Source organism: Loigolactobacillus zhaoyuanensis, from assembly GCF_003946385.1.
In the GTDB taxonomy this organism is placed as follows: Bacteria; Bacillota; Bacilli; order Lactobacillales; family Lactobacillaceae; genus Loigolactobacillus; species Loigolactobacillus zhaoyuanensis.
In genome coordinates, this window is record NZ_RHOE01000009.1 from 1 (window position 1) to 57,671 (window position 57,671).

The 57,671-nt window shown below is 43.0% G+C and carries 54 protein-coding genes and 2 pseudogenes (1 of these 56 running past the window's edge); 22 read left to right on the plus strand and 34 right to left on the minus strand.

Features of this window, described 5'->3' with window-relative positions:
- Positions 1-212 precede the first annotated feature (212 nt).
- Both EKM76_RS03205 and queG read right to left on the minus strand, forming a co-directional pair.
- On the minus strand, positions 213-917 hold the full coding sequence (locus tag EKM76_RS03205) for an MIP/aquaporin family protein (protein WP_125549252.1): 705 nt from the start codon (positions 915-917) through the stop codon (positions 213-215).
- Between the two features lie 171 nt (positions 918-1,088).
- Entirely contained in the window at positions 1,089-2,240 is a 1,152-nt protein-coding gene (gene queG / locus EKM76_RS03210; RefSeq protein ID WP_125549253.1) for a tRNA epoxyqueuosine(34) reductase QueG, read from the minus strand.
- 227 nt (positions 2,241-2,467) lie between these two features.
- On the opposite strand from queG, the gene EKM76_RS03215 reads away from it, so the two are divergent.
- Positions 2,468-3,841, plus strand: coding sequence for a class II fumarate hydratase (locus tag EKM76_RS03215; protein ID WP_125549254.1), 1,374 nt, complete (start codon positions 2,468-2,470; stop codon positions 3,839-3,841).
- An 85-nt stretch (positions 3,842-3,926) separates the two neighbouring features.
- Positions 3,927-4,106 (plus strand): hypothetical protein, encoded by a 180-nt coding sequence (locus EKM76_RS03220; RefSeq protein WP_125549255.1) that lies wholly within the window; start codon positions 3,927-3,929, stop codon positions 4,104-4,106.
- 93 nt (positions 4,107-4,199) lie between these two features.
- Here the strand turns inward: EKM76_RS03220 and EKM76_RS03225 are convergent, their stop codons facing one another.
- A complete protein-coding gene (locus EKM76_RS03225; protein ID WP_125549256.1) occupies positions 4,200-4,811 on the minus strand; it encodes a YdcF family protein in 612 nt (203 codons plus the stop codon).
- A 127-nt stretch (positions 4,812-4,938) separates the two neighbouring features.
- Between EKM76_RS03225 and EKM76_RS03230 the strand changes: the two genes are divergently transcribed.
- Positions 4,939-5,847: a DUF5067 domain-containing protein gene (locus EKM76_RS03230; protein ID WP_125549257.1), complete on the plus strand. Its 909-nt coding sequence runs from the start codon at positions 4,939-4,941 to the stop codon at positions 5,845-5,847.
- 68 nt (positions 5,848-5,915) lie between these two features.
- On the opposite strand, the gene addA is transcribed toward EKM76_RS03230, so the two are convergent.
- From addA to EKM76_RS03280, 10 genes are all read right to left on the minus strand, one after another.
- Positions 5,916-9,644 carry a helicase-exonuclease AddAB subunit AddA gene (gene addA / locus EKM76_RS03235; RefSeq protein ID WP_125549258.1) on the minus strand — a complete coding sequence of 1,243 codons (3,729 nt, stop codon included), beginning with the start codon at positions 9,642-9,644 and terminating at the stop codon, positions 5,916-5,918.
- Positions 9,634-13,197 (minus strand): PD-(D/E)XK nuclease family protein, encoded by a 3,564-nt coding sequence (locus tag EKM76_RS03240; RefSeq protein ID WP_125549259.1) that lies wholly within the window; start codon positions 13,195-13,197, stop codon positions 9,634-9,636. Before EKM76_RS03240 ends, addA begins: the two co-directional genes overlap by 11 nt.
- Before the next feature lie 225 nt (positions 13,198-13,422).
- Positions 13,423-13,944 (minus strand): hypothetical protein, encoded by a 522-nt coding sequence (locus EKM76_RS03245; protein WP_125549260.1) that lies wholly within the window; start codon positions 13,942-13,944, stop codon positions 13,423-13,425.
- A 161-nt stretch (positions 13,945-14,105) separates the two neighbouring features.
- Complete coding sequence (locus EKM76_RS03250) at positions 14,106-14,867, minus strand: C40 family peptidase (RefSeq protein WP_125549261.1); 762 nt, start codon at positions 14,865-14,867, stop codon at positions 14,106-14,108.
- A gap of 274 nt (positions 14,868-15,141) precedes the next feature.
- Positions 15,142-15,411, minus strand: coding sequence for a hypothetical protein (locus EKM76_RS03255; protein ID WP_125549262.1), 270 nt, complete (start codon positions 15,409-15,411; stop codon positions 15,142-15,144).
- Positions 15,412-15,717: 306 nt separating this feature from the next.
- A complete protein-coding gene (locus EKM76_RS03260) occupies positions 15,718-15,951 on the minus strand; it encodes a hypothetical protein (RefSeq protein ID WP_125549263.1) in 234 nt (77 codons plus the stop codon).
- Between the two features lie 27 nt (positions 15,952-15,978).
- Complete coding sequence (locus tag EKM76_RS03265; protein ID WP_125549264.1) at positions 15,979-16,476, minus strand: hypothetical protein; 498 nt, start codon at positions 16,474-16,476, stop codon at positions 15,979-15,981.
- Positions 16,477-16,487: 11 nt separating this feature from the next.
- Positions 16,488-16,724, minus strand: a complete 237-nt coding sequence (locus EKM76_RS03270; RefSeq protein ID WP_125549265.1) for a hypothetical protein — start codon at positions 16,722-16,724, stop codon at positions 16,488-16,490.
- 100 nt (positions 16,725-16,824) lie between these two features.
- Positions 16,825-17,727, minus strand: a complete 903-nt coding sequence (locus EKM76_RS03275) for an SAP domain-containing protein (RefSeq protein ID WP_225417863.1) — start codon at positions 17,725-17,727, stop codon at positions 16,825-16,827.
- Positions 17,728-17,891: 164 nt separating this feature from the next.
- Complete coding sequence (locus EKM76_RS03280; protein ID WP_125549267.1) at positions 17,892-18,335, minus strand: hypothetical protein; 444 nt, start codon at positions 18,333-18,335, stop codon at positions 17,892-17,894.
- 314 nt (positions 18,336-18,649) lie between these two features.
- On the opposite strand from EKM76_RS03280, the gene EKM76_RS03285 reads away from it, so the two are divergent.
- Positions 18,650-19,300, plus strand: a complete 651-nt coding sequence (locus EKM76_RS03285) for a VTT domain-containing protein (protein ID WP_125549268.1) — start codon at positions 18,650-18,652, stop codon at positions 19,298-19,300.
- Positions 19,301-19,517: 217 nt separating this feature from the next.
- On the opposite strand, the gene EKM76_RS03290 is transcribed toward EKM76_RS03285, so the two are convergent.
- Positions 19,518-20,630, minus strand: coding sequence for a GGDEF domain-containing protein (locus EKM76_RS03290; protein ID WP_125549269.1), 1,113 nt, complete (start codon positions 20,628-20,630; stop codon positions 19,518-19,520).
- Positions 20,631-20,829: 199 nt separating this feature from the next.
- A complete protein-coding gene (locus EKM76_RS03295) occupies positions 20,830-21,420 on the minus strand; it encodes a GNAT family N-acetyltransferase (protein ID WP_164507571.1) in 591 nt (196 codons plus the stop codon).
- A gap of 594 nt (positions 21,421-22,014) precedes the next feature.
- On the opposite strand from EKM76_RS03295, the gene EKM76_RS03300 reads away from it, so the two are divergent.
- The 4 genes from EKM76_RS03300 to pgi all read left to right on the plus strand — a co-directional run bounded on the left by EKM76_RS03300 (position 22,015) and on the right by pgi (position 26,015).
- On the plus strand, positions 22,015-22,926 hold the full coding sequence (locus EKM76_RS03300; RefSeq protein ID WP_125549270.1) for a PLP-dependent cysteine synthase family protein: 912 nt from the start codon (positions 22,015-22,017) through the stop codon (positions 22,924-22,926).
- 20 nt (positions 22,927-22,946) lie between these two features.
- On the plus strand, positions 22,947-24,086 hold the full coding sequence (locus EKM76_RS03305; protein ID WP_125549271.1) for a trans-sulfuration enzyme family protein: 1,140 nt from the start codon (positions 22,947-22,949) through the stop codon (positions 24,084-24,086).
- Positions 24,087-24,161: 75 nt separating this feature from the next.
- Entirely contained in the window at positions 24,162-24,689 is a 528-nt protein-coding gene (cysE, locus tag EKM76_RS03310) for a serine O-acetyltransferase (protein ID WP_125549272.1), read from the plus strand.
- Positions 24,690-24,788: 99 nt separating this feature from the next.
- Positions 24,789-26,015, plus strand: a complete 1,227-nt coding sequence (gene pgi / locus EKM76_RS03315; RefSeq protein WP_164507572.1) for a glucose-6-phosphate isomerase — start codon at positions 24,789-24,791, stop codon at positions 26,013-26,015.
- A 58-nt stretch (positions 26,016-26,073) separates the two neighbouring features.
- On the opposite strand, the gene EKM76_RS03320 is transcribed toward pgi, so the two are convergent.
- The 3 genes from EKM76_RS03320 to EKM76_RS03330 all read right to left on the minus strand — a co-directional run bounded on the left by EKM76_RS03320 (position 26,074) and on the right by EKM76_RS03330 (position 29,122).
- Positions 26,074-27,429, minus strand: a complete 1,356-nt coding sequence (locus EKM76_RS03320) for a PH domain-containing protein (RefSeq protein ID WP_125549274.1) — start codon at positions 27,427-27,429, stop codon at positions 26,074-26,076.
- 2 nt (positions 27,430-27,431) lie between these two features.
- Positions 27,432-27,812, minus strand: a complete 381-nt coding sequence (locus EKM76_RS03325) for a GntR family transcriptional regulator (RefSeq protein ID WP_125549275.1) — start codon at positions 27,810-27,812, stop codon at positions 27,432-27,434.
- 122 nt (positions 27,813-27,934) lie between these two features.
- Positions 27,935-29,122, minus strand: coding sequence for an MFS transporter (locus tag EKM76_RS03330; RefSeq protein WP_125549276.1), 1,188 nt, complete (start codon positions 29,120-29,122; stop codon positions 27,935-27,937).
- A gap of 221 nt (positions 29,123-29,343) precedes the next feature.
- Here EKM76_RS03330 and rpsN point away from each other — a divergent pair, with 221 nt between their 5' ends.
- The gene (rpsN, locus tag EKM76_RS03335; RefSeq protein ID WP_125549277.1) at positions 29,344-29,613 is read left to right on the plus strand and encodes a 30S ribosomal protein S14; all 270 of its coding nucleotides are present in this window, start codon (positions 29,344-29,346) and stop codon (positions 29,611-29,613) included.
- Between the two features lie 61 nt (positions 29,614-29,674).
- Here the strand turns inward: rpsN and EKM76_RS03340 are convergent, their stop codons facing one another.
- Entirely contained in the window at positions 29,675-30,193 is a 519-nt protein-coding gene (locus EKM76_RS03340; RefSeq protein WP_125549278.1) for a transcription repressor NadR, read from the minus strand.
- Between the two features lie 265 nt (positions 30,194-30,458).
- On the minus strand, positions 30,459-30,785 hold the full coding sequence (locus tag EKM76_RS03345) for a thioredoxin family protein (protein ID WP_125549279.1): 327 nt from the start codon (positions 30,783-30,785) through the stop codon (positions 30,459-30,461).
- Between the two features lie 88 nt (positions 30,786-30,873).
- Between EKM76_RS03345 and EKM76_RS03350 the strand changes: the two genes are divergently transcribed.
- The 5 genes and pseudogenes from EKM76_RS03350 (at position 30,874) to EKM76_RS03370 (ending at position 35,193) form a co-directional block, all read left to right on the plus strand.
- Positions 30,874-31,338: a hypothetical protein gene (locus EKM76_RS03350; RefSeq protein ID WP_125549280.1), complete on the plus strand. Its 465-nt coding sequence runs from the start codon at positions 30,874-30,876 to the stop codon at positions 31,336-31,338.
- A gap of 176 nt (positions 31,339-31,514) precedes the next feature.
- Positions 31,515-32,627 (plus strand): hypothetical protein, encoded by a 1,113-nt coding sequence (locus tag EKM76_RS03355; RefSeq protein ID WP_125549281.1) that lies wholly within the window; start codon positions 31,515-31,517, stop codon positions 32,625-32,627.
- Entirely contained in the window at positions 32,624-33,166 is a 543-nt protein-coding gene (locus EKM76_RS03360; protein WP_125549282.1) for a hypothetical protein, read from the plus strand. The genes EKM76_RS03355 and EKM76_RS03360 overlap by 4 nt, the downstream gene beginning before the upstream one ends.
- A gap of 63 nt (positions 33,167-33,229) precedes the next feature.
- On the plus strand, positions 33,230-34,045 hold the full coding sequence (locus tag EKM76_RS03365) for a 5-bromo-4-chloroindolyl phosphate hydrolysis family protein (protein ID WP_125549283.1): 816 nt from the start codon (positions 33,230-33,232) through the stop codon (positions 34,043-34,045).
- 72 nt (positions 34,046-34,117) lie between these two features.
- A pseudogene (locus EKM76_RS03370) lies at positions 34,118-35,193 on the plus strand (toxic anion resistance protein).
- Positions 35,194-35,244: 51 nt separating this feature from the next.
- Here EKM76_RS03370 and EKM76_RS03380 read toward each other — a convergent pair.
- The 7 genes and pseudogenes from EKM76_RS03380 to trpD all read right to left on the minus strand — a co-directional run bounded on the left by EKM76_RS03380 (position 35,245) and on the right by trpD (position 41,635).
- Positions 35,245-35,574 carry a hypothetical protein gene (locus EKM76_RS03380; protein ID WP_125549286.1) on the minus strand — a complete coding sequence of 110 codons (330 nt, stop codon included), beginning with the start codon at positions 35,572-35,574 and terminating at the stop codon, positions 35,245-35,247.
- Between the two features lie 107 nt (positions 35,575-35,681).
- A complete protein-coding gene (locus EKM76_RS03385; protein WP_125549287.1) occupies positions 35,682-36,803 on the minus strand; it encodes an aminotransferase class I/II-fold pyridoxal phosphate-dependent enzyme in 1,122 nt (373 codons plus the stop codon).
- A 478-nt stretch (positions 36,804-37,281) separates the two neighbouring features.
- Entirely contained in the window at positions 37,282-38,058 is a 777-nt protein-coding gene (gene trpA, locus EKM76_RS03390; protein WP_125549288.1) for a tryptophan synthase subunit alpha, read from the minus strand.
- Positions 38,051-39,244 (minus strand): tryptophan synthase subunit beta, encoded by a 1,194-nt coding sequence (gene trpB / locus EKM76_RS03395; RefSeq protein ID WP_191986901.1) that lies wholly within the window; start codon positions 39,242-39,244, stop codon positions 38,051-38,053. Before trpB ends, trpA begins: the two co-directional genes overlap by 8 nt.
- Positions 39,231-39,839: a phosphoribosylanthranilate isomerase gene (locus tag EKM76_RS03400; RefSeq protein ID WP_125549289.1), complete on the minus strand. Its 609-nt coding sequence runs from the start codon at positions 39,837-39,839 to the stop codon at positions 39,231-39,233. Before EKM76_RS03400 ends, trpB begins: the two co-directional genes overlap by 14 nt.
- A gap of 3 nt (positions 39,840-39,842) precedes the next feature.
- Positions 39,843-40,619, minus strand: a pseudogene (gene trpC / locus EKM76_RS03405) (indole-3-glycerol phosphate synthase TrpC).
- Positions 40,616-41,635 (minus strand): anthranilate phosphoribosyltransferase, encoded by a 1,020-nt coding sequence (trpD, locus tag EKM76_RS03410; RefSeq protein WP_125549290.1) that lies wholly within the window; start codon positions 41,633-41,635, stop codon positions 40,616-40,618. Before trpD ends, trpC begins: the two are co-directional and overlap by 4 nt.
- Positions 41,636-42,515: 880 nt before the next feature.
- Between trpD and EKM76_RS03415 the strand changes: the two genes are divergently transcribed.
- Together EKM76_RS03415 and EKM76_RS03420 are read left to right on the plus strand one after the other, a co-directional pair.
- Positions 42,516-44,435, plus strand: a complete 1,920-nt coding sequence (locus EKM76_RS03415) for a fructose-1,6-bisphosphatase (RefSeq protein ID WP_125549291.1) — start codon at positions 42,516-42,518, stop codon at positions 44,433-44,435.
- Positions 44,436-44,587: 152 nt separating this feature from the next.
- Positions 44,588-45,397: a Cof-type HAD-IIB family hydrolase gene (locus tag EKM76_RS03420; RefSeq protein WP_125549292.1), complete on the plus strand. Its 810-nt coding sequence runs from the start codon at positions 44,588-44,590 to the stop codon at positions 45,395-45,397.
- Here the strand turns inward: EKM76_RS03420 and EKM76_RS03425 are convergent.
- The gene (locus EKM76_RS03425; RefSeq protein WP_125549293.1) at positions 45,394-45,804 is read right to left on the minus strand and encodes a hypothetical protein; all 411 of its coding nucleotides are present in this window, start codon (positions 45,802-45,804) and stop codon (positions 45,394-45,396) included. The two genes, EKM76_RS03420 and EKM76_RS03425, sit on opposite strands and share 4 nt — an antisense overlap.
- A gap of 92 nt (positions 45,805-45,896) precedes the next feature.
- Here EKM76_RS03425 and EKM76_RS03430 point away from each other — a divergent pair, with 92 nt between their 5' ends.
- Entirely contained in the window at positions 45,897-46,430 is a 534-nt protein-coding gene (locus tag EKM76_RS03430) for a GNAT family N-acetyltransferase (RefSeq protein ID WP_125549294.1), read from the plus strand.
- A gap of 40 nt (positions 46,431-46,470) precedes the next feature.
- Here EKM76_RS03430 and EKM76_RS03435 read toward each other — a convergent pair whose 3' ends face one another.
- Positions 46,471-46,767 (minus strand): hypothetical protein, encoded by a 297-nt coding sequence (locus tag EKM76_RS03435; protein ID WP_125549295.1) that lies wholly within the window; start codon positions 46,765-46,767, stop codon positions 46,471-46,473.
- 189 nt (positions 46,768-46,956) lie between these two features.
- Here EKM76_RS03435 and EKM76_RS03440 point away from each other — a divergent pair, with 189 nt between their 5' ends.
- The 5 genes from EKM76_RS03440 to EKM76_RS03460 all read left to right on the plus strand — a co-directional run bounded on the left by EKM76_RS03440 (position 46,957) and on the right by EKM76_RS03460 (position 52,448).
- Positions 46,957-49,449: an excinuclease ABC subunit UvrA gene (locus EKM76_RS03440; protein ID WP_125549296.1), complete on the plus strand. Its 2,493-nt coding sequence runs from the start codon at positions 46,957-46,959 to the stop codon at positions 49,447-49,449.
- Between the two features lie 146 nt (positions 49,450-49,595).
- On the plus strand, positions 49,596-50,669 hold the full coding sequence (locus tag EKM76_RS03445) for a DMT family transporter (protein WP_125549297.1): 1,074 nt from the start codon (positions 49,596-49,598) through the stop codon (positions 50,667-50,669).
- 148 nt (positions 50,670-50,817) lie between these two features.
- Positions 50,818-51,249: a GNAT family N-acetyltransferase gene (locus EKM76_RS03450; RefSeq protein WP_125549298.1), complete on the plus strand. Its 432-nt coding sequence runs from the start codon at positions 50,818-50,820 to the stop codon at positions 51,247-51,249.
- Positions 51,250-51,348: 99 nt separating this feature from the next.
- A complete protein-coding gene (locus tag EKM76_RS03455; RefSeq protein ID WP_125549299.1) occupies positions 51,349-51,969 on the plus strand; it encodes a DedA family protein in 621 nt (206 codons plus the stop codon).
- A gap of 107 nt (positions 51,970-52,076) precedes the next feature.
- Positions 52,077-52,448 carry a pyridoxamine 5'-phosphate oxidase family protein gene (locus tag EKM76_RS03460; RefSeq protein ID WP_125549300.1) on the plus strand — a complete coding sequence of 124 codons (372 nt, stop codon included), beginning with the start codon at positions 52,077-52,079 and terminating at the stop codon, positions 52,446-52,448.
- A 119-nt stretch (positions 52,449-52,567) separates the two neighbouring features.
- Here the strand turns inward: EKM76_RS03460 and EKM76_RS03465 are convergent, their stop codons facing one another.
- The 5 genes from EKM76_RS03465 to EKM76_RS03485 form a co-directional block, all read right to left on the minus strand.
- Positions 52,568-52,891, minus strand: a complete 324-nt coding sequence (locus tag EKM76_RS03465) for a PTS lactose/cellobiose transporter subunit IIA (RefSeq protein WP_125549301.1) — start codon at positions 52,889-52,891, stop codon at positions 52,568-52,570.
- A gap of 267 nt (positions 52,892-53,158) precedes the next feature.
- Complete coding sequence (locus EKM76_RS03470; RefSeq protein ID WP_125549302.1) at positions 53,159-53,602, minus strand: MarR family winged helix-turn-helix transcriptional regulator; 444 nt, start codon at positions 53,600-53,602, stop codon at positions 53,159-53,161.
- 42 nt (positions 53,603-53,644) lie between these two features.
- Positions 53,645-56,293: a YhgE/Pip domain-containing protein gene (locus EKM76_RS03475; RefSeq protein WP_125549303.1), complete on the minus strand. Its 2,649-nt coding sequence runs from the start codon at positions 56,291-56,293 to the stop codon at positions 53,645-53,647.
- A 133-nt stretch (positions 56,294-56,426) separates the two neighbouring features.
- Complete coding sequence (locus EKM76_RS03480; RefSeq protein ID WP_125549304.1) at positions 56,427-57,200, minus strand: ABC transporter ATP-binding protein; 774 nt, start codon at positions 57,198-57,200, stop codon at positions 56,427-56,429.
- On the minus strand, positions 57,190-57,671 hold the 3' portion of the coding sequence (locus tag EKM76_RS03485) for a FecCD family ABC transporter permease (RefSeq protein WP_125549305.1). It continues 457 nt past the right edge of the window; only the last 482 of its 939 coding nucleotides appear in the window; its start codon lies beyond the right edge, outside the window; it ends in the stop codon at positions 57,190-57,192. The genes EKM76_RS03480 and EKM76_RS03485 overlap by 11 nt, the downstream gene beginning before the upstream one ends.

Sequence of the window (57,671 nt, forward strand, 5' to 3'; positions counted from 1 at the left end):
GACCGCGGCACTTAACCAACGGCCACGTAAACTATTTGGTTATAAATCAGCCAATGAATTCATGGCTGAGCAGCTACTCGCATGACCACCACCTAGACCACTTATAAGTGAAGTTTAGCAAGTGTTGCACTTGATTTGACAATTCGGGACAATAAAATATAGTAGAACTAAGCTGCTCATTATTAAGTTAATTTAAAATAATTCACCTTTAGCTATTCTAAACCAAATAACAAGGCTGCAACCACGGCACCAATGATTGGCCCGCACAGCGGAACCCACGCATATTCCCAATGTGCAGCTGTCTTATGCGGGATCGGTAAAATGGTGTAAGCAAAACGCGGTCCCCAATCACGCGCTGGATTAAGCGCGTAACCCGTTGTTGAACCTAAACTAGCACCAACTGCAAAAATAACAAAGCCAACAATAAATGGTTTTAAGCCATTAGTAAAATCGCCTAAATTGAAGGTAATAAAAGTAAAGGTAAAAGTCGCAATAATTTCACTAAGCAAGTTGAAAACTGGATTATTAATTGCTGGTTTGGTGGCAAAAATTCCAACTGTATTACCCGCTTCTTCATTTTTACTAGCTTTGAAATGTGGGTAAAAGTGAAGGACAACAATGGCCGCACCAACAAAAGCACCCAACATTTGAGCAACAATAAAACCAAACACTTGCGACCATTTGATCATCCCAGCAATAGCTGCGGCGATGGTAAACGCAGGATTCAAATGTCCTGGTGCACCAAAAGCCGCGGCAACGTAAACGCCAAAAGCCACCGCCATGCCCCAAGCAAAAGCCACGTATAACCAGCCCTGCCCTTTTGCATAGGTTTTATTCAAGTTAATACTCGCACCTGCACCGGCGCCTAAAATAATCAAAATCATAGTGCCGACAAACTCACCTAGATAAGTATGCATAAATATGATACGCCTCTATTTCCAAAGATTATTTATTAACGCAGCACCTAGAAAATCTAAATATATTAATACTGTCCATTCAACTATGACAGTTATTAATTAACCCGCTTCGTTAGGTTAGCGTTTTCATTTACTAGTTTAACAAACCTAAATAGATTTGCTTAACTAATTTTAGTCTTTCTTACTCTGTAACTTGGTCAATGCCGCTAACAAGGCTTGCTGAACTTCACTGTCAGTCGCGGTAATCTGTTGCTCGTGTAGAAATGCTTGTAGCGCTGGATCAGCGTGTTGCGCCAGCTCAGCGACTGCCCAAATTGCCGTTGCTCGAATCACCGGTCGCGGATCATTTTCGATAACCTCTAATAGCAGTGGTACTGCACTACGATCCTTAACGTTAGCCAGTGCAATGATCGCATTACGCTGTAACGGCTTTTTCCCCCGCCAAGAACCAGCTAAGCGACCAAAACGTTGTTTAAACTCTTTATTAGAAATTGTCAGCATTGACTGCAATACTGGCGTCACTTCCTCTACTTCAGGTTCCATTCGTGCGTGGTGATGAGCGTCTTTACCACGATTAAACGGACAAACTAATTGGCAAATATCACAACCATAGATCACACTGCGAATTTGTGGACGAAATTCTTCTGCCATCATCCCTTTAGTCTGGGTTTGGTAGGACAAGCAACGCTGCGCATTTAAACGACCATCACCTAACAGTGCTTGTGGCGGACAATAGTCGATACAGCGCGTGCACGTCCCACATTGATTCTCCACTGGCGGATCAGGCGCAAACGGAATATTAGTGATGATCTCACCAATGTACACAAATGAACCAAATTCTTCTGTGACCAGCAAGCCATTACGACCGATAAAGCCCATCCCTGCTCGCTGCGCCACGGCAACATCACTTAATTCACCGGTATCGACCATCGGCTTGAAACGAAATTCTAGCTCAGTATTAGCTTCAATGAACTCAGCTAATTGCTGCATTTTATCACGCAAAATAAAATGATAATCTTCGCCCCATGATGCACGAGCAAAAGTACCACGGCGCTGCTTACGATCTCGTGGTGCTTTTTGCTGCATTTTGCTTGGATAGGCTAGCGCAATAGCAATGATCGACTGTGGCTGATCAAAAATCTGATCAGGATAGAGTCGCTCAGCTAATACTTGATGTTCAAAACCGCTAGTGTGCCCTGCGGCCTTTTGCGCTTGCAAACTAGCTGCCATTTCCGTAAATGGCGCCGCAGTTGTAAACCCGATTTTATCGATGCCTAACTCAGCGCTGGCCGCAATGATTTTTTGTTTTAAGTCGTCATACATCAGTAAATTCCTCACTTCACAACTAAGGATCAGATAGCTTCACCTTCATTTTAACGATTATCTTCGTAAAAGAACAGCAGGGTTTCCCCGTAAATAATTCCCAATAAATCATTAGTGCTTGACGCCATCTGGCAAAGCGTTCATCATAAAATTTATCAGCGCGTGTGCCGAACTGATTCTCATTTCCAGCCAGCTTGAAAACACACGCCAATTACTGGAGGTAAACTATGAGTGATTTTCGTCTTGAACATGATTCCTTAGGCACCGTTAAAGTCCCAAAAGATGCAGCTTGGGGGGCACAAACCGAGCGTAGCCGACAAAATTTTAAAAGTGGTGACCTGATGCCCTACCCAGTGATCACTGCACTGCTACAAATCAAAAAAGCGGCGGCTACAGTTAACACTACGTTTAACGAATTAGACGCGGCTAAGGGTGCCTTGATTGCAAATACGGTTGATCAATTACTCAGTAGTGATCATCGAGCTGATTTTCCTTTGGTAGTTTACCAAACTGGTAGTGGCACACAAACTAACATGAATGTTAACGAAGTCATTGTTCACTATGCAGCGAAAAACCAGCCGGAATTGCCTTTGTCACCAAATGATGATGTTAACCACGCCCAAAGTTCCAACGACACATTCCCAGCTGCAATGATGATTGCGGCTTATCAAGCCTGTCAACAACTGTTACCCGTGTTACAACAACTTATTACCACTTTTAAACAAAAACAAAATGAATTTGCAACAACTGTTAAAATTGGTCGCACCCATTTACAAGACGCCACACCACTGACTGTAGGCCAAGAAATCAGCGGTTGGGTCAGCGCTTTGGAACACGATCACCAATATCTACAACAAAACATGGCCACCTTATTGGAACTACCATTGGGTGGCACTGCAGTTGGGACTGGACTCAACGCACCAGTTGGCTTTGATCAAAAAATTGTCGCCACTTTAGCCGCTGCCTACCAAATTCCTTTTGTCGTTGCCCCTAACAAATTCCAAGGATTAGCTCATCATAGCGGACTTAATCTTGTTCATGGCTGTCTGCGAACATTAGCTAGTGATCTTTTAAAAATTGGTAATGATATTCGCTTCCTAGCTAGCGGTCCCAGAGCCGGTTACGGTGAACTAATTATTCCTGCCAACGAACCAGGCTCATCGATCATGCCCGGCAAAGTCAATCCGACACAAGTTGAAGCGCTGACCATGGTCGTCGCACGAATCATGGGTAATGACACCACTTTAAATTTTGCAGCCAGCCAAGGCAATTTTGAAATGAATGTCTATAAACCAATTATCATTGCTGCCTTTTTAGAATCCAGCGACTTATTAACCACCACCATTGACGCCTTTGATGACAAATTAGTTCAGGGACTGCAGATCAATGCACCACGCATGCAAGCTTTGGTGGAAAATTCGTTGATGCTAGTCACTGCACTAACACCGCATATCGGCTATGAAGCAAGCGCAAAAATTGCGCAAACTGCACAACAGCAAAACTTGACCTTACGCCAAGCTGCCTTGAATTCAGGCCTTGTTACAGCCGCAGAATTTACACGCTGGGTCGATCCAGCAGCCATGACTCAGCCGCAGCAATAGCGTTTTGTTTGACCATTAGTAACCTTTCTCACTATACTAAAGATAGTAAATATTGTGTACTCAAAAGAAAGGAAGCGTCGGCAAAATGCAAAAAACTGACTTACAAAAGCATCTGCAAACGATACAAGACCGTTCCTTCGATCCCGTTATTCTCAGGCATAACTCTTTCCGCGCTTGCATTCATCGCAGTGCACAAAACCTGGGCTTGATCAAGAATGGTCAACTAACGGCTAAAGGACGTCAGCATATGAAGTTACAATTCTAAAACACTAGATAACTACATTCCAGACCGCATACGTTGGTAATCAAAATAGAGCTACCCCCTAAGGACTACTCGGGATAGCTCTTTTTTATGCACTTATTTTGCTGTACGAACTTTATTTTGGTGATCTAGCGGTGATGGCCGGAGCATTTTACAATACGCATTCATAAAGTATTTAGCTTGCTGCATTTTTGTCATCCGCGCTGGTGCTGGCGCCACACTAACTGTATGCTGAATCCCATATTGACGTGCATAGCAGCTAGCTTCGCGTAGACGCCATGGACTAGCCACTACAATTGCGCGAATTAATTGAAAATCAACTAACAATGGTCGAGCAAAGGCAAAATTTTCAGCAACACTTCGTGCATGGCGCTCGCAAATAATCGCTGGTCGTGGAATACCGCGGCGAATTAATCCACGCGCCATCACGTCAGCGCCAACAAAATCTTTTTGACTCACACTACCTGAGACTAAAATATAAGATGCTAACCCCTGCCGATAAAGCCTAACTGCCTGATCAAGTAATGATTTCAATAATTCGGTTTCGCGACCGTTCTTAGTTGTCGAATACCCTGATCCAGGAACAACGATCACATCTGCTCGCTGTAGTCGCTGGCGCGGTGCTTTCGGACAGCTGATCAGTGGCACAGCTAATAAAATTGCACCGGTAGCTACAGCTGCCAAGCCAATTTTCTTTGTTATTTGCATGCGGTCACCTCATTTGTACTTGTTTATTTCAGAATACCTGCTTCCTCGCTGAAAGGCAAAAAATTACCACAATTATTCGTAATTGATGCTAAACTAGAAACATATTTCATTTTTGGAGGATTTTTTTATGCATAAGTTTATCTTAGCCATCACTGCACTAGTAAGTGCAACTCTATTGTTAACCGCCTGTCACTCACAATCAACATCTAATAATAGTACAGCTTCAAGTCATAATCGTAATATGTCAACTTATGAGTTACAACGTAAGTACGTTGCCCTGACTGATGCAGCGATGAAGCCAGTTACTTTAGTCAATCAACAATCAAAAGGTGCTAATAGTCAGCTGAGTGAATCAGTCGACACCGCCACCCAAAGCGTTGAACAGCTAAATAGCGACCTAAAACGTAATCGGACTCAACCTACATTAACTAAAGCTTTATTACATTATAGTCAAACCATCAGTACCCTACTGACGACCATTAAAGATACCGAAAATAGTGCCTACTCGCAGAATTTTCTTAGTCTAAATACTGAAGCACAAAAATTAGCCAAAAAGTATTTTAACAATGAACAACCTGATTCACTTAAAACTGTTTTAGCTGAACAGGCAGAAAATAATACTTATGCTTCAGGTAATACTGTAAATACCAAGAATTTCCAAATTAAATTCAGTAAAATCCAAGTTGTTAGCAATGATACTAATGGTCAGGTGATCCTCTTCACTTACACTTTCCAAAATAAAGGTAAAACTGCCTTGACCCCAGCAGTCGTACTCCAACAATACGGACAGTTCCAACAAAACGGTGTTCAAATTAATGAAGGTGCGCCGGCAACCAGTTATCAACAAAGTGAATCTAGTTACGCAACGGCTAACAACCAAGCGAATACTGCAGTTGCCGCAGGGCAAACCGTTACTGCAGTCGTCGGTTTAACCCTACAAAACGATACGGATACCGTTGAATATATTGGTACAAATCCAACTAACAAACAATCTATTGGCACCATTAGTATCAAACTACAGCAAACCAATTCATAATAAACTAAAAGCGCACAGCTATAAGTGAGACTTCAATTGTGAAGTTCATTTAAGCTGTGCGTTTTTAGTTAAATTTGTAATAGATCATTACTAGCCAGTAAATAAAGATATTCGTGCGTAACTGGTCGCTGCAAGATTCGCGCTAATGCCGCGGCGTATAAATTTAATTGTCCGGCGTATCGCTGCTTTAGCTGCATTAGCTTGGCTGCCTTATCGGCTTGCGGTACATAGTCTGTTTTATAATCAAACAAAATAACTTGGTCGTCAGTGACTAAATAACCATCCATGATCCCGTGAATTAAAATTTGTGCAGGATCATCTGCCGCAAAATCAGTAAATAATCGTGTGGCGGGCAATAACAATGAAAATGGCGCTTCGCGAACGACTTGGTCTGGGTACGCTAATAATTGTTGGCCCAATTCACTAGCAAAGAACTGTAGAATATGATTCTGCTTGATCTGTTGTGCGACTGGCTCAGCTAAAATATTTTGCGTAACTAGTTGGGCAATTAGTTGGGCAATGCTCGCTGCGGTTGGTGGCTGATGAAGATCAATTTTCTGCAAAACTAAATGAGTGGCCGTACCGACAGCGGCCGGCGTCACTTGACTTGTCGTTTGCATAAATTGTGGGACCGCAAAGTCCTGTGCCACGTAGCGATGAACATTTTGCGCCTTTTCCCCAGCATCAACTAACAACGGATTCATCTCACTATTAGTCGGATCATCAAACAAACGCTTGACCTCCGAAACCGCCTGGTAAGCCGTTGTTTGTGTGGCCGCTTGAAATGGATAATGTAAATTAAGGACTTGATCAAGCTGATCGACATTTAAGTCAGTGAAATCACCTTGCTCGGCAGCAGCTGCAAATTTATCTGGCCAATTAACTTGATCGATCTCAGTCGTCATTTCTGCTGGTAACACGTCAGTTGCCGTATAAAAGTGGACTTTGAATTGAGTTGGATCCGCTGCTAACCCTTTGAAAGGATTGACCTGCGTCAATAAACTTTGATCAAATTGCGGATGGCGGACTAAACACATGCCCAGCCAATCCATAAAATTATTTACCCCACTCCGCAAGCCTGAATTCAATACTAATTGCTGACTTTGAAATGCTTTTTGCCAGATGGCTAATGCCTTTTCGCGGTTGGGGTAGCTGCCAACCACATATAACTGCTGCTCTGTTCTCGTTACTGCAACGTACAACACCCGCATTTCTTCTGCAGCCTGCCGTCGTTGCGCCAAGGTCTGCGCAATCTTTTTCTGTGGTAAATTGATTTCAACTCGTTGTTCAGGATCTAAATAAGTGATTCCGATACCGAAACGATCATCCAATATATACTGCCCACGTAAACTATCTTGGTTAAATTGGTGCGTGGCATCTAGCAAGAAAACCACTGGAAACTCCAGGCCCTTGCTACCATGGATGGTCATGACCGAAACTGCGTCTTCAATTGATTGTGCCGGCGCCTCACCTAAATCTTTATCCTTTTCCTGCATTTGCTTAATAAAACGAACAAACTGAAACAGGCCCTTGAAGCTGCTAGCCTCATAAGCATGTGCGCGCTCATATAGAGCATGTAAATTAGCCTGCCGCTGTGCACCAGCCGGCATCCCGCCAACATAATCAAGAAAACCTGTTTCGTTGTAAATAGTCCAAATCAGCGTTACCAACTGATTTTGACGAGCCAATTCGCGAAATTGATCAAGTTGACCTAGAAAACGCTCAATCTTGGCGTAAAGCTTTTGTTGAAATTCTGGAGCAGCAAACGGTATGAAATTCTGTTGAAAATTAAGTACCGCTTGGTAATAATCACCAGTCCGCTGATTAATGCGCAAGAAAGCCAATTCGTTCTCATCTAAACCAACAATTGGCGAACGTAATACGCTGACCAACGGAATATCTTGATATGGATTATCAATAATGCTGAGTAAAGCCATCATAATTTGAATTTCAGTAGTTTGAAAATAGCTTTGCGCGCCATTCACAACCACTGGGATACCTAAACGTTTAAACCAATCCACAATAATTAAATTATTTTTTCTAGTTGGCGTCAGCAAAACAATATCCTGATACTTAATTGCCCGTAATTCACCACTTTTACGGTCATAAACTTGACCACTAGCAATCAGTTGCTGAATACGTTGCCCCACCAGCGCTACTTGCCCCTGTGCTTTATCATCCAGCGCAAACTGCTCGGGAACGCCATCATCAGCGGTGGCCGTATCGGCTTCATAAACTAATAGTTCTGCGGTTATCGGTAAATCAGCTGGATACTTAGCGCCCGGTACCAGCTTGGCACTCTCATCATAGGCCATTTCGCCCACTGTTTCGTCCATTAACTGACCGAATACCAAATTAGTGAAATGGTCAATATTCGCCACGGAACGGAAATTTTCCGCTAAAATAATCCGCTGATCCGCACTATCAGCTTGGGCAAATTGATTATATTTATGCAAAAATAAACTTGGATCTGCTAAACGAAATGCGTAGATCGACTGCTTTACATCCCCGACCATAAACATATTACCAGGTTCAGTTTGCGCAACTGTGGTTAAAATCGTCTCCTGTAGGCGATTAATATCCTGATACTCATCCACCAATACTTCGCTAAATTGCTGTTGTAACGCCGTACGCGTTTGCGCGCCACTGGTATTATCCGCCGTTAAAATAGCTAATGTTAAATGCTCCAAATCACTGAAGTCGAGCAAATGGCGCCGTTGCTTTTCAGCTTGAAAAGCTTGACCAAATCGCTTAACGACTGCCACTAACTGACTAACTAATTGTTCTGCTTGACCCATTACATGAATCAATTGCTCAGCAGTCAAGCCAAAATAGTCACCACCTAGTGCAGTAACCTGTTTCTTTGCCTGCTGGCGAAAATCCATTGCGGTGTCCTTCGCGCTTTTTGCATCTTCATCTAGTTTAGTTAATGACGGCGCGCGCTGTAACTTGAAATCTAAAAATTGTTGGCGCAATTGGTTCCAAGTAGCTGTGGTCAACTGTGCTTTTAAATCAGTGACTTGCTGCTGATCAGTCTCTAAACAAGTCACCAGCTTATCTAATTGTTGTTCTGCGGCCATCATCTGTGCACTACTCAAATCATTTTCCGCCTGCGTTAATGCCTCTTGTAAAATCGGTAATAATTGTTGCTGGAAAAACTCACTGCTAGTTGGCTCTGCAGTTGTCACATGATAGGCTTTTGCTAGCTGATCCAGCCACTGATTCGGCTGTGGATTGGCGTTGGCAAAATCATACAAGCGTAACACCAGATCCGTTAACCCATCATCACTGCGGTCATTAGAGAAATTTTCCGTTAACTGGGCAAAGCCTTCGTCTTCACTATATAAGGTCTCACGTAACTCAGACCAAACATCTTCGCGCAACAAAATAACTTCAGTATCATCCGTCAGCAGCCGAAAAACAGGGTCTAAATCGATCACATAATAATAGCGTTGAATTAATTGTAAACAAAATGCATGCAGCGTACTAATATGTGCGACAGCTAACCGGCTAAGCTGCTGACTCAAGTGCTGTCGCTGGTTTGGATCAGTATTTTCCGTCAATGCTTGTTGTAACGCGCTTTGAATTCTTTCCCGCATTTCACTGGCGGCTGCTTCAGTAAAAGTAACGACCAATAATTCATCAACATTGGTTCCCTTTAATATTTTTTGGATCACTCGCTCAACTAGAACGGTTGTTTTACCAGAACCCGCTGATGCCGAAACTAGAATATTCCGACCAGCATCCGTGATTGCATGCTGCTGGCTCGACGTGAAATTAGCCTTTTTAGTGCTCATCTTTATCCTCCTTGGCCTGCTGTTCGGTCTTCAACATGGCTAATACCGCCGCACGATCCAGTGTCGCTAATTGGCGGTAACTATTTTCCGGTAACATCGCATCGAACTGCATAATAGCTTTAAATGGCGAGTATTGGAGCGCCGTTCGATTATCAGGCCATTTAACTGGATTCAAATCAAGCTTGCCGGAAAAAATCGCCAATGCTGCTGCTTGGATCAAAGCTTCATCATGAGTGAGCAACAACTCTAATTCCGTTTCAGTCACTAACTGACTCTGTTTAGCTGAATAACCAGCCTTGATTTTAGTCAAAGGATAAATTTTAGAGCTACCAGTACGCTCGGCTAATTCGTGGTCTAAATTTTCTAATAGTGGCTCATCATTTAATAGGAACCCTTGATATTTATTTTTAGCCAGCAATGCATCATCGAAACCCTTGCTTAACACTTCGGCTAACTTTAATTTAGGATTCTGTAAATGTAAGTACAAGGCACCGGCTGGCTTAGTCTTTAATGTATTATCTTTAGTCAACAGTGTAGAATTTTGCATCATTGCATCTAAATAGGTCAACATTTGTAAGGCTAAACCATAATAAGCATCGCGGAAATTAAAATCATGGACGCCAGATTTGTAATCAACGATTCCTAAATAGCGCGTATCGCCTAATACCATTTGATCAATGCGATCAATTTTGCCGCGAACTTGAACTTTACGTCCCTGTGCTAAATTAAAGCGTAGCGGTGCTAAGCCATCAGTGCTGCCAACATGACCAAATAAAACCTCAGTTCGCAGGGGGGCCATTTTAGTTTGTTGACTTTGATGCTGCAACGCATGGGCAACTTGTTTGATGGTTGCCGCTAACTGCCGCGCTAAATAAGCCATCCGATTAGAGCTAGCTAAGATTTGAAATTGCGGTAACGTTGACATATTAAGTAAAATACTATCAATTAAGCGATCAACCTCTACAATTGAAAGTTCATTTAGCTGCTGACCCTCGGCCTGAACTCGCTTCATTAATTGATCCAACGCCATATGATAGAATTCTCCGGCACTGGCAGGCGACAATTCAAAAATATCACGCTCACGCAATTTTAGCCCGTATTTTAAGAAATAAGCGTATTGATTTTGATAAAATTCCTCTAATTTAGAAATCGAAGTATTGATTGTTTTACCATACAAAGCATCCACGATTTGCGGCCGTAATTTTTGCGGCACATTACGGTAATTTAGACTAGCCAACAATCGTTCCGTTAATGCACTATACCCGCCATCCTGGCGTAACGATCGATAAACATACAACCAAACTGGCGGTAACTGCGTTTTCTGCGCCATCGCATCTCGACTAACTTGAATCAAATGAGTTAAGGTGCTGCGCTTAGAACCAACAAATGGCGCGATTTTATTAGCCGTTATTGTCGGCCGCGTTTGACTAATTTGTGTGGTTATTTGGAAATGTTGCTGAATCCGATCAACATACGGTGATAACTTTAAAGTATTCCCATCATCGGCTAAAGGATACGTAAATATCAATTGCTGCCGTGCCGTTAAAAAAGCAGTATAGTTCAAAAAAGGTTCACTGGTCATTTGAGTCAGCGCATCATCGGCGAGATAAGTCCCTTCCGTTAGGTGGGCGGTTAACTGTTCTTGATCATTGTCCGATAATAAATGATCACTAACGATTCGATCAGGCATAACTTGGTCAGTGCTACCAATCATGAATACCACTTTTCGCATAGTCGTCTGGACCATCCCAGTCTCCGAAACCAATACTTGATCTAAAGTTGACGGTATTTGCGAATAGCTCGCTCCTTCAAAACCGACTTGTAGCAACGCCAACAAATCGGCTGCACGAAACGGAGCAGTGCCAAGAATCGTCACGTATTCATCAAGCATCGTGCAAAAAATTTGCCACGTTTGCTCTGGTTCTGCTGCCTGCGCCAACTCACCTTGCTCCAGATCACGATCACGCCAAGTTTGTAATTGGGTGACCACACCCTGTTTAATTAAGAAGTTATAAATTACTTGTGCAGCAACTTGACCATTTTCAGCCTGATCCAATTGCTTAAAAAGCGGTGGTAACGTAGTACGAACAAAACGCCGAATTAAATTGACTTGTGCGGAATTATCATCATCCTTAGTCGATGCCGTACCAAAATCTTGGTCATCAAAGCGGTAAAATTGCCAATCTTCTTTACGGAGCCACTGTTTACCAGCAAAACCATATTTCAGCACCATATTTTCAGTAAGGTCCAAAGCTTGGCGATAAGCGCGATTTGTCATTGGCTGACCATCTACTTGCGGCAATAATAGTTCAGTCTTTAATAGCCGCATCATGTCCTGATAACGATAGTAATGTTGTTTTACAGCAAATAAAGCATTGATCAGCTCAACCAATGGATGATCCGTCATATGGTGTTGCAGATCATCAAATACTGGTATGCCAAATTCCTTAAAGGTTGGTGCTAAAATAGTCTCATACGCATCAAGATGCCGGGTTAACACCAAAAAGTCTTGATAACGATAACCCTGCAGTGCCACCATTTGCCGAATTTTTGTTGCCACTTGTCGTATTTCGGTTTGCCGCGTATCAGACTGTATAATTTGAATGCTTTTATCAGTAACTAGTTTTTCTGAATGTAGGCCCCGACTGCCATTGGTGGACTGTTGCCAGAAGCCTTCCAACTGGACTAAATCAGGAACAACACGTAGCTGCATTACTTGTTCATCTGCTAAAATTGCAACCCGTAAACCACGTGCAGTTTGATAAAGTTGATGATAAAGCTGGCCGGGCTGAAAAAAAAGATCCTGTTTTTCTGGCACTTGTTGCCGATACGGTCGATCTAGCGTTAAACCAATTGTTAATCGCGTCGCTTTTTGCATTAAAGTAATCAATAACCGATTTTCTTGAGCTGATAATTGTGTAAAACCTTCAATATAGAAATAAGTATGGCTAAGATCTTGTTGCAATAAATAATCGCTTAAAGCATTCAATAAATCAGTATTTTCAATGTAGCGATTCTGCATAGCCTGTTCAAACGCGGCATAAATAAGCGCTAAATCGTGGGTTTTCGCGCTTAAATCCGTTTGTTTATCCAATTCAGTAGCAATTCGTGATAAATCCGCCACCGTGACGCAACCCACTTTCAGCGCCAATAATTGTTTAACTAACTGGGCAATAAATCCAGGTTGGGCTAATTCGCCCCGATAAATAGTGAGCTGATCGGCTAAATCAGCCATAATTTGGTAAACTAACATATTGAGCCCAGCCGTTCCGATCCGTGGAATCTGATAATATGGCGTATCTTTCATAAAATACCACGCCAAACGACTAAACGAAAAAATTTGTAGCCGACTAGCTGCAAATACTTGATCAGAATTATTTTGTTGTTGCTTGACGGCGGTTAAAATATCAACTTCGGAACTAAATTTAATGTGATTAGGCACTACATAAAAAAAATGTCCTTGTGGATCGGCATCCATCTGCTGTGCTAATTGAGTCACTAAAGCAGTACGACGATCAGCACTAGCCGGCCCCAATACAAATTTTAAGCTCAAAAGAAACGCTCCCATCACTGATTAATTAATAATTATATTCTAACACATTTAGCCGTCAATGAACATACGTTCGTTAGCAACATAAAAAAGAAGACTTTCAACCAATCCGCTTCGTCTCTCCCACTGGTTTAAAGCGAGATATCGCAAAAAAATAGCGTATGGGCCTACTTATCATCTTATTGACTAAATACTTAGTTTCACTTGTAGCTTAAGGCTTGTATGGTCTTAATATGACATTGCTGGCGTTTTCTGAAATAAGCGAGTTGTAATAACGCCTGTAAAGTCTGGTAATTTTTCAACTAATTGATCGATATTCTTTATCCCACTCTGATCATTCAATGAAATCGTCGCGTACAGTGTAGGTGCTACCGTTGTATAAGCCATAATATTCTTTTGCTGTGGCACCAAAAAATCTATCGCCGCCGTTAAATCAGTTGCACGCACAAAAAAGTTACTTCCATTTTGCATAGATAGGCAATAAACAGATAATTGGGAATCAGGTACAGCCGTCTTCCTTCGCCGTCTCCGTCGTGGCTGTGGTGCTTCAGTCTGTTTTAATTCCCCACTAATTTCATCAATAATTTCGTGCATCACTTTTATTTCATGACATAACTGGCAGGTTGCCACTTCTGTCCCCACTTGATGTTTCTTATCGCTACCATTTTCAGTATGTTGCGTATACAAATCTGATAGATAAACTAATAATTTATGCTGCTTATTTTTTAATTCACGCCGCTGCGTCTGCATTGTAATTCCCCCACTTCGTCATTGGCTTAATCCTATTATGCCACAAAAATGACGATTGCGTTACAAAAACATTACAAAAATAACAATATTGTATTTTTTTGAAATCTAAACGCAATAAAAAAAGTTCAAGCTAAGCTTGAACTTTTCAGCAGAACGAATTCTTAAAGTGCGCGAACACCGAATGAAGGCATGAAGTAACTACTTACACTTTCTACTTCAACACTTTGACCTGGTTGAGGTGCAGCGATGTATTGGTTGTTACCAATATAAAGTGCTACATGATAAGTTGCGCCTGCATTACCCCAGAAGACAAGATCGCCAGCTTGTAATTGGCTAATAGCAACCTGTTGGCCAGCACTCTCTTGAGCAACTGTGTTACGACCTACTTGAACGCCAGCTTGTCCCAAAGCATATTGAGTTAAGCCGGAGCAATCCAAACCTACACCAGGTGTAGTACCGCCCCAAACGTAAGGTACGCCAATTTGTGATTTAGCAGCATTGATTGCTGTTTGTACGGCACTACTACTTGTTGTTGTAGCAGTTGCTGTCGTCTGTTGAGTTTGGGCTACAGCTTGTTGTGCCTGTGCTTGTGAAGCTTGGGCCTGGGCTGTATTACCATCTTCAGTGACGTTTAAATATTTGCCTGGTACCCATTCATCGTCACCAATATTGTACCAAGTTTCCCCAGCTTGTTGCTTTTGACCTTCAATATTAACTGTTTGATCCTTAACCAAGTATCGAACAGGTGATGGTGTATTAGAATTGTCCCAAACAGTTGTTGCACCAGGTTCGTATGTAACTGTCCCCGTAGTAGCAGCTTCAACGTTTGAAGGTGTAGCTACGCTAAGAAGAGTCGCACCCGCAATACCAATAACACCGGCAGTAACACCCTTAACTAGATTTCCTTTGCTGATTGTTGTCATTGTGTAACCCCTTAATAGTTTATTATCACTTTCACTAACACCTATCATAAAGCATTGAAATTACAGCACAATTACCCGCATATGACAACTTTATTACAATATACACAAATCTAGATAATCTCTTTTCTAAAAAATTCAAACCGCTTTCTAAAAACATAATTATTTATCGTCAATAATGAACAGTGATCAATACTATAAAATCTATTTTTTTACAACAAAAAACCAGCGAATAATCAAACGCTGGTTTTACCTAAAGTTTGGTTGCCCTCAGTCATCATTTTAAATGCTTTCTTAGATAACTTAATAGCTGCGCCTCATTTACGAAAACACGTGGCCGTTTCTGCCCATGTAATCGCAAATCGATCTGAGTTACTTTCATTCGTCCGGTCCAAGTATAGCTGTATTGAACGATATAGCGATTATTCAAATGATTCTTCCCGAACTTCAAAACGTAATAGTTCTCCGGCGCGACTAAGGGTGAAAGATATTTTTTCTTATAATGGAACCCATTTGCTTTAAGAAAATTCTTTGTTTTTCTAAGCATTTCATCGCCACCTTATGTGTATTATCATACAAGAAAGCTACGGTAAAAGCTAGCTAAATCATTAACTAAACTATTTATCTAAGTGTTGATCAATCTTTTTCTTGTCAATTAAACAGACTAGTACTAGGTCGATTAATTTAGCTAAATCCAATCAAAGTACGCACAAGCTTGCCGTTTTGCACAATCTACTATACTTATTTGATAATATCGAACACTGTGCCAATATTTTGCCTGCGCTATCTGTTTATAGTTTTTCTACATAATTAGAGCTAACAAAAAAACTCAGTTTTACCCGAGTTCGCTTGTTTAAATCATATCCCAGATAACTGTTTGGTCTGGTGCAACTGTATTTGCTGGTGTGATGGCGTAACCAACCGCTTTGCCGGTGTCGATCACGCTACCATCAATTTGCAGCAACTCTTTTTGTTTAAAAGCCGCTTGAACTGCTTTTTGTGCTAATTCAATTGCATCATATTGCTGATGGTAACTGGCACGAACGCCACCGTTGAAGTAAAAACTAATTTGGTAATATTTATTCACGATTGTTGCTCCTTAAATGTTTATTTTTTAAACGTTGTGATTATCGCCTATCCAGCGATCGACGCGATTAACAATATGGATCAGATCATCCTGACCATTATAAAATGAACCGATGGCCGCGTAAGCACAAAGTAAAACTAACCAACTTCGAATTTCAATAATGATCAAGTAGCGCGGCACCAAAATAGTTAGAATAAATGCTATCGCCATAGCTACGACAAGATTGAGCCACCCCGGTACGCCTAAAAAGCCTTTTAACAAACCGCCAAAGTGGTCCGCTGTTTGATCATGACAACGCCGGGTCGCATACTTAACTAAGTATTGCCAAAAATAATTAAAAACTAAGGCAACGATCAGTGCGGTTAGCAGCATCTCCAAACTATTCATTCGAATCTGCAACAAATTATTTCGATAACCTAACCGGACCGCTTTTTGCAACATGACGATCCAGAAAAAATCAAATAGCGCTAATGGCAATAAATACATAAAAAAGTAAACCATAAATTTATTAGCTTTGTTTTTCACACTATCTGGCCTCATCTCTGGCGACTAGGTAACGCCTTATATTTTGTTTGTTTAGTTCGTTCCTGCTCAAGTTTCCGCTTTTCTCGTAAACTAGCATACTTAAATGACCCATGAATAAACAGCGCTACTGGAATAACGTGAATAACAGCCAATGGTATCAACAACTCAGGATGAGCCAACAAAACATGATGTCCACGTGGCGCATGACATTTTGGTAGCTTAGTCTTTGTTTGCTTTTCTTTAAACATACAATTCGCTCCTTCTATTCATAATTAAGTAGAACTTTGCTTGCTGATCAGCAGTAACATCATTATTGTAACATGTTCGGTGCGCAACTGACAGTAACGCTCACACGCATAACAAACCTTTTTGCTTCTGTAAATATAGCTGTTGGATTCGCTGATTTTGTTCAGTTAATGTCCACAATAAAAGTTGATCCATTTCTAAATCGCTAAATAATTGGTGCGGAAAAACGAGTAACTGCTGTCGCTTTTGAAACGCTGTGATCACATCCGCAGCAGCTAAATCGTAGTCGTGCATAATTTTTTGCAACATATATTTGTAAAAGGGTTCAATCTTATAGGTAGTTGTCGGCCAACCTAACGATAGCACGGTTATCGGTTCAGTTTGCGCCAAACCAGCTAATTTAAAACGAATACAATCCAGTAGTGCATTAAGTGCGGTTCCGATATGTTGGACTTGCCAAGCAAATTGAAAACGTAAATGTTCAATGTAATAAAGTTGTGCCCAATCTGATTGAGCATTGGCTTGAGCAAAATTCAATAACCAGTCCAACGTTGCATCTAAATCTATATCTGCTGGTAGCTGGGCCTGCTCAGCTGTCTGAAAATCAATGATCCCCGCTACATAATGATCGTGAATCCACCGGACAGTTTGATTTTGATCGACTAAATGTGCACCAGCCGTGGTCAATTGATAAAAACTTTGTGGAAAATAGATGGCTAGCTCAGTTGCTGGTATCGCTGCTTGCAACCGGCTGATCAACTCAACTTTACGGCCGCTCACCTTTAAATTATGTGCCCGCAACAATGTTTTAAGTGCATTAACTGTCTGCTGTTGTAAACTCAGCTCCGGCGCCACTATTTGTTGTAGCAAATTAGCTTGTTCAAACTTAACTAACCAAGTTTTCGGAGCCACTTGATAGCGATGTTGCCAAAAAGATTGATTTAGTTTAAACGTGGTCGGTTGTCCCGCAACTAAAGTTAACGCCAGGATTTCAATTACAGTCAAACTTTCACCTCCAGCAAGAACGAAATAATTAGTCAGTATTAAAAATCCAATCCGGTTATCTTGGGTACAGTCTACCATAAATCCAGCTCAAAATAAACATACGTTCGCTTCTGCATTTCAAAAAAGCTTGAAACTAAATTAGTTTCAAGCTTTGAGTGAGAATATTATGTATACGCCTTATTTAATTTGGCTTTATTCCGTTGCTTACGCTCGCGTTGTTGCGCTTGTTTGGCCTCTAAGTTAAGGCTCATAACACCGAAAATAACTAACGGCAAAGTTAAAATAGCCTCCACACCAAATATCATCATAGCCAACCCTTTCACTGACAACTGTGTTTTATCCCAAGTGGCTACCTGCTGTTTAAGTTGATGTGTACGACGCTGTGCGGCACGGACGACTTCTGCTGAATGGCCTGAGCGCCCACGCTGCCCATTGGTTCCCGCTTTCCCAGCGCTACCACTATGACCAGATTTGCCATCATTGCTTTCGCCAACAACCGCAATCGTGCTGTCCCCCACTGGTACATTAGGACAAAACGAATCGATCGCAACAAATTGTAACCCCAGAAAGACTAAATAAATAAATAGAATATTATGTCGGTTTAACATGAAAAAATCCCCCTACCGATCCTTGTAAGTGCTATCATATCAATTATTCATAATATTCAAATAATATTTCAATGAGAACGCTCTCATTTTCACGCAGACAATAGCTCCCCTAGAACTAAAATATCGATCACCCACTTGATAGTTGCTGTTAATCATAGCCAATAAATCATTCAGGAACTTATCTTACCAGCTATAATTTTCAAATACTTCTTTGCGAAAACCTTAAAATAGGTTGAAAAATGCAGACAGTTGCAGCTTTTTCTGCTACACTCATAACAGCTTTGACGTTGAATATTTTGGAGGAAAACTGAATTATGAGTATATTGATCGATTTTATCCTACACATCGATAGCCATCTAGTAACCATTGTTAATACTTTTGGTAATTCAACTTATTTTATTTTGTTTGCGATCATTTTTATTGAAACAGGCGCGGTTATTCTACCGTTTCTACCCGGTGATTCACTTTTGTTTGCCGCCAGTGCGTTAGCGGCTAATCCTAACTATCATCTGCACATTGGTATATTCATCGCGATCTTCTTAATTGCCTGTGTCGGTGGTGACTCAGCTAATTTCTGGATCGGCCATAACGCAGAGCGAATTCTATCACGCTATCGCTGGTTTCGTCGTTTCATCAACGAAGATAGCTTAGCTAAGGGCCAAGAATTCTTCGATAAACACGGTGCAATGTCAATCATCTTGGCACGTTTTATGCCGATCATTCGCACATTCGTACCATTTGTTGCTGCTGGTTCCGGTTTTTCATACCGCCATTTCATTCGTTATAATTTAATTGCTTGTATAGCTTGGGTAGCATTGTGCTGTGGCGCGGGTTACTTCTTCGGTAACATCCCTGTAGTCAAGGCTCACTTCTCGGCAATTATCATTGGCATCATTGTGATCTCATTGATACCGGCAATCGTTGGTATCCTGAAGAGCCGCTTTAGTGCTAAAGCAGCTGAGTAAAATGAGAGTGTGCCATAAGACGGTTAGCTCCTGAGCATTAGCCTAGATTGACGAATAATACACGTAGTGGATTATTTGGCGATCGTAGCTAAGCGGAGGGAGCTGTCTTATGTCACACGTTTAAGCTATAATGTTCGGCAATAAAAAAGAGAATGCGACATAATATTACTTATGTCACATTCTCTTTTTTTAATGATGCGCAGGTTAAGCAGTTAGATCAATAGCCCGTCACAATTGCGTCACGGCCTGCTTGCTTGGCTTGATACAAATATTGATCAGCACGCTTGATGGTATCTTCCGCTCGTACATCATTGCCCAACAATTTAGTCATGCCTACAGAAACTGTTACGCAAATTTCAGTGTCTTCATACCTGATTTTCAGATTCCGTAATTGTTTCCTATAGGCTTGGATGATCTGCTTAGCCGTAGCCTGATTGCTCCCCGCCATGATCACATTAAATTCTTCGCCACCAGTTCGATAGACTGACCATTCTGAATTAACCTGGCGAATATAAGTATTTAGGTTCTGCGCAAAGCTTGTCAATACGGCGTTACCAGCTAAATGACCATATGTATCATTGATTTGTTTAAAGTGATCGATATCGATCGCCACCAAGCTGATCTCGTTAATTTGTGTGCTTAACATTAACTCATGGTAAAGCTGAAAATCCTGATTAAATTTAGCCCAGTTTTGTACGCCGGTCAATTTATCATGCATGGTTTCATAGAGTAACTGCGCACTAGCTGCACCGCGATTTTTTAATAATGTACTGTAATTAAAGACGATAGCTTCAACGCAAATATAGCAAAACAGCTGTAGCCACAGGGACCGCCAACTAAAAGCATAAAAGGCTTTAAACAAAAACCACATGAACGTACCAAATAGCAGCACAAAAGCCAAATAACGTTTAAAACGGCTGACTAACCAGACGCTTTGTCGATTGACCACAACCAAAACTAACAATAGCCCGATCAGCGCTAGCCATAGTACCCACGTTAGCGTGCCATATGAGCCAAAAGTAGCCATTACCACCAGCAGAAAAAGAAAATTAATGCCTTTATTTCGCAAAGTTAAGCAAGTATACAGCACCACTACTGTTTGTAGATTAACCATCGTCCACATATTAGTGGTCAAAAAATGATGCAGAATTCGTAAAGAAATTTCAACTGTGCTAGCATACATCACTAAAATAAGCTCACTAAATTTTAACATTGTTTGTTTAGATCTATACAAACGAATTGTACCTTCTTCAATTCGCCGGTAGACTGAAATGTAGCCAATTGCAAAGAAAAAAGACCAAAAAAAAGTATTGAATAAGCGAAGTATCATCACAAGCACTCCTTTAAATCATCCGCTAACTTCATCCTTTATGTGCAACTAATAATTAACAGCTCAGATTATAAATATTAATTCACACGACGGAATAAGTTTAGTATAAGTTATTTCTAACCCTTAAGTCCAATTCAGCCATAAATTAACTAAAAAAATAGTTGATTATTCTAAATAGAATAATCAACTATCAAATTTATTAGCTGGCAATGGCTGGTGCGCCATCTAAATCAAGTTGCATGTGATAATAACGGTGATCCCCGATCATCATTGTCCCCACAGTTTCAAAGTCATGGCCTTGGTACAACCGTTTAGCACCAGGATTAGTAAAGTCAACGTTCAAGCCGATCGTTGTCATCCCACTATACTTAACAAAGCGTGGTAAAGCTTGAAGTAGTTGACTACCGATCCCGTGACCTTGGTAATTAGGGTCAACGGCGATTGAATCAAGATACCATTCATTATTGAATGCTTCGGGGTCTGGCGTAAGTGGCTGCGCCTGAAAACTTTTGACACGCTGGGAGATTTTTGTGAGAATGGCGTCGACAGTATCTTCGTTTTTGTCTGGATAGCCGAAAGCCACGCCCACGATCCGTTGGTTGATTTCGGCCACCACGGTAGTTGCCGCACCCGACAAATATGTCGGCATTTGGTAAGCTGCCCTGATGACCTTCAGCAAGTCACCTTCCGGAACGTCTTCTAGTTCGTCTAATTGCATTTCATCGTAGATCAAACTGATCAAGGGGGCTATCTGGCCCGCATCATCAGGTGTTGCTTCACGTATTATCACAGTAACACTACTTTCTTAAATTTATAGAGTGTTGAAAAAGATGTTAAACAAACACCTTTTTTCAACACGTTTAGACTAACTCAGTTTAAAGCTTGGGCTAATCTAGATTTAAGGATACCTAAACTTTTTTTACTTGTCAAAATAAATGCTGTCAAATAAATTAAATTCAGGGCTGACAGACATAACGAAGAATTGTCAAAGTGGATTCATCTATGTGTCACACATTAAATACGACATTTTTTACTGATCAGCTTTAATAAATTTTTCACTTGACAATCATTAATCCAGCCCGTATTCTAAAATAGTAATCAATTCGGATAGGAATTAACTGATCACCATCTATTAATTTGATGGCCCTAGCTAATAAATACATTATTTTTATGTAAAGGAGACACAATCAATGTTCAACTTAATGTTTGCCAATGCTAACGTATGTTGTTGTGTACCGCGTCTTTCGCGATACACTGATTGTGCTACCCAAAAATAAGTGGGTTAGCAAGCCCTACTAAATCAGTTGAATCGTGAAAGGCGCAGATTTGTTTAATCAAATCCGCGCCTTTTTTCTATACTCATGTCCAGAAAAGAGGAAATTTCATGATATATCAAAGTGTTAACCAATTGATCGGTAACACCCCGTTACTTGAGCTAAAGCTACCAGTTCCAAATAACAGCCATATTTTTGCTAAACTAGAAATGTTTAACCCAGGCGGTAGCATTAAGGACCGTCTCGGTGTGGCACTGATCGCCGCCGGTATTCAGCAAGGTAAGATTCGCGCCAACACCACAATTATCGAACCAACTGCTGGCAATACAGGTATTGGCGTGGCCTTGGCTGCGCAACAGCATCATTTACCGGTGATCCTTGTGGTGCCAGAAAAATTCAGCTTCGAGAAACAAACTTTGATGAAAGCCTTAGGCGCTACAATAGTTAACACACCTTCTGCTGCTGGCATCAAGGGCGCTATCGCTAAGGCTGAAAAACTAGCAGCGGCCACACCAAACAGTTTTATCCCGATGCAATTTAAAAATCCTGCTAATCCACAAGCCTACTACGATACCTTAGGCCCAGAATTAACGGCTGATCTGGGCTCAAAAATTGACGCCTTTGTGGCGGGCGCCGGTAGTGGTGGTACCTTTGCTGGCGTTGCTAAATACTTACAGGAACAACTATCGCAAATTAAATCTTATCCAGTTGAACCTGAGGGCTCGATCCTCAACGGCGGTCCAGAACATGGCCACCGAACTGAAGGAATTGGCGTTGAATTTATTCCACCTTTTTTCAAAAATATTCATATTGAGCAAATTTATACTATTAGCGATGACGCCGCCTTTACTAACGTTAGCTTATTGGCCCGCGAACATGGTTTGCTAGTCGGTAGCTCCAGCGGTGCGGCATTGGCAGCTAGTCTACAAGTTGCCGAGCAACTCCCTGCCGGCAGTAACATTGTCACCATTTTCCCAGATAGCAGTGAACGTTATCTGAGCGAAGATATTTATACAGTTTAAAAATTTAGGAGGAATTTAACATGAAATTTGATACAACTTTGATCCACGGCGGTATTAGCGAAGACAAACATACAGGTGCCGTCAGCGTCCCAATCTACCAAAGCTCGACTTTCCATCAACACGAACTCGGCGGCGATCCTAAATGGGAATACGCGCGTACTGGTAATCCAACTCGTAATGCTGTGGAAAAATTAATTGCCGATTTGGAAGGCGGCGTGGCTGGCTTCGCGTTTGCTTCTGGCTCAGCAGCGATCCATGCCACTTTGTCGCTGTTCTCGCAAGGTGACCACTTAGTTGTGGGTAACGATGTTTATGGTGGCACTTTCCGCTTGCTTAACCAAGTGATGGTACGCCAAGGCCTGACCTTCACCGCTGTGGATACCCGTGATTTAGATGCAGTCGCTGCAGCGATTCAAGCCAACACTAAGGCCCTTTATCTGGAAACGCCAACCAATCCACTATTACACGTTTCTGATTTAAAAGCACTTAGTAAATTGGCCAAGCAACATAATCTACTAACCATCGTTGATAATACTTTTGCCACACCATTTAATCAACGTCCGTTACAGTTAGGCGCCGACATTGTCGTTCATAGCGCCTCTAAATATCTTGGCGGCCACAGTGACTTGGTGGCTGGCTTGGCGGTTACTAACGACGCTGAATTAGCCGAACAACTCGGTTTTTTGCAAAACGCGATCGGCGCAATTTTAGGTCCACAAGATAGTTGGCTGCTACAGCGAGGGATGAAAACACTAGCTGTGCGGATGCGCGCCCATGAAGCAAATACGCAAGCCGTTTTCCACTACTTGGAAAAACAACCAAAAGTAGCGACCATTTATTATCCTGGCCAACCAGGCACGCCTGATTACATCACAGCTAAAACACAAATGACTGGCTTTGGTGGCATGATCTCCTTTGAATTACAAGCAGGTTTAGATGCCAAAACTTTCGTTGAAAATCTAAAATTAATTGCCTTAGCTGAAAGTTTAGGTTCCCTAGAAAGCTTGATCGAAGTTCCAGCCGTCATGACCCATGGTGCGATCCCCCGCGAAACTCGCTTGGCTAACGGTATTCAGGATGAGCTCATTCGACTCTCGGTTGGTTTAGAAGACATTAACGACCTAATTGCTGATTTAGACCAAGCCTTTACTGCACTATAAACGTTATACTGTAACTGCAAAATTTCCACGTTGCGGCGCGTACTTAGTCAGTATGAAGTAGAGGAGGAACCAATCATGTTTGCCACTGCAAAAGCCATTCAGCGACGTGATCCGGCAGCTCATAGTTTACTGGAAGTTTTGCTAACTTACTCCGGACTGCACGCATTGACCTGGCACCGTTGTTCGCACTGGCTTTACCACCACCATCAATATTTAGCCGCCAGTATTAGTGCCCATTTAGCCAAAAAAATAACTGGCATTGAAATCCACCCCGGTGCACAAATTGGTCGCCAACTTTTCATTGATCACGGTACGGGCGTGGTGATCGGCGAAACTGCAATCATTGGCGATAATGTGACCATATTGCACGGTGTAACACTAGGTTCACGCCATACCACTAGCGGTCGGCGCCATCCCCGAATCGGCAATAATGTACTGATCGGCGCCCATGCCCAGATTCTTGGTCCAATCACGATCAATAATAATGCTAAAATTGGCGCTGGTGCAGTTGTGCTTGCAAATGTTGCCGCCGGACGTACAGCTGTTGGCGTGCCAGCGCAGATACAACGATCAACTAAAATCGTTCACTTAGCGCAAAATTAATTCAATACACTAACTCAGGTCACTGTACCTGAGTTTTTTAGTTTCATTTAAGTTGGCGGTTATATGCTAGGAAAAATTAAATCGAAAGAGGTTTCCGCTATGATCACCCTTAAAACTGCCGCACAGAATCGAACCGCTGAATTTACTGCTTATCAAAAAAAGCAACTCGCACGACTACATCAAGTTCAAGAAACTGACCCTGCTACTGATTCTCAGCACGATGATCTTGGCTGGCTAACAGTCACTAAATGGGCTGACACGACGCAATTAGCTCATTTGCAAGCCTTAGCGACTAAAATTCAAGCTACTGCTGACGTTCTGGTTATCGTTGGTGTGGGCGGCTCCAACCAGGCTGCGCGCGCCGTGATCGAAGCGTTCGCTCAATCAACTGACCAAGTCCAAATTATTTATGCGGGTACTAACCTTTCGCCCGCCTACTATCAGCGTTTATTAACCGAACTAGCTGACAAGGACGTGTATGTCGATGTGATCGCCAAAAATTTTGCGACTTTAGAACCTGGTATCGGCTTCCGCATATTCAAACCCTTTTTACAGGAGAAATACGGGTCTGATTACGCTGAACATTTATTGGTCACCGGTACTATCGGTAGTCAGTTAGAAGCATTAGCAAGCGCTGAAGGTTATCCTTTTCTAACTTTCCCCACTGATATTGGTGGTCGCTTCTCCGTTTTCAGCGATGTAGGATTATTGCCAATGGCAGTTGCTGGTATTGATATCACGGCGTTGATCAAGGGCGCTACACAAATGCGGGCAGCCTTACAAGCTGATACTAGCCTGAATAATCCAGCTTTTCAGTACGCTACGCAGCGTAATTATTTACTGCAACAAGGCAAGGGAATCGAAGTCTTAGCTCATTTTGAACCGCAGTTGGACTTTTTTGGTCGCTGGTGGACTCAGCTTTTCGCTGAAAGTGAAGGCAAACAAAATACTGGCTTGTTCCCAGTTGCGTTATCCTATTCAGAAGACCTGCACTCCGTCGGTCAGTACATTCAGCAAGGTCAGCGCCAGTTATTAGAAACAATGCTGGTGATCGATCAACCACAGCAGGATCTGACGATTCAACCCAGTCAGTTACTGGATAATTTTGATTATCTAAATGACCTAGGCCTTTGGCAAATCAACAAAATCGCAGAACAAGCTACAGTCACAGCCCATCAAGCTAGCGGTATCCCAGTGATCGAACTACACGTTGACCAATTAAACGTGTCTACATTAGGTCAATTATTTTATTTCTTTGAGTACGCTGTGTTCATTTCCAGCTTGATCCTTTTGATCAGCCTGGTGTTGAGGCCTACAAGCAGCTAATGTTCACCGGCTTAGGCAAATAAAATTGCACTAAAAAACGCGTAGAGTTACGCGTTTTTTAGTGCAATGCGCGATATAAGCGCCGGGTTTCTTGTGGCTTTTTAGCAGAAAAATAATAATCACGCTGCTTAGTCCGTAAGCGTAATACAGCGCCAGTATCGCGGGCAACATATAATTTAGCCGAACGTTTTTGAACACGAAAATTACCAATAGCGAAGTGCGCTGTTCCAATTCCATTAGCACGAACCGTATTCGCTGGTAAGCGCCGCATTAGCCGAACTTGTGTCACTTCTTGACGTTTGATCTGACTGGTACGTGTACCTGGCGCTTTTAACGTAATTGCTTGCGTGGTAGCACTGGCACGGATACTGTTGCCACCAAAATCCAGCGCTAATAGGCCGCCGATCACACTAAATAATAAGCCCAGCACCAACACGAGGATAGCGCCACCGATAAGTTTACCGGCGGGACGACCTAAATTTAACGAAATATTCACACCGACACGATCAGGTACGAATAAGCGGCGATCGTTAGGATTATTGTACATAGCATAACGCCAGTATCGATCTTCGTCGGTGGTAGTTGTCAATGAAAAGTCGCCTAACAGCTGATCTTCAAAATTGCGTTCGCGGATCAGATCATAAATAAAATACACACAAAAACCAGTGATCAGCACTAGGTAAAGATACATCACACTGAAAATAATCGTGGTCAACGTTACTACCAGTGGCAGTATCCCCAAAACATAACTGCTGATCACCATTTGGCGCGACCAAGTTTGGCGATAAGCATCATTGAGCAAACGGTCATGCTCTGGCTGTGCAGTAAGCACGCGTACAGGCAACGCCGCAATGACCCAATATAATAGTAGAAACAGCAACCAACTTAGACTCAGCGCAAGTATTAATGGCCAACTGGTAGTCCAACCAAGCACGCGCCAGTTGCTGAATAGCCCGACTAAAAGTAGGATGCCGCTACCACCAAACCAGGAAATCGGTACTAAGCGGCGATTTTTAGTTAAAATCAGCTGGGTATCGACCATTTTTTCAGTAGTTATGGGAATTCCCCAGCCTTGATGCCGCTTAAGTTGATTCATTTTATGGATAAAATGGATCTCAGTCCCATAAAAAGTACCGATCAGACCAAATAATAATAATGTAAAATATAACAAGGCTAATGAATCAAAGTGAATAAACATGATCGGTAAGCCGGCTAAACTAAAAAAAATAGCTAAACCCCAAAGTTGTTTTTTATATTGTTGGGTCAAGGCCAATATCGGCGGCTGTTGTAATGCGTTATGTGGCAATGTTGTCTCTAAAATAACATTTTTATGCGGCTTTGCTGGCAATGCGCTGGTTGCCGCCATCGTCACCGCCACAAAAATATTTAAACCGACAAAGATCCAATTTAGCATGCTTATTCCCCCTGTTCAAACCCTTGATATTGTGTGGTAATTATTTGCTGTAATTCCGCGACCGATAATCCACGGATCTTAGCCGCCGCAGTCAACAAATGTAATTGCTCCTGCAAAGATTGCATAAACAACTTGTCAGCCTGAAAATCTGCTGCTACTCGGGTACCTTGCCGCCGATCGCTGATCAAGTAGCCTTCCGTCTTCAACAAGTTATACCCTTTAGCAACCGTTAACATATTGACATTTAATTCGTCAGCTAACTGCCGCACTGCTGGTAAAGTTTCGTCTGGCCGTAATTCTCCTGCCGCTAAGCCTAGAATAATCTGATCATGGATCTGCTGATAAAGTGGTACCGTGCTTGCAGCATCGATTCGTAACCGCATCTACTCACCTACTTTGTTAGTATAGTTGTATTATATCATATATAACAAACAATACAACAAAAAAACGCGGTTAAGCTGCCGCGTTTTTGTTAGTCTAATTTATTTATCCATGGCAATTTGCATTAATCTAAAACTCGACCGCGAGTTTCTTCACCTAAAATGGCCACGGCAATAATACCCACAATGATTGCACCAGTGAAAATCGTGAAAATAAGAGTCACACTGACCTGCGCGGTTAATAGATAACCAACTAACAGTGGACCCACGATGCCACCAATTCGGCCAAACGCGGCGGCCATCCCCGTGCCAGTACCCCGGATCGCAGCCGGATATTGTTCTGGTGAATAAGCGTATAGCGCGCCCCAAGCACCAAGATCAAAAAATGATAACAGCGCGCCAAAAGTTAGCAAACTGGCTAAGCTAGCAGCATTACCAAAGAAATACGCGCTAAGGGCAGTGCCTAATAGATAAACGATCAGTACCCATTTACGACCCCATTTTTCGATCAGCCAAGCGGCAGTGAAATAACCTGGTAACTGGGCGACGGTCATTGCCAGAACGTAGCCAAAACTATTGACCAGGCTATAACCTTTGATCACCAACACACTAGGTAACCATAGAAACATGCCATAGTATGAGAAGACGATGGTGAACCAGAGGATCCACAACATCAGCGTGGCTTTCGCGTATGGCGGCGTCCACACCGCGCGTATATTTTGCCATAAAGTTGGTCGCTCAGTTGATCGGTTACGCACTGGTTCATGGATCTGCCAGCGAATATATAATGCGTAAACGGCGGTTAGTGACGTGGCTAAAGCGGCCACACGCCAACCAAATTTAGGAATCACAAAATAAGCGATCAGCGCAGAAATGATCCAGCCGCCAGCCCAAAAGCTTTCAAGTAAGACGACGATTCGGCCGCGCTTTTCTGGCGCCACACTTTCTGAAACTAATGTAGATGCAACTGGTAGTTCACCACCTAGACCAGCACCGACGAAGAAACGAATAATGGCGAACACGGTAAAACTAGTTGCTAAGACCGAGATCCCGCTGCCAATTGAGAATAATAATAGCGTTAAGACCAACACATCACGCCGGCCGATACGATCAGCTAAAATACCGAAAAATAATGCCCCCACGGCCATACCGATTGAACTAATACTGCCTAGCCAGCCCATTTGTACCGTGGTTAATTGCCATTCACCTTTCAAGGCCGCAATGATAAACGATAATAAGCCAACATCTAACGCGTCAAAAAGCCACGCAAATCCGGCTATCGTCAATAACTTACCTTCACTTGCTTTATTCATCTATTCACCTACCCTATTCTTTTTTAGATGTCTTGTCACCTAATAGTAACCAGAATAGCACACTTAGGTGTCTTGTCAACTTGATCAAGTGATCCAACACCACCTAAAACTTTGACAACAAATCAGTTGGTCATTGTCAGCGAGCATGATACACTAACTAAGCTCAATTTTGCGAGAATAATTCGATTGTTAATCATAAATATAGGTAAGGAGCTCATTTGATGGCAAAAAAATCAAAAATCGCTAAAGCTGCTAAAATTGCGGCTACAGTTGAACGTTACGCGGCACGACGCGCTGAATTAAAGGCAACGCACGATTATACTGCGCTGAGCCGCTTACCACGTAACGCTTCACCAACGCGAATGCACAACCGCGATGTACTCGATGGCCGACCGCATGGTTACATGCGTAAGTTTGGCTTATCCCGGATCAATTTCCGTGAATACGCCCACCGCGGCCAAATTCCTGGAATCAAAAAAGCCAGCTGGTAAGCTGACTTTCAAATAGTACTATCCAAAAAGTGCTGTACACTAATGTGCGGCGCTTTTTGCTTTAATTAGCTGTAAATAAAATCCCCGCTGCCTGTAACTTTTCCTTAATAAGGTTGAATTGCGTCGCATCTGCACAAGCCAGCGTATGTAAATGGACCCCAGCCGTTAATTCAGATAATAAGTGTGCCTGTTTTGTGCGATAATTGTGCATAAAGCGTGTAACTTCCTGATTATTGGTTAAATTTAGTTGGCCGGTTAATTCGCCATATAATTCGTGGGCAACGGTAACATCCAACACTTGCCCACCGTTAGCCACAATTAAGCGTAATTCCGTCTCAGTTTGTGCCGGTGAATGCTTGCAGGCAATTTTGCCAGTGAAAATCGTGCGATCATCGCGATACAAGTACCCGTTAAACGCAGCCGTGATTCCTTCACCGCTGGCGCGTAACAACGCAATATCGCCGACGATCGTTTGTCGGCTGACCTTAAATTGACCAGCAAAATAGTTAGCACTCAAAGCTTTATTTGCCGCCAATAATTGTTCCTTGATCTGTGTTCGTCTTTCTACCCCACTAAGCATCCTGTGCACTCCTCTTTCTATTCCACAATTTAGGTTATTTATTAGCCAAATACGCTAATAAATTTCTAATGTTCCAGACGATGTCCATTTAACTACTACTCCACAAACAGGGTGAGATATTCGTATAAACCACAAATATCTTTAGATGCTACGGACGTTGTCTATTCTTGTGGCAAAGTTCATACCGCAAGAAACATAGCATGGTAAAGACCCACCAAGTTAAAACATGACTCTATTCCACAATTTAGGTTACTTATTCGCCAAGTCATACCACCGTAATTTTTTGTTTTAAATAGGCCAACAATCGATCCTGTGGTTGGAAACCACTGACGCGCGCTACTGGCTCACCATGTTGAAATAAAAGTAACGTGGGTAGCCCTTGAACTTGCAACTTTTTAGTTAATTGTGGGTAATCGTCTACATTTAATCGACCAACTGATAATTGCGGTAAAGCCTGCTCACAAGCCAATAAAATCGGGGTCATTTTTTGACAAGGAACGCACCAGGCCGCCCAAAAATCGATGAGAACAGTCCCAGATCTCACGAATGGCACAAAGTTGTTTTCATTTAATTCGCTTGCGATATTGGTCACCTTCTTCAATTCGCCATACTTTTTTCACCAGTGTGTGCGTTAACTACGTTATAATGAGTTTAAACATTAAAAATTAAGGAGTCAACCTATGACAATTTTTTTATGGGTACTAGATTTATTGGTGCTGGCCAGCGCGGCCGTATCGATCTATTGGCAATCACAGATCACCTCACACGCAAAATATAATTACTGGTCCTTGGGTTATGGCGTTGTTTTTGGCGTTTTATTGACCGCCAATGGTGTCGTCGGTTGGTCCTATATCGTCTTCACTGCCGCCTTCATCTTAACCAATATTATTTCGGGCATTGGTGGGTTAACCCCAGAGCGTGTTATCACCAATGGTATTTTTTACGCCACCGCAGTTCGCTTCACTGATCTACAGGCGATCACGTTGACACAACAACCGTTACCTGGTAATCGTAGTCGTGTTATCGCTGTTTTCACAACTAAGCGTAAGCGTAGAATCAGTTTAGTCTTCACACAGACAATGGAATCAATGCTCACCCAATTACGTAAAGTGCTACCAAACGATGTCGCATTAGAAGTTCGTTAATTTGAAAAGCGCCCCAAATCGGGACGCTTTTTATTTGCGCTGAATTAAAACCGATATCATATTACTGTCAAATGTAAGTTCAATAAATATTTTTTTACATTCAGGGCTTAATTTGATAATATTTCAGTAATGGAAATATAATCATCATAATCAAGCTATGGATTGAGGAATAACTTATGCACGATCATCTAACTTATCAACCGACCGCCTTTAAAAATCACGTCAATCAGCGGATATATTGTGGTTTGCTCGGCGTTATTGGTGGTACTTGGCTCATTTATTTTGGTCTCAAAAATACATACACTTTCCAGCAACTCATTTTACTAACACTCTTCGTTTGGGTATTAGCACTGATCAACTTAACTCAGGTTCTGTGGTCACAATATAATCTAGCTCAAGCTGATTATCAGGTCGCCAGTATTAATCAGCAGCAAACTGGCATTTGGGTGCAATCAAATGCACGTAAAATCTTTATTGCGGCCACTTGGCTAACTATCAACGAGAACGATAAAAAAGTAACGCTCCAATTTAGCCATGCATTACGTTTCGACAGTCATGGTCAGCCGCATTTATTGGCAGGTGGCCAAATAACTTGGTCACGCCGCTTTTTTACCAGCACCCAGTTAGCTGAATTTGTTGCTGCCATTCGTACGATTCAAGCTGGGCACCCAGTCGCGGTCAGCAAACAATCTAGGCTGCAGCCTTTGCCGCCAATAAAACCAATTAAGAAGCGTATTTGGTTCGTTACAATTGGTGCCTTGCTTGGCAGTTTACTATTTATCATGCCACAAACTAGCCATACATCTCAGAAAAAGGTTGCCCAGCAAAATGCGCGCTACACTAAGGTCGATTATCAGCCGGGGCAGACAACGCGCACCGATAGTATGAAATTCAAAATCAACCACGCTTACCGCGCAAAAAATGACGCTGGCCAGGCGCTATTAATTCTGAACCGTCAGGTAACACCGATAAAGAGTTCCGCTGACGATGCTACAGACATTATGGAAAGTGGTTTTGAAGTTTACAAGAAGTGGTCCTTATCTGCCAAAAATAATGATGATTATTTTGATAGCGGCGCGCAGAGCTACCCGACAATTTTGATCAATAATCAGTCAAAACCTGTCCTGAATACATTAGCCTCCAATATTTACTTAAATGAGATCCCAACTGAATCAATAACGTTGAATGTTGTTTTGAATTTACCAACGCAAAAGCAGTTTGATTTCTTTTTTGATGAAGCTGATTTAGTTGTCCATTTTAAGCAAACCGACTTGGAGGTGATCAAATGAAACACTATTTAATCAGTCTGCTAAGCCTAATTTTTATTTTTTTAGGACTAGTCAGTCCCAGTAACGCTGCCCAAACGCAAACTTTTAAGGGGCAACCCATTGAACTTAAATCCGCTGGCACTCATTATCATGTACTAGGTTATGATATTTTATCCGATCCGCAACCGCGTTTTGCTTACGATGATGATCAAGAGGTCGAACGCTATTTAGTTGTTCATATGCAAGTTAGTCGTGGCGCACAACAAGAGTATGCCGACTTCGTTGATACCTATCTTTTTAAGCTCTGGAATGGCCCTAATAGCGTCTATGTTAGTAACGCTAAAATCAATACCAAAAAATATCCGCAGATCAGTAATAACTTAGCAACTTTAGCTGCTAAAGATAGCGCAAAAATCAAACCCGGTAAGACCCGCAACTTCGATGTCCTATTCGTGGTTGATCCTAACAATTCACTAAAATTAATGTTCGACAACGATACGAGCAAACAATACGTCTGGTTACAGCAAATTAAATCTAGTAACGGCATAACGGCCGACTAGATCTGTCTATAAGTCGCATACTAATAAAAATAATTCTAAGCGAAAAAAGAAAGGAACGTCTTAATGCTAAATTCAATACAAAGCCAACGTCGAATTGGGCCATTGTTGCTAGTCGTTGCCTTAATTGCAACTGTTATCGCGGCTTCAAGGCCAGAAAATAGCGTCGTCTTTTATTTTTTGGCGGTCGCTTTGTTGCAATCCTTTTTCAATCTACGCCGCACTTGGCTAGTTTATGCACCACTGAGTGCTTTGCTAGCCATCCCGTTCAATATCATGGTCAGTGATTCAGCAGCAACACGGATCTATAGTTGGCTATTTGGGGCTGTACTGATGATCTTACTTATTGTTAGCGGTCTCAGCGAACTAGTTTTGGCACTATATCGTCGACGTCAACTAAAGTCATACACCAAGCAAGTCAATCAGGCTAATACTGACGGCCAACTTTTCTTTAATGATAATGCTTTACATGCTGCAGGCTTAAATGATGCCGAACGAAGCTTCTTCAAAAAGCAAGTTCGTAAACACTATCAGCAAGTCCAGTTGCTAACTGGTTTACGACTACAGGCGCAAACTTTGATTCCTAGCTATAATGATGATTTAAAGCTGATCGACAGTATTTTCCGCGAATTAGTTAGTGCACCGCAACAAATGCTGCAAATCGATAACTTTTTATACCAACATCTACCTGACTATGTGAGTTTAGTTAACGGCTTGATCGACATGGCCGACAACACGGTTAAAACTGCAGCAGATAAACAAATGTTAATCACCACTCAAGCTAAATTAGCGACGTTCGGTGCACTTTTTACAGCTGATTACTTATTAGTCACGGCAAATGAGCGTCAGCATTTACAGCACTTAACAACTAACTCTAAATAACGGCATCACTGGCTAGCGCGTTTATTAATGTAAGTTGCTTGATTATTTAAAATACAGAGGAGAGCGGTATAAATGTTGGACCCAGAAAATAACGGCACCACATTAAAGTCAAATTATGCGGCCGAAATTCAGGCTAAGCTTTCACCTCAAGAACTCAAACAGGCGCACGAATACGCGACTGCCTTAGATGTTAACAAACAAAATACCGTTATCACTTATGGCAAAAAAGCGCAGCAAGACCTCGCCGGCTTCAACAACGACGTTCTGACCCAAGTTAAAAGTAAGGACCTAGGTGAGATCGGCGATAGCTTGCGCGCCTTAGTCAGCAGTTTAAACGAAGCCGATCCTGACAAACTAGCTGCGCCACGTTTATTGCGTTTCTTTGCGAAATTACGTTCTTCAATTTTTGAAATGACTGCCAAATATCAGGAAGTCAGCATTCAAATTGATCGTGCCACCAATCAACTTGAAGCGCAAGAACAAACTTTGTTGGCCGATAACGACCGATTAGACCAAATGTATGCGGCTAACATGGATTTCTACCAGACGCTGAATATCTTAATCGTTGGCGCCCAGTTAAAGTCGCAGGAATTAACAACTGAATTAGCGCAATTACGGCAAAACCTAGACGACACTGACCAAATGGCTGCACAACAGATACAAGATATTTTGGCCATGCAGGATCGCCTGAGCAAGCGCGGCGCCGACCTATTGCTAACACGCGAGATCACTATTCAACAAGCCCCACAAATTCGCTTGATCCAAAATACCAACGCCATTTAGCCGAGAAAATTCAGTCCTCCTTGGCCACCGCTATCCCGCTATGGAAAAATCAGGTGCTGATCGCGTTAACGCTATTAAATCAGAAAAATGCCGTCTCCGCACAAAACGCAGTTGCTGACGCGACCAATGACCTGCTGAAGAAAAACAGCACTCTGTTAAAGCAATCGACCCTAGACGTTGCTCAAGCCAGCCAACGTGGCGTAGTCGATATTGCAACGCTGCATGAAACTCAAGCTAACCTATTACAAACGATCGAAGAAGCTTTAAAGATCCAGCAAGATGGTCATGCTAAGCGCCAAGTTTTAGAAGGCGAATTACAGACAATGGAACAAGAATTGCAAGCTAAATTAAGTACCCCTAAATAAGTGACTCACTGTATACAAAAACCGCGTCGATATAATCAACGCGGTTTTTATTTAGCCATCGTGGCGGAAAGAAAGTACGACCTGCTTATCATTTGGCCGAACGTCAACTTCAACAACGATCTGCTTAAGGTCTTGTTGGAACAATTGATTTGAAATATCGCTTAACTGTAGCTCAGCTTTGATATCTTCAAGCTCCATTTTATTCATTTCAAAATTTTGGGTCACATAGCGCGTCCCGTAAAAATAATCGTAGTAAATCTGGGCTAAGGCGGTTAACGGCAAGTGCAACACCGGTAAACCCTTAGCTTTCAGTTCATAACCGCTAGTCATCACTGGTTCACCAGCAATAACCGCCGTTTGGAAAAAGTCAGCTAATTTCATGTTCAGAACGCTCCTTATTACACAATTAAGGCAAAGTAAGCCAAGTTAAAACCTAGCTATTTCTACATATCTACCCTATTGTACCGACTTTTTTCGCTAACACCAAGCTAAATTTTGCTGGCAGCGAAAGCTTGAGCCAGATCATGCTGCAAATCAACACTATTTTCAATGCCCACTGATAAGCGCAATAAATTCGGGGTAATGCCTAAAGCGCGGCGTTGTGCCACTGGCATGTCGTGATGTGTTTGTTCATCTGGCACTGTCAACAAACTTTCCACACCACCTAGACTTTCGGCAAAGGAGATCACTTTTAATTGTTGCAAAAATTCCGCTACCGAATAAGTATCCGCCAAATAAAAGCTGATCATCGCCCCTTTACCAGGGTACAAAACTTTAGTCACTGCGGCTGATTTTTCTAGAGCTGCGACTAACACTTGCGCATTCGCTTGTTGTTGCTGTAACCGCAACGGTAAAGTTTTGAGACTGCGCAATAACAGCCAACAACTAAATGGATCTAAAACCGCGCCCGTTGTGACCAAATTAAAGGTCAGTTGTTCAGCAATGGCAGCATCGTTGACCATAATGGCACCGGCCAAAATATCGTTATGCCCTGCCATATATTTAGTCGCGCTGTGCACCACCACATCAGCACCAAGCAACAATGGCTGCTGCAAAATCGGTGTATAAAACGTATTATCGACGATCAATTGCAAACCGTGTTTGTGGGCAATAGCAGCTGTTTGCGCAATATCAATTGATTTCATGGTTGGATTTGATGGTGTCTCCAACCAGATCGCCTTAGTATTCGGCTGGATCAATTGGTCTAGTTGCTTGTAGTCTTGGCCCGCCCATTGGCTGAACTCGAGGTGATAATTAGCAGTCAGTTGATCAAAGTACCGGAAACTACCACCGTACAGGTCATCAGAGGTGATGATATGTTCACCAGATTTAAATTGTGAAAAAACCAGTTGAATTGCGGCCATCCCGGAACTTAATGCATAACCATGTTCCGCGTGCTCCATCGTCGCCAAAACAGATTCCAACAGTGCCCGCGTTGGTGTCTGTACTCGTGAATAGTCGTAGCCAGTTGATTGACCTAAGCCTTGGTGCCGAAAAGCGGTGGAAAAATATAGTGGTGCTGCAATAGCACCAGTTTGCTGGTCATCGCTACGATTACCGGCTTGAGCCAGAATTGTTTCGATTTGTTGCTGCCACGGTTCTTTACTCATGATCAAAATTCCTCCCTGATTACCTAAATGTGACTACCTTGATATGCTGTCCAAATTACCTTATTTGCCATCTACTTAGGTATACTAACTAACAAAAAAACTAATTCTAAAACCAAGGTCAAATCATTTTTTTACTTCACTAAGCAGTTTTTCACAACAAAAAAGCCCTTTGCAGAGTTTAACTCCACAAAGGGCGAATTTATCGCGGTACCACCTTTTTTACGTTTCAACGTATCTCAAAACCCCTATAACGGTGGGTAACCGTGTCTCTAAACACATCTCCAAGACCATTTTTCACGCAGGATTGCGCCTATTTACAGCATCCTAGGCTCTCTGTTGTAACCATGCATGATTCTTCTCTTCAGCGACGATTGATATTGATTTTCATTATAGAAAGCCTAAGATGAAAAGTCAATGAGAATTTTAATTTTACGTGCTGAATAACCACTATCTGATCATATCTGTTTCTACCGTTGCTTTAATACGGTAACGCAGCCTGCATTGCCTTTACATATTCTTGTAGGTGAGCAGGTGCTTCATGACCATAATGGCCAATAATATCAACGATCGCGCTACCAACGATCACACCATCTGCCAGCGCACCCATTTGTGCAGCTTGGGCAGGCGTATGGATGCCAAACCCAATTGCAGTCGGCGTGGTCGTGTACTTACGAATATTAGCAATTAACTGTGTTAAGTCAGTATCAATGGCATCGCGCGTTCCAGTGATTCCCATTGACGAAACCACATAAATGAAACCATCAACGTCAGCAACAATTTTGGCGATTCGCTCTGGCGGCGTCGTCGGTGTCACCAAAGGAATAATTTGACAGCCATGTGCTTCAGCGATCGGCTTAACTTCACCACGTTCTTCCAACGGTAAATCAGGAATGATCGCACCAGCAACATTCAACGCAGCACAACGGGTGAAAAATGCATCGTAACCATACTGATATACCAGATTACAATAAGTTAGAAAAACTAACGGCACCTGGGTTCGTTTACGAACTGCCGCGACTAAATCGAATACCTTAGCCGTTGTCGAACCAGCGGAAAACGCGCGTAGGTCAGCCGCTTGGATCACCGGACCATCAGCCACTGGATCAGAAAACGGAATACCGATTTCTACCAAATCAGCACCTGCTTCGGCTAAGGCAACAATATTATCGGCACAAGCCGCAAAATCAGGGTCACCCGCAACAACAAAAGCAATAAACGCCTTTTTATTAGTAAAAACTTCGCTTAATTTAGTCATGAATATCCACCCCACGATAACGCGCAATTGCAGCAACATCCTTATCGCCACGACCCGATAAGTTACAAATAATGATCTGATCCTTCGCTAGTTGCGGCGCTAATTTTTGCACATAGGCCACAGCATGGGCACTTTCAATGGCGCAAATAATGCCTTCCTCTTTAGCGATGTATTCAAAGGCGTCGACCGCCTCATCATCAGTAACACCAACATATTCCGCACGGCCTGACTCAGCTAACTGCACGTGTTCAGGGCCGATACCTGGATAATCCAGCCCAGCAGAGATCGAGTAAACTGGCGCGATCTGACCATCATTATCCTGAATAAACCGCGACTTCATCCCGTGAAAAATCCCCGTCCGACCACGCTCCATAGTAGCGGCTTGTTGCTCAGTATTAACGCCTTTTCCAGCAGCCTCACAGCCGATCAAGCGAACGTCTTTATCGTCAATAAAGTTATAGAAAGCACCCATCGCATTGCTACCACCACCGACGCAAGCAACCACCGCTGCTGGTAACTTGCCTGTAGCGTCAAGGATCTGTGCTCGAGCTTCACGACTGATCACGCTTTGAAAATCACGCACCATTGTTGGAAATGGGTGCGGCCCCATCGTTGAACCGATCACGTAATGAGTGTCGTCCACCCGTGCTGTCCACTCCTGCATAGCCGCGTTGACCGCATCCTTCAATGTGCCAGTGCCAGTAGTGACGGCATGTACTTTAGCGCCAAGTAACTCCATCCGATAAACGTTCAACGCTTGGCGCTCCGTGTCGACTTTACCCATGAAAATCTCGCATTCCATCCCCATCAATGCGGCTACAGTTGCGGTAGCCACACCATGTTGACCGGCACCCGTTTCGGCGATCACCCGCGTTTTACCCATTTTTTGGGCTAATAACATTTGACCGAGCACGTTATTAATTTTATGTGAGCCAGTGTGATTGAGATCTTCGCGCTTAAAGTAGATTTGTGCCCCACCGAGATCTTGGGACATTCGTTGGGCATAATACAGCCGTGATGGCCGTCCTGCGTAATCGTTGAGTAACGTTGTTAGTTCTGCCTGAAATTCAGAATCATTTTTATAGTGGTCATAGGCCGCTGCCAAGCGGTTGACCTCTGTCATTAGCGTTTCGGGAATATATTGGCCACCAAAATCGCCGAAGCGGCCGGGTTTAATTTTTTGCATTACGTGATACCTCCAAATTGAATTGTCGTACCGCCTGGACAAAGGCGCTGATTTTCGCTGAATCTTTTATACCGTTGGTTTCAACGCCGCTGGAAACATCAACACCCGCGGGCTGCACTTGAGTCAAAGCTGTTTTAATATTGGTTAAATTCAAACCGCCAGCGAGAAAGAATAGGCGCGGTGGCTGTTTTGGTAATTGATGCCAATCAAAAATTTTACCACTGCCAGGTTGGGCCGCATCATACAAAACATAGTCGGCACTTGTCAGAGTAGCTTGGTGCTGTACCTGGATCACTTGTGCGCCGGCTTGTTGTAATGCCTGCACCGTTGTCTCTGGTTCATGCCCATGCAATTGCACCACACTAATAATATTTTGTTGGACTGCCGCCAACATATCGGGTAACGGTGCATCAACAAATACGCCGACCGTCTTGATTTGTGGCTGTATCGCTTGGCGTATTCGCGCAGCTTTAGCGAAACTAATTTGTCGCCGCTTACCAGCTACAAAGATGAAGCCAGCAAAATCGGGCTGTGCTTGATTAACGGCTTCAGCGTCAGCCGGCTGCATTAAACCACAGATTTTTACCAGTGTCATGGACTAAACCCCCAGTTCCTGTAATTTAGCCGCCTTATTAGTGGCGCGCATCAATGTTTCACCGATCAATACAGCGTCGACGCCAGCAGTTTTTAACTGAGCAATATCAGCTGCCGTTCGAATGCCACTTTCAGCAACAAACAACACATCAGCCGGCACCTGTTGCCGTAATTGAATACTATTTTGTAGATTCACCGAAAAATCTTTTAGATTTCGATTATTTACACCAATGATCCGGGCACCTGCTGTCAGTGCCTGCTTGATTTCCTTAGCATCATGCGCTTCTACCAGTGCTGACAACCCCAATTGCTCCGCCAAAGCTAGATAGTCGCGTAACTGTTCATCCGTTAAAATTGCTACGATCAGTAAAATTGCACTAGCACCTAGCAGCCGTGCCTGATATATCATGTACGGTGCGACAGTAAAATCTTTACGCAGCAACGGCAGCTTAACCGTCTGTCCCACTTGGGGCAAAAATTGATCGTTGCCTTGAAAATAGTCAGGCTAGGTTAACACCGAGATGGCCGCCACACCCGCTTGCTCATAGTCACACGCAATTTGCTGATACGGAAAGTCATTGGCGATCAAGCCTTTGGACGGGGAGGCATTTTTCAATTCACCGATCACCGCTAAACCAGGCTTAAGGAGCTGCGTTTCAAACGCAAAGTTTGTTCGTGCTGGCAACTGCGCTACCTGCGCCTGTAAAGTAGCTAACGGGACTTGTTGCTGTTGTCGTGTGATCCGCTTTTTAGTGGCATTAACCAACTGATCTAAAATCATGCCACCGCCTCATTTTTGGTCAAAGCTTGGAACTCAGTTAATTTAGCTGCAGCTTTACCGTTGTCGATTGTTGCGGCAGCCAGTTGGACACCTTCTAAAATAGTCAATTCTGGGCGGGCAATGTGCAAGGCACAGCCTGCATTCATCAGTACAATATCACGGGTAGCACCAGCGACACCGGCTAAAACATTGCGGGTGATTTGGGCATTTTCTACCGGTGTCCCCCCAACGATCGTCGCAATTGGCGCACGCTGTAAGCCAAATTGTTCTGGCGTAATTTCATAACTAGCAAACTTTCCATTTTGCAATTCACAAACTTGGGTTGGGCCGCTGATCGAAACTTCATCTAAACCATCGGCACCATGGACTACCATTGCGTTAGCAACGCCCAACTGTTGCAAGACGCGAGCTAACGGTTCAACTAAAGCCGCATCATAGACACCTAATAATTGCTGAGTGGCACCAGCTGGGTTGGCCAATGGTCCCAAAACGTTGAATAACGTGCGGATACCTAATGTTTTCCGAACTGGCGCTACATATTTCATGGCCTGATGATATTCTTGAACAAACAAGAAACACATGCCAGTTTGTGCCAAGATGGCCTCACTTTGAGCTGGTGTGACATCAATTTTAACGCCTAATGCTTCTAAAACGTCAGCGGCACCACTTTTACTAGAGGCTGCGCGATTACCGTGTTTAGCAACCGGCACCCCAGCTGCGGCTACCACTAATGCTGTGGTCGTTGAAATATTAAACGAATTTTCATGATCGCCACCAGTACCGACAATTTCAAGCACATCTTCGCGCGGTGTGAAGGCTAAAGCGTGGGCGCGCATTGCTTTAGCAGCGCCAGCAATTTCATCAATTGTTTCACCTTTTAAAGTTAACGCCGTTAGTAATGCAGAAATTTGAATATTATCAGCTTGGCCACTCATAATTTCATTGACCACCGCTTCAGTTTCAGTAAAAGTTAAATCTTCTTTGTTGGCTAATTTTTGAATTGCATTTTTGATCATGATGAATCCCCCTGTAAGTTAGTTTAGCGTGATTTAAAAAGTAGCTTGCTCCCGGCCACTTGCCTAGAGCTGAGTGCAAGAATTCACTTTTTAAATAAGTTATCGCTAACTTAGCTGCAACTCACTAGTATGTTAACTTGGAGCCGCAAATTAAGTTAGTTTAAGATTAATTTTTAAGTAACTCACTAGGGATTGCCATCGTTTAATTAATTGCATTACTTTCACCTCGAAATATAAAAAAATCCGTCCATAACAAAATTAATTGTTAAGGACGGATTATTCCGCGGTGCCACCTTAGTTGGAAAGTAAGCTAAATAAATATAAATAAGCTACTACTTTCCCATCTTAGCAGAGGACTGACATCCTCCCGGTAACTCACGTATACCAACACGTCGCAAGGTAATCGAAAGAGTGGTTCACCAAGCGGTTAGATTTTGAGGATTAGCCTAGTAGTGTGAATGCTTTGCATGCAAAGCGTTTGCGCTACGTAGCTAATCCTCAAAAATTACCCGTCCGCCCCAGCACTCTTTTTTTATTCGCGCCCTCTGTGGTCCATTTAATCGTTTGTTTCCTACCACCATTCCCAGCATTCGGCGGCTCTCTGTGTGGGCATTACGATCTTGATCTCCACTTCTTCGGTTTATAACTTCGTTTTGAAGTTATGGACGGTTTATTAAGTTGGGTTAAAGACTAACCTATTTTCTCATAACTGTCAAATTTTTATTTTTTCAGTAAAACTCTGTTTTCACGACTATCATAATTGGTATATACCTTAAATCGCCAATTAAACGGTTTTGCTAGTTTTAAATATATGATTGGTATTTAATAATGAAAGCGGTATAATCGAGACACAAGTTCTAACTATGGAGGCATTTTTTGTATGAATGTAACTGATTTAGCCTTACTCAAGGAAGAATATACGACAAAGACTGCGCTAGCAACTGAGCTGATCAACTTAGAGGCGATTTTAAGTTTGCCGAAAAGTACAGAAGCTTTTATCAGTGATGTTCACGGTGAATACGATGCGTTCCAACATGTTTTGCGCAACGGTTCGGGGAACGTTAAACAAAAAGTCGCCGATCTTTTTTCCGGCAAAATGACACCGCAAACAATTAGTAGCTTTTCTTTTCTAATTTATTATCCACGGGAACGCCTAGCTGCTATCAAAAAACATTACGCTAAACCGGAAGATCTACATCAATGGTACTTAGATACTTTTCAGCGGTTGATCGCGCTGCTGCATTTTGTTTCGACTAAATACACCCGTTCAAAAGTGCGTAAAGCGCTGACCCCTGAATTTGTGTATATCACGGAAGAGCTATTATATGGCGACTTTAACAGCTCTGATAAAGCGGCTTATTACCAGCAGATCACTGAAAATATTATTGCTTTAGCCCAAGCCGACGAGTTTATCATCGCCTCTTGTCACACGATTCAACGTTTAGTGGTGGATCACTTACACTTAGTCGGTGATATATATGATCGTGGGCCGCATCCGGAAATGATCATGGAACGGCTGATGCAACATCATTCTCTGGATATTCAATGGGGCAATCACGATATTCTATGGCTCGGCGCGGTTTCCGGCTCAAAATTATGCCTAGCTAATTTGCTACGTATTTGTGCCCGCTACAATAATCTTAGTATCGTTGAAGATGCCTATGGGATCAATCTGCGCCATCTATCGTTATTTGCCGAGGCACATTATCAAGACAACGCCGCGTTTCGACCAAAACAGTTGCATAGCGAGCGCCCTTTGTCCCCCGCTGAGGAATTGCAAATTACTCAGATCCACCAGGCAATTGCGATCATTCAATTTAAATTAGAAGGTCCCGTTATTGCCCGCCGGCCGGAATTCAAAATGGCTCACCGCCAGCTACTAGATAAAATCGATTATCAAAAAATGACGATCAAGCTACATGATAAAACCTACCCGCTAGAAAATACGTGTTTTCAGACTATTGATCCCGCTGATCCATATAAATTATTACCTGAAGAACAACGCGTTATCGATCAATTATTAGCGGCGTTCCGTCATTCCGACAAATTACAACGGCACATGGCCTTTTTAATGCGCAAAGGCAGCATGTATTTGACCTACAATGATAACCTTCTGTTCCACGGCTGCATTCCAGTTACTGCTAACGGTGATTTTCAAAGTTTTAAATTACATGGCACCGAATATGCTGGCAAAGCTTTACTCGATATTTTTGAACAGAATTTACGCGCTAGTTTTGCTCATCCCAGCGACGAAGATGACTGTGCGACTGATTTATTATGGTATTTATGGACTGGCCCGCTTTCACCATTGTTTGGTAAACGTGATATGACCACTTTTGAACGTTACTTTATCAGCGACCCAGCTACTCACACCGAAGAAACCAATCCCTATTACAAATTGCGCCGTGAAGCTTGGTTTGTCGACTCAGTTTTACGCGAATTTGGTATGTCACCGGCTACTGGCCACGTCATCAATGGCCATACCCCAGTTAAAAAAGGTCAAACGCCAGTCATGGCTGATCATAAAATGATCGTCATCGATGGTGGCTTCTCTAAACCCTATCAAAAAACCACCGGCATCGGTGGCTATACGCTTCTGTATAATTCTTACGGCATGCAGCTGGTGACCCATCAACCGTTCACGTCTAAAGCTGAGGCGATCGCCAATCTAACGGATATCATCTCAACTAAACGCATCGTTGATCAAGTTGCGCAACGCAAACTAGTTGCCGAAACTGATATTGGTGCCGAACTGAAGCAACAAGTTGCTGTTTTGCGGCAGTTGTTAGCTGAAAAATAGAGTGTGCTCAGCTTATTCAGAAAATTAAACACGGGACTGTGTCGTATGTTATTCACGCCACGGTTCTTTTTTATTATCCGGATAAAAATTTCCTGTAAGTAACAATTTTATGGTAGATTATTAGACAGTATCTTTTAGAAAGAAGGCACAGGATGTCAGCTAAATTAATTGCCCTCGACCTTGACGGCACAACTTTAAATCAAAATGGGCAACTAAGCGAAAAAACGCAAAATGCGCTCCGTACTGCCAGCCATCGTGGTCATAAAATTATTATTACGACTGGGCGTCCAGATAATATCAGTGAACCATTTTATGATCAACTGGCGTTAACTACGCCGATGATCAATTTTAATGGCGCGCTAGTCCACATTCCCCATCAACACTGGTCCCAAGAACAAGCAACTACTTTACCACAGACAACGGCACTCGCCTTGCTCCAATTAAAACGCGACTTCCCGATCAAGGTAGCGATTGCGGAAGGTAAACAGTTTATCCTCCCTGATCGACCATTTCATGATCTACCCTTTTTCACCGATATGCCAGCACCAAAAGTGTTGTTGAATGCTGATTCACTGCGGCAGGCACCAATTTCACTCTCACTTTTCACGGATGCTTTAACCTTGCCGCGATTGCAGCAAGCTGTCAGTGAGCGGTTTCCCCACGTTGTCGCACAGACTTGGGGTGCTTGGAGCGGTGAATTTTCGGCGCTAGAAATCGTCCGTGAGGCCACCCATAAATCCAGCGCTATTCAGTATTTGCTGGACTACTACCAAATGGACCCCAACGATGTCCTAGCCTTTGGCGATGACGATAATGACCGCGATCTATTGACCTATGCCGGTTGGGGCGTCGCCATGCAAAATGCACGACCAGCCATTAAAGCGCTGGCTAATGATGTGACCCCACTTAGCAATGCTGAAGACGGCGTTGCTGAGTATTTAATTCGCCGGTTGGCACTCTAAATGATATATTGATGAATAAATGTACGTGTTGCCGTAAAATCTGCAGCAACTGGTGCCAACGGCCATGCGACTTCGTTCACGAAAATTAATTTATCCGCCTTAAATTGCCACAAAGCAAGAACATCAATTTGCTGTGCCTGTGCTGTAGCGGCAGTAACGGTTGCCAAATAATGTGCCGTTACCGCCCCCTGCTCAGACCAAAAAAGATCACGAACTTGTAAATTTGTGACCTCTGCAGCACTCGCTTTTAAGTCCTGAAGGCGTTCCTGATAGCGAGTACGGTTGATATTTTCACCATTCAGCACACCAATAAAGGCCGGATGAAAAAATTCATCCATGCGACTTAGATCTTGCTGGGTTAAAATAGTGGTTAACATCGTTTTGACTAAGGTTAATTCTGCTTCCATTTGTTTAACCAACTTTCTACTTCGCAAATATGGTTCTCATGCGCTAATTATTTTGATTCTCAGTCATGAATGTCCAATAAAGAGGTGTTCTCATGCAAACGCAGGCTTTTTCCCACATTGTCTTACCTCATTATGAATTACGTTTTTTGAATACTGTTTCGGCCAATAGTGTCCACGCGCTGCGCCATGATGCTGCGATCGCGGCAATCACCGGCCGTAGCACCGACCGCGATCTGCCGGCCACCATGCAATATATCACGCGCATGCTAACCGGCACATTGCGGGGTGATTATCTGATGTGGGGTATTATGGATCGACAAGCCGATACTTTTTACGGCTTAATTCAGCTATGGCATTTTCAAAAACAAACAGCTGAAGTGGGCTACGAGATTCTCAGTCAATGGCAACGCCACGGCATTATGCAGGAAGTTTTACCCCAAGTGGCCCAGCTAGCTTTTGAGCAATTAGGGCTGCAGCGATTGTATGCAGTCACCGGCGCCACCAACTTACCATCCCGCCACTTATTAGAAAAAGTTGGCTTTCAGCTCGATACTGACTATCAAGAAACTTTTTATACTTTTCAACAAACCGAATTATCGTTGGTCCGCTATTGGCTGGCAAAATAAAATCGGGGTGTGCCATAATTTTAATTTGGCACACCCTTTTTCAGTCCACATTATCTAAAAAAACATAGTACGTCTTAGTAACTGTTTTTTCATGATCAGCACTGACGGCGCTTAACTGTATCCGTGCTTGTGCTAAATCTTTGTCTGGTGTGATCTGATAATTAAACGTTCCCGGACCAATCTCGGCGCGTAACGCCTGATAATCTTGCTCGACCAAGTGCAAAGTTTGCTGATAATCCTCGGCAAATGGAAACAATACTAATGTATCTTTGAAAAAGAACACTTGCCCTGCACGTAGGCGTGCGAAAAAGTCTTGATCTGCGATTAATAATTGCACGACGTTACCTCCTTGTATTTTAGTTGATTAATTAGCGTTTATTGTCTGACTTCATGGTATCACAGTATTTTTAGCGCAATAAGCATAGCACATTCAACCATGACAAGGAAGCCCGTTAGCCGTTTTTTTCTAAGACTGCTATCATGGAACTAGAGCGTGTCTCAAAATTAATGATTGCGAGTCCTTTATATGCCAAAAAATCAGCCGACCATGATTGAAGTTCGTGGTGCCAGAGTTAACAATTTAAAAAACATTGACGTCGATATTCCATTGCACCAATTTATTGCCATCACTGGACTGTCAGGTTCCGGCAAATCGTCACTAGCACTAGGCGTCCTCTACGCTGAAGGGGCGCGGCGCTACTTGGACGCTTTATCGACTTATACCCGTCGCCGCATCAGCCAAGCAGGTAAAGCCGACGTTCGCGAAGTTCGTCATTTACCAGCAGCATTGGCGTTACGGCAGCGCCCCAATGTACCCAATCAGCGTAGCACAGTCGGTACCATGACCGAAAGTTTTAATGTTCTCCGACTACTTTTCTCCCGTTTAGGGTCCCACGTTGCGCCAAGTGGTCAGCGTGTTGCACCGACCTTGAACGTTGCTGCGGATCTGCCGATCGACGCTGGTGACGGTACGAGCTTTCGTGGACCAGGTGCTGAACGTTTTGCCTTTAACTCGCTCGGTGCTTGTCCGACTTGTCACGGTAGCGGTCAAATTCGCCAAATCGTTCCTGAACGCTTAATTCCCGACGAAACGCTGACCATTCGTAATGGTGCCGTTGCTTCCTGGCGCTTACCAGGGCGTAATTTTATGCCATTAGTCGCCCAAGCCATTGGTCTCGATATTGATACCCCGTTCAAAGACCTAAATGCCCATGATCGCGAAATCGTCCTGCACGGAGAAAAACGTAAATACGCCATCAACATCCCCAGTGCCACCGGTAAAGTTTTTCATATGGATAATGCTCAGTTTGAAAATGCCTTTGCTGCCGTCACCGACAGCTTAGCGACTACCAAGAACGAGCGTGCAATTCAGCGGCTAAATCGTTTTTATTCATTCGCCACTTGTCCAACCTGTCACGGTAATCGTTTTGATCCACAACTATTGACCACGTTAGTTGCCGGCAAAAACATTGCCGAGGTCAGTGCCATGCCGTTAGCGCAGTTACCTAAATTTGCGCAAACGATTGTTCCGTGGCTACCGGCTACAATGTACAAAATGGGGCAAAATTTAGTCACTGAATTTATGAACAGCTTGACCCCATTATTGGAATTAGGTTTGGACTATTTAACCTTAGGCCGCGCCGGCATGACCTTATCCACCGGCGAACTGCAACGGATCCAGTTAAGTCGGACATTGCGCACCGCCACAACTGGGGTGCTTTACGTACTGGATGAGCCTTCGATCGGTTTACATCCGGCTAACGTTACTGGTTTGATCAAAATCATGCACGCTTTAGTTGATCAAGGTAATTCGCTGGTCGTCGTTGATCACAATACCCACGTCATTGCCGCAGCCGATACGGTCATCGAAATCGGTCCCGGTGCGGGACACCAAGGTGGCCAGATTCTTCATCAAGGTAGTGTCGCCCAGATCAAACAACAGTCGGATTCATTGATTGCGCCCTATTTAACTGGCCGGGCACCATTATTAGCGCGCCAGCCTACCCACGATATTTTTGGTGCTGGCGACTTTGGTTGCCACGTCACCCAGCGCTACAATTTACATGATGTGACCGCCAAATTTCCGCTAAATCGGTTTAGTGTGGTCACTGGCTTTTCTGGTGCCGGCAAAACGACGTTGATCCTTGATAGCTTGGTTCCTGCACTGCAAGCGCAACTCAAACACGAACCTCTCCCAGCACACGTTGATCAATTACACGCCGATTTACAGCGTGTCGTGATGATCGACTCAACGCCTGTGGGTAAGAATGCGCGCTCCACCGTGGCCACCTATACCGGCATTCTTGATCGACTGCGCAAACTTTTCGCACAAACGACCGCTGCCAAGCAGCAGCATTGGGGCGTCGCACATTTTTCTTACAACACTACACAAGGCGCTTGTCCAACCTGCAAAGGGACTGGCCGTATTTCACTAGACGTCCAGTATTTACCCGATATCGATCAAGCTTGTCCCACTTGTCATGGCCAACGTTACAATCCGGCGACGCTTAGTATCAAATGGCACGAGCTGACTATTGCCGATATTTTAGATCTATCCGTGGACCAAGCTGTTCCACTATTTGCCCGCTATAAAAGCCTCCATCATCTTGTTTTAAGTCTGCAAAATATGGGACTTGGCTATCTAAAACTTGGTCAAGCAACGCCGCAACTGTCTGGTGGCGAAGCACAACGCTTAAAATTAGTTGCCGAAATGGGCCAAACTCAGCAAGGTACTTTATTTATTTTCGACGAACCTTCCGTTGGTCTACATCCACTGGACACACGGACTTTAATTCATGTTTTTGATCAATTATTAGCCCAAGCTGCCACTATAATCACCATTGAACACGATTTAGACATCGTTGCCAACGCGGATTATGTGGTCGATGTTGGTCCCCGTGGTGGTGCCGCTGGTGGCAGAATTGTCGCAAGTGGTACACCACAGCAAATTGCAGCCGATCCAACTAGCATTACGGGAAAATATTTAGCGCAACATTTACAGCTATTTGGTCAAGATTAACCAACCCTACCATTGACAAGTTTTCAATCAGTTTTACAATAGTAGCTAGACTAGGTTGTAACTAAGTTGGCGTAAATGTGTTTGAAAAAACGTGAGCGCTTTGTCAAACACGCTTTATTTATTGGGGAAGGATCGATTATTTTTTTATGAAACGAACTTATTTGTACGTTTTAATTTCAACTATTTTATTTAGCTCCATGGAAATTTCGCTGAAAATGGCTGGTAGTGCCTTCAACGGCATTCAGCTTAATTTTCTCCGTTTTCTAGTTGGTGGGTTGTTCCTATTACCATTTGCCGTTAGTGCCCTTAAAAAACAGCATATCCATTTAACCGGCCATGATCTCTTACTATTTCTACTTACTGGTCTAAGCTGTGTTTTAGTCAGCATGACGCTCTACCAGTTAGCCGTTGAAGTCGATCAAGCTTCTACGGTCGCCGTTTTATTCAGTTCTAATCCCATCTTCGCCTTGATCTTTTCCTATTTGATTTTACGCGAACGTTTGAGTCGGACGAATTTAATTGCCGTCGCCGTTTCGTTGATCGGCTTACTGATCATCGTTAATCCAGCGCATTTAACCAATCCGTTGGGCTTAACATTGGCCATCACTTCTGCCATTACTTTTGGGCTATATTCAATTATTTCACGCTGGGGTTCGATGCGTCGTAAATTCAACGGCCTGACCATGACTAGCTTAACTTTTCTAGCTGGCTCAGCTGAATTAGCGATTTTAATGGGTCTATCCCATATTCCTAGTATCACAACTGGCTTAGCTAGCGTTCCTTCACTAAAAACTTTCGCCGCGATTCCTTTCATTCAGGGTATCGCTTGGCAAAACAGCTTGCTACTAGCTTACATTTGTATCGGCGTTACTGCTGGTGGTTTCGGCTTTTATTTCTTAGCCATGGAAACTTCCGACGTTTCAACTGCTTCATTGGTTTTCTTCATCAAACCAGCGTTGGCACCGATCATGGCGATGTTCATGTTGCACGAAAAAATCATTACACCAACGATCATTGGTATTGTGGTGATCGTGTGTGGCTCGATCATCATGTTCTTAGGCAATCGTTACGCCGAACAAGATGCTAGTATGCAATATAAAGGTATCTTCGCTAAGTTATTGCGTAAGCCTGGCACGCCAACTGACTTACAGCAAAAAATTGCTACAGAACGTCAACAACTGAAACATGAAAAAATAGCTGAAAAAGATTTAAGTAAATAACAACGATCAGTTATGTTAACCTATGCCATAAACACGGAAAGCCCCTGAATTTACAGGGGCTTTTTTTTACACTGTATTAACAACATTCAGTCGATTGAAAAAGCAAGCTACTAATTTGCTATAATAGCAATGAAAGCGAGGTCTATCCATGGAATTAAAAGTAAACGCCACTGATTGGCAACGCGCCGCAGCCTTTGCCGTGCGGCTGCAGGTTTTTGTTCACGAACGCGGTTTAAGTTTGCAAGCTGAATTTGATGACCACGACCGTGATGGCACAACTTACGCGGTCGTTTATGCCGATCAAACTCCCGTAGCAACTGGCCGTTTTCAGCAATTATCAACCACAACGATGCGGCCTGGCCGCATCGCCACCTTAGCCAGCCAGCGCGGTAAAGGTTTAGGCGCCCAAATTATTGCTGCACTGGAGCAAGTTGGTCGCGATAAAGGCTGTCAGCGCTCTGAAATTCATAGTGAACTCACTGCGCAAGGCTTTTATGCACAGCTAGGTTATCGTCCAGTTGGCACCCCGTTTACAGAAGATGGCGTGGCGTGTATTTTGTTACAAAAACAATTAGTTTAGTCGCCTATTCTTATTCTTTTGAAGCCATCAAGTTATTGATTGACGTTTACCCGGTTTTCACGGTATATTATGGGGACAGTATTTAACTGGAGGTAACTTATGCAAAACATGATCGTTGATTTTATCGACCACTTTGGCTACCTCGGCGTTTTTCTCCTGATTACTTTGGAAAATGTCTTTCCGCCAATTCCCTCAGAAGTCGTCCTGACCTTTAGTGGTTTTATGACGTTACATTCTTCAATGACGCTACCTGGTGTGGTTGTCGTCGCTACGCTTGGTTCAGTTGCAGGCGCGATCATCCTATATGCAGTCGGCCGGTTACTATCGATTGAGCGCCTGCAACGACTGATCGATGGTCGCGTTGGTCAATTACTACACTTCAAACGCAGCGACTTAACAAAAACTGAACAGTGGTTTACGAAACGCGGCAAAAGCACCTTATTTTTCTGCCGTTTCATCCCCATCGTCCGTAGCTTGATCTCGATTCCAGCTGGGACGACAAAAATGCCATTTGGTCAATTTCTTGGCTTAACGGCTGCCGGTACCTTGATCTGGAATATTGTTTTAGTGGCGCTGGGTCACTACGCCGGTAAGGCTTGGACTCAAGTCGCAGGTTACGTTGATAGCTTCGCCAAAATCATTTTAATTATTTTGGTGATCCTCATCGTTGTAGGCAGCGCCTATTTTGTTAAAAAGCGCTTCGGCAGTAAAAATTCATAGCATATCATCTGGTCAAACAAACGCTCACTTAGCGGAACGCTTGTTTGGCTTTTTATTTTACTAAATGCTACAATTAGGCTACAAATTAAGTAAAGAAGGTCAGTCCAATGGAGCAAAAGTTTCTTGATGTTATGAGTCATGAAGGCCCAACCACAATTATTACGATCAACGCTCAGCCGGCAAGCGTCGTTAACACTTGGAGTTCCTATGTTGAGATCAACCAAGCAGAGAATTATCTACTGATTCCAGCCGCTGGGATGCACAGTATTGAGCAGGATTTCCCAACCGATAACCATGTCGTTTTGACAATGGGCAGCAAAGCCGTTATGGGTACAGAAGGCCCTGGCGCTGGCTTTCACGTCCATGGTACTGGTGAATTTCTCGAATCTGGTTCTGCTTACGATGAGATGAAGGCAAAATTTCCTTGGATCCGTAAAGTATTAAAAGTTAATATTGACGAAATTATTCAAAAAATATAGTTTTACTTTTTTATGAGTGAGTTAAAACGCTGAATGATCAGCGTTTTTTTGTTGGCTAAACCTATTTTGGTAATTGCTAACAAAAAAAGAGCAGCATCTCTGCCGCTCCTTATTCTGTCCTATTTAGCTAAACGCTTGTACAACTCAACCATTTCACCAGCTAGGTCGCGGAACGTGATCGCATTCATAATGTGATCTTGCGAATGGACCGTCAATAACGTCACCTTTGCATGTTCACCATTGGCTTCCGCCGTCAACATATCAGTTTGCGAATTGTGTGCTTCCACCAAGAAATGATCCGCTTCTTTTAATTTTGCATCAGCAGTAGCAAAATCGCCGGTTTTAGCCGCGTTGATCGCCTCAAACGCCGAGCTTTTTGCATTGCCACCATTGACGATCAATCCCATGATCGTTTGTAAATCCCGTTCTTGCTCTTCTGCCATAATTAATAGCTCCTTAATCGCTGCACAAAATCAGCTACCATGCGCGTTATTTATTCAAAATGGTTAGACCACTTGGGATACAGTCCCGCTATATCCCAACGGAACACACTAAAATAATGGTTTTTCAACCATTCATCTTGCTCTTTATTATAAAGCGTTTTCATTATGCTAAAATTATAACTCGCTGGGATATTTTTTACAAGCCAGCACTTACTTGGCCTAAAAAAATAGAACCACGTTTGCACGTGATTCTATTTTTACTATTACTTATTTATGGATTATCTTCGTGCTAACCTTTTGCATTAAACGCAGAAGCTCTTGTGCTTCATCCTCACCAAACAAGGCTACCCAACCATGGAAACGCTGATGAATCGCGTGATTGATTGCCTGCGCCACCTTTTGCCCTTCGTCCGTTAATCGTAGATATAAGCGGCGGCGATCGCTGGCATCACGTTCCTGCTCAATATAATGTAATTCCAGCATGACACGAATTTGCCGGGAAATAGCTGCCTTAGTGACACCGCGCTTAATCGCAATATCTGACATCGCCACTTGTTGACCAGCAGCAATGTCACGCATGATCAAAAACTGCTCGAAGGACAAGTTGAATTCCTTAGTCGGTTCCGACACTAGATCACTGATATATTTAAAGCCCGACATGTACACATCAATATAATCTTCCAACAAAGCATCATGCGCTTTACTCATCATGAATTACTCGCTTTCTCATTTGTTTATATTGAGCGTAACATATTATTCATGATTTAGCGCGCTTAATTGTCGTTTAAAGATAATTGGTAAGCTGAAAATAACAACAAAGATAATTAGAATTAGGCTATTACTAAATGGTTTAGTTGCTAGACCATTTAACGCGTAGTTCAAACCATTAAGCAAATACGTTCCTGGCAGAATCGTACTGATTACTTGATAAACACCAGATAACATTGCGTTAGGCAATAGACCACCCGATACGATCAACTGAACAAATAAAATGGCCAGCGTTGCCAGTACGCCTAACGTCCCCCACCAACGATCAAAGTTAAAGACGATCAAGGTGAAGAGCCCATTACCTAACAATAATAGCAGCAGTAACACCGCTGGATGGACCACATTGATCCCCATTAAAGTTGTCACCACTAAAACACCTGCTGCCTGTAAAATGACGGCAGCTGCTAATAGAGCAGCTTTTTGTAATCTTGGTTGTGCTTGGAAGTGTTGGCTATAACGATTGAAGCCAAGTTCAGTTAATACTGCCCCGATAAATAACACCATAAAGATCACGAGTGGTGCCAAAACTGACAATAACGGTTTCGCTAAATTATCGCTTTGGGTTTGATTGGCAACTGGTGTTACGAATTGGTCAACATTAGCTGAAGAGAAGCTTAAATTGCTGACCTGCTTGCTACCAGCAGCTAACTTATGATTCAACGTTGCCATGCCGGTATTTTCTTGAGCCAAGCCACTATCTAATTGAGTAGCGCCATCATTCAACTGGTTGACCCCAGAAACTAACGTCGGTACTTGATCGTTTAACTGGCCTAAGCCAGCGGCTACTTGAGTTGAACCAGAATTAAGTTGGTCGTTATTGGCGGCTAACTGATTACTACCATTGGTTAATTGATCAACTCCAGCTATTAAAATCGGTACTTGACCATTAAGTTGATTCAAGCCAGTTGCTAGTTGTGTCGAACCAGCGGCCAATTGTTGTGTGCCAGCCGTATACTTTTGTACACCAGTAACTAAACCGTTAGTACCATTTAAACCAGCACTAACTTTGACCAATCCATCATGGATAGCACCACTAGCTTGAACTGCGCCCATTGTACTCGTGGTATTACCCTGTTGTTTTAAGCCGGTACTAACTTCAGCTAAACCAGCTTGTAACGTAGCAATTGCTTTTTTAGAACCATTGACAGCAGTTGGCGTTCCATCGGCTAATTTCGCCACGCCAGCTTGCAGCGTCTTTAATTGTGCTTGTACATCTTCCATTGGCGCCTGCGTTGTTGCTAGTGCTGTACCTGTGTTGGTTAAATTAGTCCCTAAATCAGTTGCATCAGTACCAGCGCCAGTTAGAGCAGCAGCGCCGGCAGTCATATTTTTAGTTAATGATCCTTTAAGTTCAGCTAACTTGATTGCTGCGGCAGGATCAGCCTGAAAAATTGCCATTGCCACTTTAGAGTCACCTAAAATCGCTGCCACTTGAGTTGCTGCATCGCCAGCAGCGGTGAAACTGGTACCTGCAGTGGTTAGGTTAGTTTTTAACGACTGCATGTTTCCTTGGACGCTGGTCAGCGATGTTTGCATACTGGTAAGTGCACCGCCAACAGTTGTTAAATCATTAGTTAGCTGCTGACTACCACTGCCGTTAACGCTAGTATTTAAGTCGCTAACACCTTGATTGAGTGCATCTAAGCCGCTAGTTAACTGATCGATCTGTGGTTGACTATCTGCTAATTGCTGATCAATATTATTTGCTGCGCCACTCAAAGCACTTTGTAGTTGTTGACTGCCGGAGGTTAATTGTGTAATTGCAGTATTAACGGTTTGCATGCCACCATTTATTACTGAATTATTTTCAACTACTGTTGCTAATCCATTATTCAATGTAGTCCCACCAGTAGTTAATTGCGATACACCGGCTGCCAACGGTCCTGTGTTTGCTTGTAATTGGCTAAGGCCACCATTCAATTGACTAACCCCGCTAGTATAAGTACCAACGCCTGTATTTAAGGCTGTACTGCCTGAATAAAGTTGTTCCACCCCAGTGGCCAGCGGTTGAGTTTTACTTTGTAACTGATTGAGGCCAGAAGCTAGTTGGGTGCTACCTGAACTCAACTGTTCAGTACCTGATTTTAATTTTTTTGTTCCATCATGAGCTTGGCTAACACCGCTGCCCAATTGTTTCAACGCTGTGAAAACATTTTGATCGTACGCTTCCTGTACATTGGCCACCACTTCAGCTCGTAGTTTTTCGGCAACTTGTTGCGTGATCAAATGGGAAGCAAAATTATTGTGATCAGATAAATCAACTTTGATTTTACTTGTTTTTGGTTTGGTATCTAGTGCCGTCGTTGCGTTGGCAGAAAAATCGCGCGGCAAGGTGACTTTCATTAGATAAGTGCCCGTTTTGAGTCGCGCATCAGCCATTTTTGCTGATACAAAATGCCACGTCACTTGATGATTATGTAATAATTGCTTTTTCACGCCGGCACCTAAAGCAACGGTTTTACCTTGAAATTTTGCGGGTTGATCTTGGTCGACCACTGCCACATTGATTCGGCTAGTGCTAGTGTTTTGCTCATAAGCTACAAAATTCATTGCTATAAATAATAATAACAAGGGAATAATAACGATTAAACCCAATAAAATTAAAAGTCGTGAATGCTTTTTCACAGTTTGCATAATATTACTGCCACCTTTTTCCCCAATAATTTAATTAAGGCGCTATATAGTACATGCCGTTAACTTTATGAGTATCGCGCAAGCTAGCATTTTTGTCAAATTAATTTTAACTAAAAAGGAGTCGCAGCAAAGGTTACTTTGTTGTGGCTCCATTCGGTAACTGAACAATAAATTGACCTTGTTCAGTCGTCAGTATTTTAGTATTGATTTGGAAAATTTCGTGTAGTCGCGGCGGTGTTAGCACTGATTGTGGTGTGCCTGTTGTCACAACTTGACCTGCTGCCAGCATTAAAACTTGCTGACTAAAATGCAGGGCCTGATTTAAATCATGCAAAATCATTACGATCGTTAAGCCGAATTCCTGATTTAATTTCACTAGTAATTCCATAAAACTAGCTTGGAAATGTAGATCTAAGTAAGTCGTTGGCTCATCAAGTAATAGATAATCTGGCTGCTGTGCTAGTGCCATCGCCAGCCAAACCCGCTGTTGCTGGCCACCAGATAACTGCGCCACATTTTGCTGCTTCAATGACGTCAATTCCAAGTAAGTTAAAATCGATTCTAGCTGGTCATCATCGGGCTCAGTTAATAAGGAATGGTACGGTAAGCGACCAAACCGGACCAGATCCAGCACGGTAATATCATCGTACAATTGATTATGTTGGTGAACCACAGCCACTTTACGAGCATATTCTTTTAGCGAAAAATCGGTCAATAATCGTTGTTCTAAACGAATTTCACCACTATCTGGCGTTAACTCGCGCGATAACAATTTGAATAAGGTCGATTTTCCTGAACCATTGGGCCCGACGACCGCCGTCATTGCGCCAGGCGTGATATCGAAAGACACCTGTTTAATGCTCCGTTGCTGATTTGGATACGTATAAGTCAGCTGTTTAATTTGCATGCCGTCGTCCTCCTTGCCGCGCTAAAATAAAAATCAAAAAAGGACCGCCGATCACCGCCAGAATAGTTGCTGCAGTGATTTCGTTAGGAATAACTAGCAAACGACCAACCGTATCCGACAGCAATAGTAAAAAAGCCCCCGCTAGCACGGAAAATGGAATCACTTGGCGATAATCATGACCAACAAAGTAACGACTAACATGCGGCACAATAATCCCGATAAAAGGCAGCACGCCCACACTAGCTGTAACCGTGCTAGTCAAATAAACGGCGACTAATAACAGCGCTAGTCGCACCCAGACCACCGAAACGCCTAAAGTTTTTAGTTGGGCATCGCCAATTTTTAAATAATTAGCCCATGGTGCCAGCCACAAAGCCAGCATTAAGCCAATGATGCCTAAAATAACTAAGAAAAGAACCGTTGACCAAGTGCTCGTGGCAAATGAAACGGCCGTTGTAGTTGCGGTCGGTA

Coding starts and splice junctions, on each gene's coding strand:
- EKM76_RS03205 (WP_125549252.1), bottom strand. CDS start 917: ATGCATACTTATCTAGGTGAGTTTGTCGGCACTATGATTTTGATTATT.
- queG (WP_125549253.1), bottom strand. CDS start 2,240: ATGTATGACGACTTAAAACAAAAAATCATTGCGGCCAGCGCTGAGTTA.
- EKM76_RS03215 (WP_125549254.1), top strand. CDS start 2,468: ATGAGTGATTTTCGTCTTGAACATGATTCCTTAGGCACCGTTAAAGTC.
- EKM76_RS03220 (WP_125549255.1), top strand. CDS start 3,927: ATGCAAAAAACTGACTTACAAAAGCATCTGCAAACGATACAAGACCGT.
- EKM76_RS03225 (WP_125549256.1), bottom strand. CDS start 4,811: ATGCAAATAACAAAGAAAATTGGCTTGGCAGCTGTAGCTACCGGTGCA.
- EKM76_RS03230 (WP_125549257.1), top strand. CDS start 4,939: ATGCATAAGTTTATCTTAGCCATCACTGCACTAGTAAGTGCAACTCTA.
- addA (WP_125549258.1), bottom strand. CDS start 9,644: ATGAGCACTAAAAAGGCTAATTTCACGTCGAGCCAGCAGCATGCAATC.
- EKM76_RS03245 (WP_125549260.1), bottom strand. CDS start 13,944: ATGCAGACGCAGCGGCGTGAATTAAAAAATAAGCAGCATAAATTATTA.
- EKM76_RS03250 (WP_125549261.1), bottom strand. CDS start 14,867: ATGACAACAATCAGCAAAGGAAATCTAGTTAAGGGTGTTACTGCCGGT.
- EKM76_RS03255 (WP_125549262.1), bottom strand. CDS start 15,411: ATGCTTAGAAAAACAAAGAATTTTCTTAAAGCAAATGGGTTCCATTAT.
- EKM76_RS03270 (WP_125549265.1), bottom strand. CDS start 16,724: ATGTTTAAAGAAAAGCAAACAAAGACTAAGCTACCAAAATGTCATGCG.
- EKM76_RS03280 (WP_125549267.1), bottom strand. CDS start 18,335: ATGTTAAACCGACATAATATTCTATTTATTTATTTAGTCTTTCTGGGG.
- EKM76_RS03285 (WP_125549268.1), top strand. CDS start 18,650: ATGAGTATATTGATCGATTTTATCCTACACATCGATAGCCATCTAGTA.
- EKM76_RS03290 (WP_125549269.1), bottom strand. CDS start 20,630: ATGATACTTCGCTTATTCAATACTTTTTTTTGGTCTTTTTTCTTTGCA.
- EKM76_RS03300 (WP_125549270.1), top strand. CDS start 22,015: ATGATATATCAAAGTGTTAACCAATTGATCGGTAACACCCCGTTACTT.
- EKM76_RS03305 (WP_125549271.1), top strand. CDS start 22,947: ATGAAATTTGATACAACTTTGATCCACGGCGGTATTAGCGAAGACAAA.
- cysE (WP_125549272.1), top strand. CDS start 24,162: ATGTTTGCCACTGCAAAAGCCATTCAGCGACGTGATCCGGCAGCTCAT.
- pgi (WP_164507572.1), top strand. CDS start 24,789: ATGATCACCCTTAAAACTGCCGCACAGAATCGAACCGCTGAATTTACT.
- EKM76_RS03320 (WP_125549274.1), bottom strand. CDS start 27,429: ATGCTAAATTGGATCTTTGTCGGTTTAAATATTTTTGTGGCGGTGACG.
- EKM76_RS03325 (WP_125549275.1), bottom strand. CDS start 27,812: ATGCGGTTACGAATCGATGCTGCAAGCACGGTACCACTTTATCAGCAG.
- EKM76_RS03330 (WP_125549276.1), bottom strand. CDS start 29,122: ATGAATAAAGCAAGTGAAGGTAAGTTATTGACGATAGCCGGATTTGCG.
- rpsN (WP_125549277.1), top strand. CDS start 29,344: ATGGCAAAAAAATCAAAAATCGCTAAAGCTGCTAAAATTGCGGCTACA.
- EKM76_RS03340 (WP_125549278.1), bottom strand. CDS start 30,193: ATGCTTAGTGGGGTAGAAAGACGAACACAGATCAAGGAACAATTATTG.
- EKM76_RS03350 (WP_125549280.1), top strand. CDS start 30,874: ATGACAATTTTTTTATGGGTACTAGATTTATTGGTGCTGGCCAGCGCG.
- EKM76_RS03355 (WP_125549281.1), top strand. CDS start 31,515: ATGCACGATCATCTAACTTATCAACCGACCGCCTTTAAAAATCACGTC.
- EKM76_RS03360 (WP_125549282.1), top strand. CDS start 32,624: ATGAAACACTATTTAATCAGTCTGCTAAGCCTAATTTTTATTTTTTTA.
- EKM76_RS03365 (WP_125549283.1), top strand. CDS start 33,230: ATGCTAAATTCAATACAAAGCCAACGTCGAATTGGGCCATTGTTGCTA.
- EKM76_RS03380 (WP_125549286.1), bottom strand. CDS start 35,574: ATGAAATTAGCTGACTTTTTCCAAACGGCGGTTATTGCTGGTGAACCA.
- EKM76_RS03385 (WP_125549287.1), bottom strand. CDS start 36,803: ATGAGTAAAGAACCGTGGCAGCAACAAATCGAAACAATTCTGGCTCAA.
- trpA (WP_125549288.1), bottom strand. CDS start 38,058: ATGACTAAATTAAGCGAAGTTTTTACTAATAAAAAGGCGTTTATTGCT.
- trpB (WP_191986901.1), bottom strand. CDS start 39,244: ATGCAAAAAATTAAACCCGGCCGCTTCGGCGATTTTGGTGGCCAATAT.
- EKM76_RS03400 (WP_125549289.1), bottom strand. CDS start 39,839: ATGACACTGGTAAAAATCTGTGGTTTAATGCAGCCGGCTGACGCTGAA.
- trpD (WP_125549290.1), bottom strand. CDS start 41,635: ATGATCAAAAATGCAATTCAAAAATTAGCCAACAAAGAAGATTTAACT.
- EKM76_RS03415 (WP_125549291.1), top strand. CDS start 42,516: ATGAATGTAACTGATTTAGCCTTACTCAAGGAAGAATATACGACAAAG.
- EKM76_RS03420 (WP_125549292.1), top strand. CDS start 44,588: ATGTCAGCTAAATTAATTGCCCTCGACCTTGACGGCACAACTTTAAAT.
- EKM76_RS03425 (WP_125549293.1), bottom strand. CDS start 45,804: ATGGAAGCAGAATTAACCTTAGTCAAAACGATGTTAACCACTATTTTA.
- EKM76_RS03430 (WP_125549294.1), top strand. CDS start 45,897: ATGCAAACGCAGGCTTTTTCCCACATTGTCTTACCTCATTATGAATTA.
- EKM76_RS03440 (WP_125549296.1), top strand. CDS start 46,957: ATGCCAAAAAATCAGCCGACCATGATTGAAGTTCGTGGTGCCAGAGTT.
- EKM76_RS03445 (WP_125549297.1), top strand. CDS start 49,596: ATGAAACGAACTTATTTGTACGTTTTAATTTCAACTATTTTATTTAGC.
- EKM76_RS03450 (WP_125549298.1), top strand. CDS start 50,818: ATGGAATTAAAAGTAAACGCCACTGATTGGCAACGCGCCGCAGCCTTT.
- EKM76_RS03455 (WP_125549299.1), top strand. CDS start 51,349: ATGCAAAACATGATCGTTGATTTTATCGACCACTTTGGCTACCTCGGC.
- EKM76_RS03460 (WP_125549300.1), top strand. CDS start 52,077: ATGGAGCAAAAGTTTCTTGATGTTATGAGTCATGAAGGCCCAACCACA.
- EKM76_RS03465 (WP_125549301.1), bottom strand. CDS start 52,891: ATGGCAGAAGAGCAAGAACGGGATTTACAAACGATCATGGGATTGATC.
- EKM76_RS03470 (WP_125549302.1), bottom strand. CDS start 53,602: ATGATGAGTAAAGCGCATGATGCTTTGTTGGAAGATTATATTGATGTG.
- EKM76_RS03475 (WP_125549303.1), bottom strand. CDS start 56,293: ATGCAAACTGTGAAAAAGCATTCACGACTTTTAATTTTATTGGGTTTA.
- EKM76_RS03480 (WP_125549304.1), bottom strand. CDS start 57,200: ATGCAAATTAAACAGCTGACTTATACGTATCCAAATCAGCAACGGAGC.